Source organism: Actinosynnema sp. NPDC023794 (genome assembly GCF_040639675.1).
GTDB lineage: Bacteria > Actinomycetota > Actinomycetes > Mycobacteriales > Pseudonocardiaceae > Actinosynnema > Actinosynnema luteola.
This window is the reverse complement of sequence record NZ_JBFAFR010000016.1, coordinates 114166-171492: the sequence shown is the minus strand read 5'-3', so window position 1 is coordinate 171492 and position 57327 is coordinate 114166. Positions and strand designations below refer to the sequence as shown.

Genomic DNA, 57327 nt, shown 5'->3' with positions numbered 1-57327 from the left:
GCGTCGGGCAGCGGGTGCGTGAGCAGGTGGAGCGGATCGCGGGCGTCCTCGGCGACGCGCACGACATCCTCGACCAGCTGGAGCCCGAGCAGCTGCGGGTGGGCGAGCTGCGGTCGTGGCACCGGCTGCTGACCGAGCCGCGCACCGACGCCGAGGCCGCGGCGGGCCTGGTGGCGGGCGAGCTGTGGCTGTCCCGGGTGCTGGCGCTGGAGGTCGCGACGACGTGCCTGGCCGACGACACCCGCGGCGGCCTCGACCAGGCCGTCGAGCTGGTGCAGATCAGCCTGCAGACGCGCAACGCGTTCGCCGAGTACAGCATCACCGCCGAGGACAAGGCGGGCGGCGCGTCGCTGCACCGGTTCTCCGGGTTCCTCAAGCGGTCCTGGCGGGTCAACGACTGGATCTGGGGTCGGCTCGACGGCGCGACCATGCTGTGCAAGGTGGTGTTCGACCCGAAGCGGCTGCTGCGCGTCGACCGGCTGACCGGCGCGGGCGGAGACCCCGTCGAACGGGCCGCGGCGCAGGTCGACGACCTGGTGGTGAAGCTGTTCGGCGACGGCGTGCCGGACGAGCTCGGGCCGTACGTCGAGCGGGCGAAGGCCGAGCTGGGGAAGGTCTACGCGAGCCCGGACGGCGACCACCCGCCGACGTGCGCGGCGCTGGCGGAGCTGGCCGCGTGGGGGCTGCACGTCCGGATCATCTGCGAGGAGCTGCCCGCGCTGCGCGCGGCGATCCTGGCCGACCGGCACGAGGGCGCGGACCGGCGGTCGCGCGGCGAGCTGTTCCTGGAGGAGCAGGCCGCGCTGCTGGCCCGGCTGCCCGTGCGCACGGACGCGGAGCGGATCGAGGTGGGCGTGCGGGGGTTGAGCGCGTTCGACCGGGCGGGCATCGGGCGTGAGCCGCTGGTGCAGGAGGCGAGCAGCGACCAGGTGATCCGGACGGCGGCGACGGCCGCGGCGGTGGCGATCACCGTGGCCGACAGCGACAACTCGGGTCTGGGCACGGCGAAACCGCTGACCAGGACGTTGCGCGGGGCGGCGCTGCTGCCGTACTGGACGATCACCGGCCTGACCAGGGGCGGACGGTTGGCGCAGTTCCTGGGGCTGCTCGGGTTCGCGCTGGGCGGGGCGCTGCTGGTGCTGTCGTTGTTCGACCTGCTGCCACCGTGGGCGGTCGGTCCGGCGGCGGCGTTCGGCGGTGGCACGCTGCTGGCCGCGTTCGGATACGCAGCGCTGCGGTCGGGAACGCTGCTGCACGGTCTGGTGCTGCTGTCGCCGGTGATCCCGCTGGTGACGGTGGCGATCGACCGGACGAGGGACGCGTTGGCGTCCGGCGAGACCGGCGACCAGGCCGTGACGGGCATGGTGGCGGTGGGTGGCGTGCTGCTGGTCGTGGTGGGGTTGCTGATCATCGGCAGCCTGCCCGCGCCGGTGGGCACGCCGCTGGCCGTGCTGGGCAAGATCCGGCTCAAGCCCCGGCTGCTGGTGCGGGTGCTCGTGGCGGCGGCGATCGTGGTCGGCGTGTGGGCCGTGGTGCGGTACCGGCTGTACGACCTGAGCCCGGCGCTGGTGGTGGTCGGCACGGTCGTGGCGATCGTGTTCGGCGGGGTCACGTCGTACGTGCTGGGCAGTTCGCTGCGCCGGTGGCGGCAGGTGGACGGCGTGTGGGACACGGAGGCCGCCGAGCCGCCCGCGTCCGCGACCGCCGGGTGGGCCGCGGTGTACGGGAGCGTGCTGCTCGTCATCGCCGCGGTGGTGCAGGCGTTCTCGCTGCGGTTCACCGGGTGGGAGGCGGTGCTCGGCACGGCGTTGGCGTTCGGCTTGGTGCTGCTGTTGGTGACGACGTGGTGGGTGCCGTTGCGGGCCAGGCGGACCATCGCCACGTCCCTGGTGGAACAGATGTCCATTGTGGACTTCGAGCCGGACGGGGTGGCCGAGGCGCTGCTGAAGCGGCTGGAGGGTCACGGGATGCTGTTCAAGTTCCTCACCGAGCTGGACGCGACCGGCAAGCCCCGCCTGACCGCCAACGGCCACCGCGTGGCCAACCGCGCGGCCTACCGCTCCACCACCGGCTCCGACGTCGACTGACCCCCACACACGCGAGAGTCCTACGTTCGCGGGCCGAGAGTCCTACGTTCAGGACCCGTGAGTTCAACGCTCGGACGGCGGGTTCCGGGCACCGACCCGGTCTGAGCGTTGAACTCATGCGTTCTGGACGTAGGACTCTCGAGGGCTGGACGTAGGACTCTCGCGGGGGTTAGGCCGCCAGGGCGGGGGTGCGGTGGACGGTGGGGAGGCCCAGGGCGCGGGCGTAGAGGGACTCGAAGGTCTCCAGGGTGGTGTCGATGGCGTGCGCGGCGATCATCTCGCTGCTCGCCGCACCCATCCGGGCGGTCACGGTGGGGTCGACGGTGACGGCGTGCAGGCGGTCCGCCAGGCCGCGCACGTCACCCGGCGTGAACAGCCAGCCGTTGCGACCCGGCTTGCACAGGTGCGGCAACGCCATCGCGTCCGCCACCACGACCGGCTTGCCCGCGGCCATCGCCTCCATCGTCGCCAGGCTCTGCAGCTCCGCGATGCCCGGCATGCAGAACACGTCGGCCGCGGCGTAGGCGTCCAGCAGCTCGGACTCGCTCACGAAGCCGCGGAAGCGGACGCGGTCGGAAATGCCCAGGTCACGTGCCAGCAGTTCCCACTCGGCACGGCACGAGCCGTCACCGACGATCTCAGCGTGCAACCGCGGCACCAGCGCCAACGCCCGCAGCAGCTCGTCGACCCGCTTCTCCTCGTCCAGCCGGCCGACGAACAGCACGGTCGGCGCGTCGGTGTGCCGCACGGGCTGACGCCCCCGGTACCGGTCGATGTCGATGCCGCACGACACCGGCACCGCGCGCTCGGGGAAGCCGTTGTCGTGCAGCAGCTGCACGGCCCGCGGCGTCGGCGCCGTCACCACGTCGGCGAGACCGAACACCCGCCCCAGGTCGCTCCACGCCCACCGCGACGCCATGCCCTGCAACCACGCCGGCACGTGGGCGTGCCCGAACAGGTTCTCCGGCATGAAGTGGTTCGTCGCCACCGTCGGGATCCCCCGGGCAGCCGCCTGCCGCAGCACGTACCGACCCACCACGAAGTGCGCCTGCACGTGCACCAGGTCCGGCCGCAGCTCCTCCAGCAGCACGCCGACGTCCTCGCGCACCTGCCACGGCAGCCCGATGCGGAACGTGCGGTGGAACGGCGTGCGGTGCGAGCGGACCCGGTGCACGGTGATCCCGTCGGCGCGCTCGGTGCGGGCCGCGCCGTCCGCCGACACGCAGATCACGTGCACGTCGTGGCCGCGGCCGGCCAGGCCGGTGGCGAGGCGGTGGGCGAACCGGGCCGCGCCGTTGACGTCCGGCGGGAACGTCTCCGCGGCGATCACGATCCGCATGGCGCGTCCGTTGGTCACTGTCGTCTCCGATCTGGTGGGAACTGCGGAAGTGGTTCGAGTGCGGGCCAGCGCGACGACACCGCCGACGGCGATCGCGGCGCACACCACCTGGGCGGCGCCGACGAGCGGGCTGGTCCGGGTCGCCTCGCCGAGCAGCCCCGCGCCGATGCCGACGGCCACGAGCGGGTCCACCACGGTGAGGCAGGCGACCGCCACGTGCGGCGGTCCGCTGGCGTAGGCGTGCTGGATGAACCAGCCGCCGACGATGAGGGCGGCGACGATGCCCGCCGCCGAGAACGCGGTCGTCCACGCCAGGCCGCCCTGCTGGACGTCCTGGGACACCGACCGCATGAGCACGGAGACGAAGCCGTAGGCGACACCGCCCGCCGCGCCGAAGCCGAGGGCGCGCACCGCCGGCCGGGTCGACAGCACGCCGACCAGGCCCGGGACCGCGATCAGGCCGAGCGCCAGCAGCGCGGCCTTCACCTCGGCCTCCGGCACGACCGCGGTGGACGTGGCGCTGCCAGCGGCCAGGAGCACGAACGCCCCGACGCCGAACGTGGTCCACGCGACCGCGGGCAGTTCACGCCGACGACCGTCGAGCACCGCGGTGATGCCGATCGCGACCACGCCGACCGGCTGCACCACGCTCAACGGCGCCATCCCCAACGCCGCCGCGTGCACACCGGCCCCCAGGACGAGCAGCACCAGGCCCAGCAGCCACCGCGGCCTGCGCAGCAGGTCCAGGACCCGCAACGCGGCGCCCTCGCTCGCCCGCACGGCGTCGTGCTGCAGACGTGCGGCGTAGGCGAAGAACACGGCGCCGAGCACCGCGAGCAGGACGGCGAGCCACGTCATGACGCCTCCTCGCGGCGCAGGACCGCGGAGGCCAACGCGAACAGCAGCCCGTAAAGCAACGCGAACAAAACGCGCTCGAAAAGCCCGAGCATGACCGCGCCGCCGCCCGGGTAGACCACCGAGACGTGGCTGAGCATGAATGCCACCGAGGTGATACCCGCGGCGACGGAAAAACGGCGAAGTGCGGTACTGGAGATGAACGTGCGGGAAATCAGCCACCCGGCCAGCGGCAGGCTCGCGAACATCACCGCGCCCGCGTACCGGTGCACCGCGCCGGAGAACGACGTGGGCGTGCCGGTCGGGTCGGTGGGGAACACCGTCGCCACCGCCAACCCTGCCGACCACAGCCCCATCAGCAGCGCCACCGGCCCCCGCCTGGGCAAACCGGACCGGATCAGGGCGACGAGCAGGCCGATCGACGCCGCCGCCAGCGTCAGCGAGGTGACGGCGAGCAGCCCGCTGCCGTTGTCCACGAAGATGTAGTCGCTGATCGTGTGGGCGATGGGGCTGAGTTCGCCGACCGACGCCACGTGCAGGTAAACAATCGGGAACAGCGACAGGACGAGCCCCACAACAGCCAGCGGCAACACCGCCGCTCGTCTTTTCCCCCGGATCTCCACCACGGGAAAATCTTCGCCCGGAATGGTGACCGAAGATATCGGGAACACCCCCGAGACGACCCTGAAGCCACCCGGAGAACCCTGGTAGGGCTGACCCCACCACCGGGCCGGGGCGGGCGACGCCCTAGGCTTCCGCGTCGTGAGCCCGCACCCCCCGCACCCTGCCGTGGAAGTGTCGGGGCTGGTCAAGCGCTACGGCTCCACCGTCGCGGTGAACGGACTCGACCTCACCCTGGACACCGGCACGGTCCTCGCGCTCCTCGGCCCCAACGGCGCCGGGAAGACGACGACCGTCGAGGTGTGCGAGGGGTTCCGGGCGGCCGACGGCGGCGAGGTCCGCGTCCTCGGGCTCGACCCGAAGCGCGACGGCGACCGGCTGCGCCCCCGCATCGGCGTGATGCCGCAGGGCGGCGGCGGCTACCCCGGCGTGCGGGCCGACGAGATGCTGCGCCTCGTGGCCGCCTGCGCCGCCAACCCCCTCGACCCCGCGTGGCTGCTCGACGTGCTCGGGCTGTCGTCCTCGGTGCGCACCCCGTACAAGCGGCTGTCCGGCGGGCAGCAGCAACGCCTGTCGCTGGCGTGCGCCCTGGTCGGACGGCCCGAACTGGTGTTCCTGGACGAGCCGACCGCCGGCATGGACCCCCAGGCCCGCCGCCTGGTGTGGGAGCTCGTGTCGGCGCTGCGCGCGGACGGCGTGAGCGTGCTCCTCACCACCCACCTCATGGACGAGGCCGAAGCCCTCGCCGACCACGTCGTCATCGTCGACGCCGGCCGCGTCGTGGCGCAGGGCAGCCCGGCCGAGCTCACCGAGCACCACGCCGACGACCGGCAGCTCCGCTTCCGCGCCCGACCGGGGCTGGAGCTGACGCTGCTGCGCGACGCCCTGCCGGAAGGCCTCGAGGTGCGTGAAGCCAGCCGGGGCACCTACCTGGTGCACGGCACCATCGACCCGCAGGTCCTCTCCACGGTCACCTCGTGGTGCGCGCAGCAGGGCGTGCTGGCCGAGGAGCTCACCGTGGCCAGGCGCAGCCTGGAGGACGTGTTCCTCGAGCTGACCGGCAGGGAGCTGCGCTCGTGACGGAATCCTTCGCGCCCGGCACGTTCACGCCCGCGCCCGGACGCGGGAAGCTCGGCCGGATGCTGCTCGCCCAGGCGCGCACCGAGACCGTGCTCACCCTGCGCAACGGCGAGCAGATCCTGCTCACGGTGCTCATCCCGGCGGCGCTGCTGGTCGCGATGAGCCTCATGGACGTCATCCCGGTGCCCGAACCGCGGGTCGGCTCGGCCACCGCGCGCATCCTCGCGCTCGCCGTGATCTCGTCCGCGTTCACCGGGCAGGCGATCGCGCTGGGCTTCGACCGGCGCTACGGCGTGCTCAAGCGGCTCGCCGCGACCGCGCTCCCCCGCTGGCTGCTGGTCGCCGGGCGGGTCGTCGCGGCCCTGGCCGTGGTCGCCGTGCAGGTCGTGATCATCACCGCGATCGCGCTGCGGCTGGGCTGGCGGCTGCCGTCCGCGACCGGCCTGCTGTGGGCGGTCGGGCTGATCGTGCTCGGCACGCTGTCGTTCGGCGCGCTCGGCGTGCTGCTCGGCGGCGCGCTGCGGGCCGAGATCGTGCTCGCGCTGGCCAACATCGTGTGGTTCGTGCTGCTGCTCATCGGCGGTGTCGCGCTCGGCGTCGACAGCCTGCCGACCTGGCTCGCGACCGTCGTCGACGCGCTGCCGTCCGCCGCGCTCGCGCTCGCGCTGCACGACGCCGTGGTCGAGGGGACGGCGCCGAGCCCGGGCCACGTCGCCGTGCTGGTGGTCTGGGGCGTGGCCGCCGGCGCCCTGGCGATGAAGACCACCAAGCTCGGGTGACACCCCCGGGCGGCGGTTCTCAGCCAGTGGTACCTACCATCGGTTCGTGTCCGCCCCATCCTGGTTCACCACCTTCCTGAGCACGTTCCAGCGCGCGTTCGCCATCGCCGTCGTGATCGCCCAAGGCGGCATCGCGGTCACCGGGTCGATCGTGCGGGTGACCGGATCGGGCCTGGGCTGCCCCACCTGGCCGCAGTGCTTCGAAGGCAGCCTCGTGCCGGTCGAGCACCCCGAGGTGGCGTCGCTGCACCAGTGGGTCGAGTTCGGGAACCGCACGTTGACCGGCGTGGTCGGCGTCATCGCCGCGCTGTGCGTGCTGGCGGCGTGGTTCAACCGGCCGCGGCGCAAGCGGGTCGTGGTGCTGGCGCTGGTGCAGTTCGGCGGCGTCGTGCTGCAGGCCGTGATCGGCGGGTTCACCGTGCTCACCGGCCTGCTGTGGTGGACGGTGAGCGTGCACTTCCTGGTGTCGATGCTGCTGGTCTGGTTCGCCGTGCTGCTGGTCGCGGCGCTGGGCGAGGGCGACGAGCCCGCCAGGCCGCGCGTGCCGCGGGCGTTGCTGAAGCTGCAGGTCGTGCAGGCCGTGACGCTGGGGCTGCTGCTGCTGGCGGGGACGTTCGTCACCGCCGCCGGGCCGCACGCGGGCGACGCGGCCACCCCGCGCCTGGACGTGTCGGTGGACACGTTGTCGCAGGTGCACGCCGACCTGCTGTTCCTGTTCCTCGGCATGCTCATCGCGTTGGGCTTCGCGCTGCGCGGTCACCCCGTGCCGCGGCGGCCGTACTACGCGCTCGTGGCCGTGGTGCTCGCGCAGGGCGCGCTGGGCATGGTCCAGTACTGGACCGGCGTGCCCGAGGTTCTGGTCTCGCTGCACGTGCTGGGCGCCGGCGCGGTCGTCGTCGCCACCGCCGCCCTGTGGGTGTCGACCCGCGAACGGACTCAGCGCGAGGACGAGGGCCTGCGCTCCCAGACCGCGGGCAGCTCCGTCGCCAGCCACGTGTAGAGGTCGTCCACGGTCCGCAGCCGCACGGCTCGTTCCGGGTCGCCGCTCATCAGTCGCATCCCGGCTTCGGTCAGCTCGCGCACGCTCACCAGGGCGTCCAGCTTGCGCTGGATCAGGTCGACCCACCGCTTCTCGTTGATCCGGTACTGCGCCGCCTGCCTGCCGCGCCGCGTCCGCTTCGTCACCAGGCCGGCGTTGACCAGGAACTTCAGGTTGGTGCTGATCGAGCCGCTGCTGGCCTCCAGCTCCTGGGACAGCTCGGCGGCGGTCCGTTCCGTGGGCTGGCACACCAGCAGGTAGCCGAGGATGCGACCGCCGATCAGCGGGATGCCCTCCTCGGCGAAGTGCGCCGCGAACCGCTCGATCCACGCCGACAGCCGCGTTTCCCGTCCGACGCTCATCCGACCCCCTCGGCTCGACGACCGGTACTTCGGTCGACACTGAAGCCACGATAGGTCGTGTGCTGATCATCACGCAAAGGCGGCGCGCCGTCCTGAGCGTTGAATTCGGGGGTCCTGAACGTAGGACACACGCGTCCTGAACGTAGGACACACGCGTCCTGAACGTAGGACTCTCGCGTGCTGAACGTAGGACTCGCGGGTGCTGGAGGTTCGACACGCGCTGGTCAGAGGCGGCGGAGGCCCGCCAGGACCCGTTCCATCAGGCCCAGGTCCGGCGACTCGCCGTCGGTGGACGCGGTGCGGTGGACGTCGATCAGGCCGCGTTCGGCCATGTCGCCCAGCAGCACCTTGGCCACGCCGAGGGGCAGGCGCAGCAGGGCGGCGACCTCCGCCACCGACCGCGGCCTGGCCACCAGGGAGATCACCTCGTGGTACTCGGCCTTCATGGCTCCCGGGTAGTCCCAGTCCACCGCCGACACCAGCGTCTCGATCTCCAGCTGGATCGACGACGTGGTCCGGCCACCGGTCCACGAGTAGGCGCGGACGATCGACGCCGCCTCCTCGCGCGGGTACTCGAAATCGTCCTCGTCGTCGAAGACCGGGCGGTGGGGCTTGGTGTCCCCGGTCCCGGCCTGGCGAGGCTCGGGCTTCGACTGCTCCTGCTTGCGGCGGCGGGAGGAGTCGAGGCTGAACCCGTTGAGCAGGGCGGCGAACGTCTCGTCCGACGACCCGGTGTCCTCGTTCCGGTCCATGACCACCTCACGCAGACGGGCGGGCCATCATCCGCTTCGCACCGTGGAGCTGGGCGCGCAGCTCGGGGGTCAGGAGCTGGCCGACCTGGTCCACGACCACGGTCATCTCGTAGGCGACCTGGCCGACATCGGCGTCCGGTGCGGCCAGCACCGCGAGGCACGAGCCGTCCCTGATGGACATCAGCAGCATGATCCCGTACTGCATCTCGATCACCGAGCGCAACACGCCGCCGCCGTCGAAGCACCTCGCCGCCGACTCGGTCAGGCTCGCCACGCCCGCCGCGATCGCGGCCAACTGGTCGGCCCGGTCGTCGGGCAGCCCGTTGGACGCGGTCAGCAGCAGACCGTCCACCGAGATCACCACGGCGTGGGCCACCCCGGGCACGCGATCGGCGAAGTTGCTCACCAGCCAGCCGAACTGGTCGACCTGTCGCGACTTCTGCGTGCTCATCCGCTCTCCTGCCCAGCTCGATTCTCACCGGAACCCCGCACACCTTGCCGGATCCCGGTCTGGTAGCTGGCGAGGAAGCCGCGTGTCGCCTGCGGATCCCTCCGTACGGGTGCCACCGCGTCGGGCGCACTCGGCCGTTCGGCCACCAGATTGCTCCGCGGCTGCCTCTTGGGCAGTTCCGCCGGATTGTCGTTCACGGGCTTGTCGTTCACGGGCGCCTCCCCGCGCGCGTGGGTGTCCGCGGCGCGGTGCCGCGCCGGTTCCGCCGGTCCGGAGGGCGCCGCGGCGCCGCCGAACCAGGTCGAGGCCGTCCGCCGCGTGGCGGGCGGGGTGTCGGCCGGGGTGTCGACGGTGCGACCCCTGAACGGGGTCCACCCGTCGTCCTTCAGCGGCACGACGGGCGGCAGCACCGGCTGCCGCCCGGAGGAGTACGGCGCAGAGGAGTACGGCACAGCGGGCGGCGGCACGGCGGCCCGCGGCAGGACCGGCTGCGGGCCGGTCGACGGCGGCAGCGCCGGCTGCGGACCGGTGGAGCGCGGCAGGGCCGGCTGCGGACCGGCGGGGCGCGGCAGCGCCGGCTGCGGACCGGCGGACGGCGACGGCGCCGGGATGGACGGCTGCGCGGCCGGCACGCGGGACGGCGTCGAGCCGGTCGGCCGCACGAGCTCGGCGGGCAGCGCCACGACCGCGCGCAGCCCGTCGCCCTGCTCGCGCAGCGACACCTCGATGCCGTGCCGCCCGGCGAGCCTGCCGACCACGTACAGACCGAGCTGGCGCGACACGGGCAGTTCGCCGGACTCCTCCGACGCGGCCAGCGCGATCCGGCGGTTGGCCTGCGCCAGGTCCTCCTCCGACATGCCGACGCCGAGGTCGATCACGTCGACGAGCACGCCGCCGCCGGGCCGCGGCCGGCCGCCGACGATCACCTGGGTGCGCGGCGGCGAGAACGTGGTCGCGTTGTCCAGCAGCTCGGCGACCAGCCGGACCAGGTCGCCCGCGGCGTAGCCGACGACCTCGACCGACGGCGTGGTCTGCACGACGACCCGCTGGTACTGCTCGATCTCGGACGCGGCGGCGCGCAGCACGTCGCCCAGCGGCACCGGGCGGGTGAAGCGGCGGGCCACGTCGCTGCCCGACAGCACCATCAGGTTCTCGTTGTTGCGGCGCATCCGGGTGGCGAGGTTGTCCAGCTTGAACAGGTTCGCCAGCTGCTCGGGGTTCTCCTCCTGCCGCTCCAGCTCCTCCATGAGCTTGAGCTGCCGCTCCACCAGGCCCTGGCTGCGGCGGGACAGGTTGATGAACGCGTTGCGCATGCCGGTGCGCAGGTCGGCCTGCTCGGCCGCGGAGCTGACCGCCTGCCGGTGCACCGCGTCGAACGCGCGCGCCAGCTGGCCGAACTCCTCCCTGGTGTGCACGGGCACCGGCACCACGCTCACGTCGTGCGCGGCGTTCTCCCGCAGCTGCGCCACGAGGGTGGGCAGCCGGTGCTCGGCGACGTCCAGCGCGGCGGTGCGCAGCGCGCGCAGGGAGCGCAGCAGGTAGCTGCCGACGACGTAGCCGACCGCGGCGGCGGCGAACATCGAGGCGAGCAGGATCACCGACGCCGCGCCGGCCCGGTCGCTGGTGGAGTCCTGCAACCGGCCCGCGGCGGCGGTCAGCTGACCCTCCAGCGAGTGCAGCACGACGCCGATCTGCCGGAGCGTGGCCTCCGAGCCGCGGTTCCAGTCCTCGGCCTTGACGAACAGCTCCACCGCGGTGGAGTTGGTGCGGACCTGCTGGAACAGGCTGTTGCGGAGGTCGACCTCCTGACCGGACACGGTGCTGCGGAAGTCGGCCTGCTGCTGCGGCGTGGCGACGGCGGAGAAGTCGGCCAGCTTGTCCTGCTGGCGGGTGTAGGACTGCTCCAGCGCGACGTCCTCGGAGTCGAGCAGCCGGACGCGGCTGATGCCCGCCTGCACCGTCGCGTGCTGCCAGGACACCTGCTCGCCCGCCATGGCGAGGTTGTGCAGCGCGGTCGCGGTGCCGGACAGCGCCGGGTCGCCGAAGTCGCCGACCATGGCCTGGTCGAAGTCGAGCAGGGCGCGCAGCACCACGGTGTAGCCGCCGATGGCGCCTTCCAGGTCGACGCTGCCCGACACCACGCGCTCGCGCAGCTGCGGCAGGCCGTCGAGCTGGACCGTCACGTCGCGGAACCGGGCGTTGGCGACCTCGCCGAGGGTCGTCGTGCGCTCCATGAGGTTCCGCACGCCCGCGGCGGCGTTGTCGGTGACGCGCGTCAGCTCCCGGAAGTCGGCCTCGGGCACGCCGGCGCCCTCGGCCCGCTGCGCCGACCGCGCGCGTTCCGCCTGCACGCCCGCGATCAGCGGGTCCATTCCGGCACGGAGCGTGACGATGCGCTGCATCGAGGCGTAGGTGTCGGCGCTCTTGACGTACCCGCGGATCTGCACCACGCCCGCGCCGACGGCGACGAGCACGGGCACCGCCAGCACGGCGGCGAGCTTGACCGGCAGACGCCAATTCCGCCAGTCCGCGACGGCGCTCCACCACTGCCCGCGCGCGATGTTGTCGCCAGTCACCAGACAAGCCCCGGAAAGTCCGTAGTTGTTTCGCAGTTGAAGGACGTCGACGTATTGATGATCGACGACCGTGATGTTGCTGGGCGGATAGTAGGTGGTGAACAGGCGTGGGACAACGACCTTGCGGTAGGTCCTCATCCGATCGGCGCAGCGTGACGACACCGGGCGACACGGACGCCAGTCGAGACAACGGTCCGGCATCGACTGAGCAGCGGTGACACGACCGTTGGCGGCACGTCGTTGACTGGCGGCCCAACGCGGTTACGCTGAGCGCTCGCCGGCGGCCCGCGCATCCGCGTGCGCGGCGAGGCAAATCCCCGTGGAGGATTGATGACGAAGGCGATCCTGCCTCCGACGGATTCCAGACCCGCTCGCGGCGGGCGCGGCTTCGCCACTTTCGACGACCCGGGGTCATCCCTGTTGGTCGACGAAGCGGGCGACCCGGACTTCGTCGCGCTACAGGCGAGCGCTGATTTCCGCGAGCTCCGCCGGCGGACGGCGATCTTCGTGGTGCCGGCGACGTGCGGGTTCCTGCTGTGGTACCTGGGTTACGTCGCGCTGTCGGCGTACGCGCCGGACTTCATGGGCACGCCGGTGTGGGGCGTGATCAACGTCGGCCTGCTGTTCGGGCTGCTCCAGTTCGTCTCCACCATCGCGCTGACGCTGGGTTACGCCCGCTACGCGCGGCGCAAGCTCGACCCGCAGGTCGACGCGGTCCGCTCGCTCACCGCGGAGGACCAGGCCTGATGGGCGGCAACACCGCGATCAACCTCGGCGTCTTCGGCGTCTTCGTGTTGATCACCCTCTACGTCGTGTACCGGGCGGGCACCCGCAACGCCACCGCGTCGGACTACTACGCCGCGGGCAGCAGCTTCACCGGGCCGCAGAACGGCATCGCGCTCTCGGGAGACTTCCTGTCCGCCGCGTCGTTCCTCGGCATCTCCGGCAGCATCGCGGTCAACGGCTACGACGGGTTCCTCTACTCGATCGGCTGGGTCGTGTCGTGGCTGCTCGGCCTGATGATCATCGCCGAGCGGTTGCGCAACACGGGCCGGTTCACCCTGGGCGACGTGCTGGCGTTCCGGATGCGGCAACGCCCGGTGCGCGCCGCGGCGGCCAACGTGACCCTGGTGATCTCGCTGTTCTACATGATCGCGCAGATGGCCGGCGCGGGGGCGCTGATGGCGCTGCTGCTGGACGTGCACAGCAAGGTCGGCCAGTCGGTGATCATCGCCGTGGTGGGCATCGTCATGGTGCTGTACGTGCTGCTGGGCGGCATGAAGGGCACCACGTGGGTGCAGATCATCAAGGCCGTCTTCCTGATCATGTGCGTGACCCTGCTGACGGTGTTCCTGCTGGGCAAGTTCGGCTTCAGCCTGTCGGCGATCCTGGAGGCGGCGTCGCGGAACACGCCCCTCGGGCCGGAGGTGCTGGAGCCGGGCGTGCGCTACGGCGGCACGCCGACCAGCCGGCTCGACTTCATCTCGCTGGCGCTGGCCCTGGTGCTCGGCACCGCGTCGCTGCCGCACGTGCTGATGCGGTTCTACACCGTGCCGAACGCCCGCGAGGCGCGCCGCTCGGTGGTGTGGGCGACGTGGATGATGGCCACGTTCTACCTGTGCACGCTGGTGATCGGCTTCGGCGCGCTGGCGCTGGTCGGCTCGAAGGAGATCGCGGCGGCGCCCGGCGGCGAGAACTCGGCCGCGCCGCTGCTGGCCTACGAGGTGGGCGGCGCGGTGCTGCTCGGCGTGGTGAGCGCGGTGGCGTTCGCGACGATCCTGGCGGTCGTGGCCGGTCTGACGTTGACGGCGTCGGCGTCGTTCGCGCACGACGTGTACGCGAACGTGATCAAGCACGGCCAGGCCGACCCGCGGTCGGAGGTGCGGGTCGCCCGGTTGACGGCGGTCGTGGTCGGCCTGCTGGCGATCGTCGGCGGCATCGCGGCGAACGGGCAGAACGTGGCGTTCCTGGTGGCGCTGGCGTTCGCGCTGGCGGCGTCGGCGAACCTGTCGACGATCATCTACTCGATGTTCTGGAAGCGGTTCAACACGCCGGGGACGCTGTGGTCGGTGTACGGCGGGCTCGGGTCGTGCATCTTCCTGCTCGCCTTCTCCCCCGCCGTGTCCGGCGCGAAGTCGTCGATCTTCCCGGACGTCGACTTCGCCTGGTTCCCGCTGAGCAACCCGGGCCTGGTGTCGATCCCGTTCTCGTTCCTGTGCGGCTACCTCGGCACGGTCCTGAGCAAGGAGAAGGCCGATCCGGTCAAGCAGGCCGAGATGGAGGTCCGGTCGCTGACCGGCATCGGCTCCGGACTGAAGTGAGACCTTCGCGGTGAGGACGCCGAACGCCGGAACCCCGTGCTCCGGCGTTCGGCGTCCTCACGGGGTCGGCTCGGGGACTACCGCCGGGCGAGGGCCGCCCGGACCGCCGAGGCGAACCGGAGCGGCGCGGTGGCGTCGGTCTGGCGGAGGCCGAGCGAGGGCTCGACCAGTTCCAGCTCCAGCAGCAGCGGCGCGCCGTCGGCGCCCGGGATCAGGTCCACCCGCGAGTACAGGAGGTCGTCGCGGCGCAGGCCGGTCAGCGCGGCGGCGGCGTCCATGACGTCCTCGGCGACCCGGCGTTGCGCGGGTGACGGCGCCGCGCCGGACAGGCGTTCCACGATGTACAGCCCGGACTCGTCGAACTCCGCGTCCGGCGTGAGCATGGCGCCCTTGGTGAACGCGTGCGAGTACTGGCCGCCCAGGAACACCATCGCGGTCTCGCCGACGGAGTCCACGTGCGACTGGTACGGCTGCACGAGCGCGGGCGCGCCCAGGGCGCCCAGGTGCGCGGCGGCGGTCTCGTGGTCGCCGGCCGCGACGCGCAGCGCGCCGCGCGAACCGGCGCCGACGGTCGGCTTCACCACGAACTCGCCGTCCGGCCAGTCGGTGAAGCCCGGCCCGGCCACCGCCGTCGGCACGACCGGCACGCCGTGGCGCGCGAGCTCGACCAGGTAGGTCTTGTCGGTGTTCCACCGCACCACCGACGCCGGGTTCACCAGCGCGGGCTCGGCGTCGCACCAGGCCAGGAACTCCGGCAGCCGCTCGGTGTAGTCCCAGGTGGACCGCAGCACGACCAGGTCGGCCGACGTCGGCGTGCCCCACGCCGTCCACGACGCGTGCACGCCGACGTCGGCGAGGGCGTCCACCAGGGCGTCGTCGTCGCCGTCGCCGGAGGGCAGCGTGTCGCAGGTCGCGAAGAGGACCTTCACCGGCCGGCCATCTTGCGCCGGTGCGCCGGCCCGATCTTCACCGCGGCCGTCGTCTCGCGGTCCCACTCGTGCCGTTCCAGGTCGGCGACGGCCTCGACCAGCGCCTCCGCCGCCGCCACGTCCGGCAGCACCACGTCGCCCATGGCGCCGTCGTCGCCGACCAGCACGACCCGCGCGCCTGCCCGCCCGACGTTCTGCACGACCGCGCGGGCGGGCTTTCCGTGCGCGGCCACGAACGCCGTCGCCGTCCGCACCGCGCGCCCGATCTTCTTGTCCTCTGCCACGTCGGCCAGACTAGAACCTGTCGGTAACTTCCGCGCACGTGACCGCACTCACGACACCGGCGAAGCGGCGTCACCCGGCCGCCTCGCCGGCGCTTCTCGGGTGCCGCTGCCGGTCAGGAACCCATCCGTGGCGCACATGCCCGTGTGGACCTCCATCGTGACGGTTCGACGGTGACGGCAGCCTGCAGCCGGACGAATCAGATGCGCTTCCCCGGCTCGGTGACCCGGCCAGGCCGGAGGTCTGCGGCGGCGACCCACCTCGTCCGCGGTTTGACGGCAGAGCGCACCAGGAACCCGCGGTCGGGTGGGACAACGGTCGATCCGCGTACTCACGGACCTCGCGATCGCGAGGTAGCTTGCGGGTCGTGACCGATACCCCGAACCTCACCCACCTGGTCGAACAGTTCCTCGCGTGGCACTTCGACCGCAACCCGGGCACCGCCGCGATGTTCGGCTCACTCGCCCACGACCACACCCTCGGCGATTTCAGCGCGGGCGCGTTCACCGAGTACGAACGCGGCGCGGACGCGTGGCTCGACCGGTTCGCCGCGGTCCGCACCGACGACCTCCAGGGCTCCGTGGACCGCGACCTCGTCGTGTCCGTGCTGCGCGGCGTGCGGGCGAAGGCGACGTGGCCCTCGTGGCGGCGCGACCCGTCCGTCTACACCAGCGCGGTGCTGTACCCGTTGTTCAGCGCGTTCCTCAACCGGCTGCGGCCGGAGCCGGAGCTGGTGACGAGCGTGGTGAAGCGGCTGGCCGAGGTGCCCGCCGTGCTGGCCGAGTGCCGGGCGAACCTGGACCCGGGGCTGGCCTCGCCGAAGATCGTCAAGCGCGCCGCCGACCAGGCGCGCACCGGCCGGGCGTTCCTCACCGCCACGCTGCCCGCCGAGGTGTCCGACCCGGCGCTGCGCGCGGAGCTGGCCGAGGCCGCCGAACCCGCCGCGCGGGCGTTCGACGAGCTGGCGGCGTTCCTGACCGAGTTCGCCGACCGCGCCGAGGGCGACTGGCGGGTGGGCGAGGGGCTCTACTCGACGCTGCTGCGCGAGCAGGAGGTGCTGGGCTACGGCGCGGCGGAGCTGCACGAGCGGGGCCGCGCCGCCTACGCCGAGCTGGACGCCGAGATGCGCGAGCTGGCCGGGTCGGACGACTGGCACGCGGTGATGGCGTCGTTCCAGGACGACCACCCGCCGACGCCGGAGGCGATGCGCGCCGAGTACGAGGCGGAGACGCGGCGGGCGCGGGCGTTCCTGGTCGAGCACGGCCTGGTGACGTTCGCCGAGGGCGAGGAGTGCCGGGTGGTGCCGTCGCCCACGTTCCAGCGCCCGGTCCTGTCCGTGGCGTCCTACATGTCGCCGCCGCCGCTGACCGACCAGCGGACGGGCCACTTCTTCGTGCCGTTCCCGCCGGACGGGTTCACCGCCGAGCAGACCACCCAGCGGCTGCGCACCAACTCCCGCGCCCAGCTGGCCACGATCGCGGTGCACGAGGCGTACCCCGGCCACCACTGGCACCTGTCGTGGCTGGCCGCGCAGGACCGGCCGGTGCGCAAGGTGTTCCGCACGCCGTACTTCTCCGAGGGCTGGGCGCTGTACGCGGAGAAGCTGCTGCGCGAGCACGGCTACTTCACCGCCGAGGTGGTCGGCGACGCGGCCAAGGCGCGGGCGCAGGAGTTGGCGCACGTCGAGGCGCGGTTGTTCCGCGCCGCGCGGATGATCGTGGACACCGCGCTGCACTGCGGCGACATGACCGTCGAGGAAGCCGAGGAGTTCATGACCACGAAGGCGTCGCTGACGCCCGGCACGGCCGCCGGCGAGGTCAGCCGGTACTGCGCGTGGCCGACGCAGGCGCCGTCGTACCTGACCGGCGCGTTGGAGATCGAGCGCATCCGGTCCGAGTACACCGGGTCGTTGCGCGAGTTCCACGACACCATCGCGGGCGCGGGCGCGTTGCCGCTCGGTCTGGCGCGCAAGGTCGCTCTCGGCAGCTGAGACGCGCGCGGGGACGGCGACCGGTCGCGGAACAGATCGACCGCCGCGGCGGTTGGCGTACTGACGTAGGAACAGAGCGATCAGGAGGACGCACGATGCCCAAGGCAGTGGTGGTGCGCGCGACCGGCGGGCCGGAAGCGCTGGAGATCGCCGACGTGGAGGCGCCCTCGCCCGGCCCGGGCGAGCTGCTCGTGGACGTGGCCGCCGCCGGGGTGAACTTCATCGACTGCTACCACCGCGAGGGTCGCTACCCGCTGTCGCTGCCGTTCGGGCCGGGGATGGAGGGCGCCGGCCGGGTGAGCGCGGTCGGCCCGGACGTCGCCGGGTTCGCGGTGGGAGACCGCGTGGCCTGGGCGCAGTCCCTCGGCAGCTACGCGGAGCAGGCGGTCGTGCCGGTCAAGTACGCGGTGCCGGTGCCCGAGGGCGTGGACGACGACACGGCGGGCGCGCTGCTGCTCCAGGGCTTGACCGCGCACTACCTCGTCGCGTCCACGTACCCCGTGCAGAAGGGCGACACGGTGCTCGTGCACGCCGCCGCAGGTGGTGTGGGGCTGCTGCTGGTGCAGTTGGCCAAGGCGCGGGGCGCGCGCGTGATCGGCACGGTGTCCACCGAGGCCAAGGAGGCGTTGGCGCGCGAGGCCGGCGCCGACGAGGTGATCAGGTACGACCTGGTGGACTTCGCGCCCGAGGTGCGGGAGCTGACCGACGGCGTGGGCGTCGAGGCGGTGTACGACGGCGTCGGCAAGACCACGTTCGACGGGAGCCTGGCCAGCGTGAAGCCGCGCGGCGTGCTGGCGCTGTTCGGCGCGTCCAGCGGCGCGGTGCCGCCGTTCGACCCGCAGCGGCTCAACGAGGCGGGCTCGGTGTTCCTGACCCGGCCGTCGCTCGGCGCGCACGTGGCCACCCGCGAGGAACTGGAGTGGCGGGCCGGTGAGCTGTTCGCCGCCGTCGTGGACGGTTCGCTGACCGTGCGGATCGGCGGGCGCTACCCGCTGGCCGAGGCACGGCGGGCGCACGAGGACCTGGAAGCCCGCCGCACCACCGGCAAGCTGCTGCTCCTGCCCTGACGCCGACGGGCGCCGACAGGCCCGGAATCAGGGCCCGGACTCAGGGTCCAGGCTCAGGGCCCGGGCTCAGCGGCCCGGACGCGTGGAAGGGCGGCCCCGACGCGGGACCGCCCTTCCGCCGCTCCTGGCGGACCGCTCAGCCCGCGACCTTGACCGCGTCGACCACGAAGATCAGCGTCTCGCCGGGCTGGATGTCGTCCTTGCCGTTCGGGTAACCCTTGTCCGACGGCACGACGAGCAGCCGGCGACCGCCCTCCTTGAGCCCGATCAGACCCTCGTTCCAGCCCTGGATCACGTTGGCCTGGCCGATGTTCGCCAGCTCGAACGGCTCGCCGTTGTCCCAGGACGACTCACGGGTCCGCTGGTCGCGGAACGTCGCCAGCACGTAGTGCAGCTCGGCGGTGGAGCCGGGCTTGATCTCCGCGCCGGTGCCCTCGGTCAGGTCCTCGACCAGCAGTCCGTCCTGCGGCGTGCAGCCGGTCGGGACGGTGATCGTCGGCTTCTCCCCCGCCGCGCCCGTCACCTGGTACTGCGCCACCTCGCACGGCGGGCCGCTCGGCTCGGGCAGGTCGGCCTCGGTGGGCTGCGCCTCGGGCTGCGCGGCGGTCGCGGACGGGGTGTTGGTGAGGGTGGACGGCCGGTCGCTAGCGGTGCACGCGGTCAGCGCCAGACCGGCGGACAACAAGGAGACGAGAGCCAGGGCCGTACGGCCGACAGTACGCATGGTTGCCGAGCTTAGGGTTCACGCCCGCGCGGCGCGCCGGGGCCCCACCGGCAGGCCCAACGCCGATCACGGTGCGCTGTCGTCGATCTTCGAAACAATCCGCAAATGTGCCACTAATTACCGCTTCCGCAGTTGCGTACTCGCGCGTACAGTAACTCCGCGCACTTGATCGCATACCGAGAGCATTCGGCCGTTCGAGTGCCCACCAAGGAGGTGACACCGTGTCCGCGGAGCCGAAGGGCATCCGCAGCAACCTGTTACAGGAATTGTTCTGGACCAGAACAGGGCTGCTCCTGCTCAGCCTAGTCGTCACTTCCGGCAGCGCTCTGGCCGTTTCCAGCGCAATGGATCAAGGAGCGCTGCGCACGTTCCTGACGTCGGTCGGCACCGGCACGCTGATATCCGCCGTGGTCGGTTTCGGGCAGACGTTGATCACCAGTTCGGCCGCGCAACGGGCGCTGATCACGCCGGTCGTGGAGGAGAGCCGCCGGGCGCTGCGCGACCTCACCACCGAGTACCGGGCCCTGGACCGCGAGTTCTTCCCCACTCACGTGTTCGAGCCGACCGCACGGCCCGATCCGGCCTTCAACCAGGTCATGATGCAGGACCTCGAACGCACCCGGCTGTACGTGTTCCGCGGCTTCGCGGGTCGTTACGCGGCCGGCCGGCTGCTGCTGTCGCAGACGGAGTGCGAGCTCAGAGCCGTCCTGGCCGATCCACGGGACGACGACGCGATCAGCGGGCGGGCGCGGTACCTGCTGCGCAACGAGGGCGTGGACGGCGACTACGACGCGATCGCGGCGCGGTTGCGCGAGCAGATCTCCATCGGGCTGGTGGGCCTGTTCCTGGCCCGCGGCCGGTGCTCGCGGATCGACCTGACGATCGTGTCCGACCCACCGTTGGACCGGCTGGAGCTCTTCGACGACAGCGTTTGGCTCACCCTCTACAGCAACACCAGCGCGGGCGTGATCCGGCTCTACCCGCGCACGGTGCGGTTCTCGGAGGGCTCGTTCATCTACGGGATGGAACGCGCCGAGTTCCTGCGCATCAGCAATTCCAAGGCAGGGCTCCACATCGTCATCACACCGGGCACCAGTCGGACGGACTTCCTCGCCCTGTTCGAGAAGATCACCGGCGACCCGCTCACCGAGGACGGGTTCCGATCGCTCGAGGAGAAGTTCCACCGATTCCGCAAAGAATTCTCCGCCTCCGCTCAGCTGGGGAGCTGATAAGTCGTGCTCACCGAGTTCACCGGGTTCTCCGCCCTCGCGGAGCTCGCCACGCTCATCGCCGTGGCCGACCCCCCTGTCGTCGACCACTGGGGACACGTCGAGAGGCGTTTCCAGGAGTGGGCGGGCCGACCCGGCCTGCGGGAGAGGCTGCGCGGGCACCTGCGCGCCCTCTCACCGCAGGACGAGATGCGCGTGGTGGCCAGGTCCCGCGAGACGACGACCCACTTCGCGTGGTGCCTGCGGGACGAGCCGGCCGAGCCGTTCACGTTCTGGCTGCACGAGTACAAGCCGCAGCAGGACTGGCGACCGGGCTACGCCGACTCGATCCACAACCACCGCTACCACTTCTGCACCACCATCGTGTCGGGCTCCTACCTGCACGAGCGCTTCACCGCGGACGTGGCCGACGACGGCCGGCAGATCGTGTCCACCACCCTGCTGCGCAGCGCCGAGGCCCACGAGGGCTCCTCGGGCACGATGCTCGCGCACGAGTTCCACCGCATCCCGAAGGCCGCCGACGACACCATGACGTTCCTGGTCAAGTCGCGCGCGGTCAGCCCGTGGAGCCTCAGCTACGACCCCGACACCCGGACCAGCCACCGGCACGTGCCGGTCGAGGCGAGGTTGGAGGACCTGACGAACAACCTCTAACCCGCGCCAAGGATCTTCGCGCGCCCCTACCATCGGCCCACCCGGCACGGGAGGGTCCAATGAGTACGGTCACGAAGGCAGTCACGGCGCGGGCGATCTCCGAGGTGGAGGGCGAGGTGTGGCGGCTGTGCCGCGACCTCGCCGCGAAACTGCAGTTCCACGGCTGGCACCACGTCAGCTTCGTGCGGGACAAGGCCGTCCACTTCGCCCGGCGCAACTCCTCGGACGAGACGCTGGTCGAGGTGGCCGCCCTGGTCCACGACGTGAACTACATGGTCCGGCGCAACTCGCTGCCGGTGGACGGCAGGAAGCTGCGGCTGGACATCCTGGCGCGCGCGGGCGTGCCGGACGAGGTCGCGGCGCGGGTGGACGCGGTGGTCGAGGAGGCCGAGATGCGCACCCGCCACCGCGACATCTCACTCGAGGCGCAGGCGCTGTCCGACGCGGACACGCTGTTCAAGGCGCTGCCGGTGACGCCGGTGGTGCTCGCGCCCAAGTACCTCGAGGAGAACGGCATCACGCTCAAGGAGCTGGCGCACAAGATCGTCGGCGAGCAGCGGGGCAAGCACGACGAGGGGTACTACTTCTACGACCCGGAGGCGGCGGCCACGTACTCGCGGTGGGCCACGGCGAACCTGGAGCTGTGGTCGTGCATCGTGGAGTCGCTGGACGACCCGACGGTGAACGAGCTGCTGTCCGCGGTGTCCTAAGCCTGCTTCTCCCAGACGACGAGGTCGAACTCCAGCCTGTTGTCGCCTGCCTTCACGACGATGAACCGAGACCAGCGCCCCTCCGAGGTCTTCGCGCAGAACGCCGCGTCCTTGACCAGCATCTCCTCGGGCACGTAGTCGAGCAGCTCGGTGGCCCTGACGCAGTCCTGCTGCGACGGCTTGCCGGTGACCACGCCGAGGTCCCGGCCACGCAGCCCGTCGATGTACTCGATCTCGGCCTGGTTGGTCAGGTCCTGGAGGACGCCCCGGTTCTCGGCGTCGGGCGCGTCGAAGTCGATGGCGTAACTCCAGGACAAGGCGATTCGCTCGGACCGGAACTCACCGGGCGCGCCCGCGGCGGACGTGTCGGCCGCGGGCGCGGTGGTGGTCGACGAGCGGTCCGTCCTGGCCTGCGTGGCGGAGGTCGTGGTGGGCGTGGTGGTTGCCGTGGTGGTGGTGACGGCGGGCTGGGCGGACCCACCGGTCGGTCGCAGTTCGAGGCCGCCGAGCACACCACCTGTGGCCGCGCCCACCACCGTCAGCAACACCGGCAACACGAAGTGCTTGGTCAGGTGCTGGCGCGGGCGGCGGCCCCAGCGGTACAGCAACCAGACACCCACAAGGGTGACCGCACCGGCCGCGAACAGGGACAACGGCACGTGGTCCTTGATGCCGCCGAAGACCGACACCAGTAGCCCGGCGACGCCCGCCATGCCGCCGAAGACCTGCCGGCGGTCCACTGTTGCCTTGTCGAACGTCGCCCGATCGGGTGGCGGCCCACCCCCCTGCACAGCCATGCCGATCAGGCTGGCTATCCGCAAATATGCGGAAAGTGCATCAAGCTCAGAACGGCCAGCCGAGCACCGGCAGCCCGATCACCGCGTCCACGGCCAAGCCGCAGAACACGAGCATCAGGTAGAGGTTCGACAGGTGGAAGAACTTCATGGTGTTGGTGGAGCCGCCCCGCCGCACGACGCCGTGCAGGCGGTGGGCGAACACGGCGAACCAGATGCCCGAGGCCGCCGCGATCGCGACGTAGATCCACGACGTCACCGGCGCCAGCAGCAGCGTGCACGCGACCGTGATCCACGAGTAGATGACGATCTGGCGCGTGACCTGCTGCGCCGTCGCCACCACCGGCAGCATCGGCACGCCGGCGCGCGCGTAGTCCTCCTTGAACTTCATCGCGAGCGCCCACGTGTGCGGCGGCGTCCAGAAGAAGATCACGCCGAACATCACCACCGCGGGCCACGCCACCGTGCCGGTCACCGCGGACCAGCCGATGATCACCGGCATGCAGCCGGCCATGCCGCCCCAGATGATGTTCTGCGAGGTCCGCCGCTTGAGCACGAGGGTGTAGACGAAGATGTAGAACAGGATCGTGGCCACCGCGAACACGGCCGACATCAGGTTCGTGGTCAGCCACAGGAACCCGAACGACACGACGCCGAGCACGATGCCGAAGATCAGCGCGTTGCGCGGCGGGATGGCGTCCTTCGCCAGCGGCCGGGCGCTGGTCCGCTTCATGACCGAGTCGATGTCGGCGTCGACGTAGCAGTTCAGCGCGTTCGCCGAGCCCGCGGCCAGGGTGCCGCCCGCCAGGGTGCACGCGATCAACCACAGCGGCGGCAGGCCGCGGGCGGCCAGGAGCATCGCCGGGATGGTGGTGATCAGCAGCAGCTCGATCACCCGTGGCTTGGTCAGCGCGACGTACGCGCCGACGACCTGCCGGGGCGACCGCGCCGGAGCCTCGGTGACGGCACTCATGGCGTCGCGCTCCTCGTCAGGTCAGGGGATGGACCGATGGTAACCGCGCGTTGCCCGAGCAGCCCCTTCGGGTACTCCCTGAACGCAGCAGCCCTGCCTGTGCGTACACCCACAGAGCGTGAGTGCCACGGGCGTCCGCTCGTCGGACTAGGCTGGCCGGCGGACCTTGGTAGCCGCGGATCGGGCCTGACGGGATCGATTAAGTTCACGCCGGCCGTCACAACCGCCGCCTAGTGAGTTTGGAGCTGGAAGTCAGTGTCCGTCACCGATGACATCGCCCGGTTGACCGAAGCCCACCTGCCCGAAGATTGGACCGACCTCGACAAGCGCGCGGTGGACACCGCCCGCATCCTCGCCGCGGACGCCGTGCAGAAGGTCGGCAACGGCCATCCCGGCACCGCCATGAGCCTCGCGCCGCTCGCGTACACGCTGTTCCAGCGGGTCATGCGGCACGACCCGGCCGACGCCGACTGGATCGGCCGCGACCGCTTCGTGCTCAGCGCGGGCCACTCCAGCCTGACGCTGTACGTCCAGCTGTTCCTCAACGGCTACGGCCTGGAGCTGGACGACCTCAAGGCGCTGCGCACGTGGGGCTCCAAGACCCCCGGCCACCCCGAGCACCGGCACACCAACGGCGTGGAGATCACCACCGGCCCGCTGGGCCAGGGCCTGGCCTCCGCCGTCGGCATGGCGATGGGCGCGCGCCGCGAGCGCGGCCTGTTCGACCCGGACGCGCCGGTCGGGCAGAGCCCGTTCGACCACCACATCTTCGTGATCGCCTCCGACGGCGACATCGAGGAGGGCGTCACGTCCGAGGCGTCGTCGCTGGCGGGCACCCAGAAGCTGGGCAACCTGACCGTGATCTACGACGACAACAAGATCTCCATCGAGGACGACACGACGATCGCGCTGTCCGAGGACACCGCGAAGCGCTACGAGGCCTACGGCTGGCACGTGCAGGTGGTCGAGGGCGGCGAGAACGTCGCGGGCATCCTCGAGGCCCTGGAGAACGCGAAGGCGGAGACCGAGCGGCCGTCGTTCATCCTGCTGCGCACGATCATCGGCTTCCCGGCGCCGAACAAGCAGAACACCGGCGCGGCGCACGGCGCGGCGCTGGGCGCGGACGAGGTCGCCGAGGTCAAGCGGATCCTGGGCTTCGACCCGGAGCAGACGTTCGAGGTCTCCGACGAGGTGCTGGAGCACACGCGTTCGGTGATCAAGCGCGGCGAGGCGGCCAAGTCCGAGTGGCAGAAGTCGTTCGACGCGTGGGCCGAGGCGAACCCGGAGCGCAAGGCGCTGCTGGACCGCCTGGTCGTGCGCGGTCTGCCCGAGGGCTGGACCGACGCGCTGCCGTCGTGGGAGCCGGACCCGAAGGGCGTGGCCACCCGCAAGGCGTCCGGCGAGGTGCTCAACGCGCTGCGCGACGTGCTGCCGGAGCTGTGGGGCGGCTCGGCCGACCTCGCGGAGAGCAACAACACCACGATGAAGGGCGCGGACTCGTTCGGCCCGGAGTCGATCTCCACGAAGATGTGGAACGCCAACCCGTACGGCCGCACGCTGCACTTCGGCGTCCGCGAGCACGCGATGGGCTCGATCCTCAACGGCATCGCGCTGCACGGCCCCACCCGCCCGTACGGCGGCACGTTCCTCGTGTTCAGCGACTACATGCGCCCGGCGGTCCGGCTGGCGGCGCTGATGAAGTCCGCGGTCACCTACGTGTGGACGCACGACTCCATCGGCCTCGGCGAGGACGGCCCGACGCACCAGCCGATCGAGCACCTGGCCGCGCTGCGCGCCATCCCGGGCCTGACCGTGCTGCGCCCCGGTGACGCGAACGAGACGGCCGCCGCGTGGCGGGCCGTGGTCGAGAACCCGACCGGCCCCGCCGGCATCGCGCTGACCAGGCAGAACCTGCCGGTGCTCGTCGGCACCAAGGAGAAGGCCGCCGAGGGCGTCGCGCGCGGCGGCTACGTGCTGGAGGGCGAGGGCGAGCCGGAGCTGATCCTCATCGCGACCGGCTCGGAGCTGCAGATCGCGGTCGAGGCCCGCAAGGTCTTCGAGGCCGAGGGCGTCGCCGCCCGGGTGGTGTCCATGCCGAGCGTCGAGTGGTTCGACGCGCAGGACAAGAGCTACCAGGAGCAGGTGCTGCCGTCGTCGGTGAAGGCGCGCGTGGTGGTGGAGGCGGGCATCGCCCAGCCGTGGCACCGCTTCGCGGGCGACGCCGGCGAGATCGTGTCCATCGAGCACTTCGGCGCCTCGGCGGACTACCAGACGCTGTTCCGCGAGTTCGGGTTCACGACGGAGAACGTCGTCGCGGCGGCCCGCCGCTCGCTGGCCCGGACCAAGTAAGAGACTTCAGGGAGTTGACGAGATGAGCACCAATCCGCTGGCCGCGCTCAGCGACGCGGGCGTGTCGATCTGGCTGGACGACCTGTCCCGCGAGCGGCTGAACACCGGCAACCTGGCCGGCCTGATCGCCGACCAGCACGTGGTGGGCGTGACCACCAACCCGACGATCTTCGCCGCCGCCCTGGCCAAGGGTTCGGCCTACGACGAGCAGGTGCGCGAGCTGGCCGCGCGCGGCGCCGACACCGACGCCGCCGTCCGCGAGATCACCACCACGGACGTGCGCAACGCGTGCGACCTGTTCCGCGACATCTACACCGCCACCGACGGCGTGGACGGCCGGGTGTCGATCGAGGTCGACCCGCGGCTGGCCAACGACACCGAGGCCACCGTCGCCGAGGCGCTCGACCTGGCCAAGGCCGTCGACCGGCCGAACCTGCTGGTGAAGATCCCGGCCACGGTCGAGGGCCTGCCCGCGATCACCCGGGTGCTCGCCGAGGGCATCAGCGTGAACGTGACGCTGATCTTCTCCGTGGAGCGCTACCGGCACGTGATGGAGGCGTTCGTCGCGGGCCTGGAGCAGGCCAAGGCCAACGGGCACGACCTGCGCGGCATCCACTCCGTGGCGTCGTTCTTCGTGTCCCGGGTGGACAGCGAGATCGACAAGCGGCTCGACGCGCTGGACACCCCGGCGGCGACCGCGCTGCGCGGCAAGGCTGCCATCGCGAACGCGGTGCTGGCCTACGCGGCGTACCAGGAGACGTTCGCCGGCGAGCGCTGGGAGGCGCTGGCCGCTGCGGGCGCCCGCGCGCAGCGTCCACTGTGGGCGTCCACCGGCGTGAAGGACCCGCAGTACTCCGACACCCGGTACGTGGACCAGCTCGTGGTGGCCGACACGGTCAACACGATGCCGGAGAAGACCCTGCACGCGGTCGCCGATCACGGCAAGATCGAGGGCGACGCGGTCACCGGCCGCGCGGCAGGCGCGCAGGAGGTCTTCGACGGGCTGGTCGAGGTCGGCATCGACCTGGACGACGTGTTCGTCGTGCTGGAGACCGAGGGCGTCGACAAGTTCGAGAAGTCGTGGGCCGAACTGCTCGACACGGTGACCGGACAGCTGAACCAGGCCAAGGCCTGAGAGCCGAGAACGGGACAGGACTGACATGACCGAGGTGATCTCCGTGGAGATCGTCCGCACGCCGAACCAGAACCAGGTCGACACCGTCGTGGGCGACCTTGTCCGGGATTCGGCTCCGAGCAGGCTCACCGCGGGGGACGCCACCCTGTGGGGCGCCGACGCGGAGCCGGAGGCGTCGATCCGCCTGGCGTGGACGACGCTGCACGAGACGTCCCGCCCGCTGGTCGCGGAGATCACCGCGCTGCGCGACGAGCTGCTCGCCGAAGGCGTGGACCGCGTGGTCCTCGCCGGCATGGGCGGCTCGTCGCTCGCGCCCGAGGTGATCACGGGCACGGCAGGCGTGCCGCTGGTGGTGCTCGACACCACCGACCCCGGCCAGGTGGCCGAGGCGCTGGCGGGCGACCTGGAGCGCACGGTCGTGGTGGTGTCGTCCAAGTCGGGCGGCACCGTCGAGACCGACAGCCACCGGCGGATCTTCGAGGCCGCGTTCACCGCGGCGGGCATCGACGCGGCGTCGCGCATCGTCGTGGTGACCGACCCGGGCTCGCCGCTGGAGGCGGCGTCGCGGGAAGCGGGCTACCGCAAGGTGTTCCTGGCCGACCCGCACGTCGGCGGCCGGTACTCGGCGCTGACCGCGTTCGGCCTGGTGCCGTCCGGGCTGGCGGGCGCGGACGTCGGCAAGCTGCTCGACGAGGCCGCGTCGGCCGCGCCGCTGGTGTCGGCCGACTCGCCGGACAACCCGGCGGTGGTGCTGGCGGCGACGTTCGCGGTGGCGCACGCGCACGGCGCGGAGAAGGTCGTGCTCGCCGACACCGGCTCGGGCATCGCCGGGTTCGGCGACTGGGCGGAGCAGCTGATCGCCGAGTCGACCGGCAAGAACGGCACCGGCCTGCTGCCCGTGGTGGTCGAGGGTCCGGGCGCGCCCGGTTTCGTGGACGCCCGCTCCGACGCCACGACCGTCGCGCTCGGACCGGCCACCGGCTCGTCCACGCTCTCGGTCGAGGGCTCGCTCGGCGCGCAGTTCCTGGTGTGGGAGTACGCGACCGCGCTGGTGGGCCGGGTGCTGGAGATCAACCCGTTCGACCAGCCCGACGTGGAGGCGGCGAAGAAGGCGGCCCGGTCCCTGTTGGACTCCCCCGCCGCGTCGTCGGCCGAACCGGCCTTCGTGGACGGTCCGATCGAGGCCTACCCCAGCGAGGGCTGGCTGCCGGCGGACGTGAAGACGGTCGCCGAGGCGCTGCGGGCGCTGGTCGCCGCCGCGCCCGAGCACGGCTACCTGTCCGTGCAGGCGTACCTCGACCGGGTCGACGACGCGTCGTTCGCCCTCGTTCGCCCGGAGTTGGCGCAGCGTTCACACCTGCAGACCACCTTCGGGTGGGGACCGCGGTTCCTCCACTCGACCGGCCAGTACCACAAGGGCGGTCACCAGAACGGCGTGTTCCTGCAGCTGACCGGCGAGTCCGAGACCGAACTGGACGTGCCGGACAGGCCGTACGACCTCAGCACGTTGCAACTGGCCCAGGCGCTGGGCGACGGCCAGGTGCTCGCCGAGCGCGGTCGCCCGGTGCTGCGGCTGCACCTGACCGACCGCGTCGCCGGGCTCGCGCAGCTCGTCGAGGCCATCCAGGAGGACGGTTCGTGACGGCCCCCACCAAGCGCAATCCCCTGCGCGACCCGCGGGACAAGCGGCTCCCGCGCATCGCCGGGCCGTCCGGCCTGGTGATCTTCGGCGTGACGGGCGACCTGTCGCGCAAGAAGCTCATGCCCGCCATCTACGACCTGGCCAACCGCGGCCTGCTGCCGCCGGGCTTCGCGCTCGTCGGCTTCGCCCGCCGCGACTGGGCCGACCAGGACTTCATGCAGGTCGTGCACGACGCCGTCAAGGAGCACGCGCGCACGCCGTTCCGGCAGGAGGTCTGGAACCAGCTCGCCGAGGGCATCCGGTTCGTGCAGGGCACCTTCGACGACGACGCCGCGTTCGACTCGCTCGCCGCGACGCTCGCCGACCTGGACCGCGAGCGCGGCACCGGCGGCAACCACGCGTTCTACCTGTCGGTCCCGCCCAGCGCGTTCACCACGGTGGTCAACCAGCTCAAGCGCGCCGGGCTGGCCACGCCGCCGACCGACAGCCCCGACCAGTGGCGCCGGGTGGTCATCGAGAAGCCGTTCGGCCACGACCTGGCCAGCGCCAGGCAGCTCAACAAGACCGTCAACGACGTCTTCCCCGAGGAGTCGGTGTTCCGCATCGACCACTACCTCGGCAAGGAGACGGTGCAGAACATCCTGGCGCTGCGCTTCGCCAACCAGCTCTACGAGCCCATCTGGAACGCCAACTACGTCGACCACGTGCAGATCACCATGGCCGAGGACATCGGCCTCGGCGGGCGCGCGGGCTACTACGACGGCATCGGCGCGGCCCGTGACGTGATCCAGAACCACCTGCTCCAGCTGCTCGCGCTGACCGCGATGGAGGAGCCGGTCTCGTTCCGTCCGAGCGACCTGCGCGCGGAGAAGGTCAAGGTGCTCTCGGCGACCCGGTCGATCGGGCCGTACGACGAGACCACCGCCCGCGGCCAGTACACCGGCGGCTGGCAGGGCGGGCAGAAGGTGCTCGGGCTGCTGGAGGAGGGCGGGTTCGCGAAGGACTCGGTCACCGAGACCTACGCGGCCATCACCTGCGAGGTGAACACCCGCCGCTGGGCGGGCGTGCCGTTCTACCTGCGCACCGGCAAGCGCCTCGGCCGCCGCGTCACCGAGGTGGCCGTGGTGTTCAAGCGCGCGCCGCACCTGCCGTTCGACGACACCGCCACCGAGGAGCTGGGGCAGAACGCCCTGGTGGTGCGCGTGCAGCCGGACGAGGGCGTGACCATCCGGTTCGGGTCCAAGGTGCCGGGCAACTCGATGGAGGTCCGCGACGTCACGATGGACTTCGGCTACGGCCACGCGTTCACCGAGTCCTCGCCCGAGGCCTACGAGCGGCTGCTGCTGGACGTGCTGCTCGGCGAGCCGTCGCTGTTCCCGAAGAACGACGAGGTCGAGCTGTCCTGGGAGATCCTGGACCCCGTCCTGAGGCACTGGAGCGCCACCGGCGCGCCGGAGAAGTACAAGGCAGGCACCTGGGGGCCGGCGTCGGCGGACGAGATGCTGGCCCGCACCGGCAGGCACTGGAGGCGTCCGTGATCATCGACCTGCCCTCGACCACCACGTCGCAGGTCAACAGCAAGCTCGTGCGGCTGCGCGAGGAAGGCGGCGCGGTCACCCTCGGGCGGGTGCTGACGCTGGTCATCGTGACCGACGACGGCACCAAGACCGAGGACGCCATCGACGCGGCCAACGACGCCAGCCGCGAGCACCCCTGCCGGGTGATCGTGGTGGCGCGCGGCGCGCGCAAGGCCGCGCCCCGGCTCGACGCGCAGATCCGCGTCGGCGGCGACGCGGGCGCGTCCGAGGTCATCGTGCTGCGCCTGTACGGCGAGCTGGCCAACGAGGGCGCTTCGTGCGTCGTGCCGCTGCTGCTGCCGGACACCCCGGTGGTGGCGTGGTGGCCCAACGAGGCGCCCGCCGTGCCCGCCGAGGACCCCATCGGGCAGCTCGCGCAGCGCCGGATCACCGACGCGGCGGCGGAGAAGAACCCGATCCGGGCGTTGGAGCAGCGCAAGTCGGGCTACCGGCCCGGCGACACGGACCTGGCGTGGACGCGGCTGACGCTGTGGCGGGCGATGCTCGCGTCGGCGTTCGACCTGCCGCCGTACGAGAAGGTCACCGAGGCCGAGGTGAGCGGTGAGAGCGACTCGCCGTCGACCGACCTGCTGGCCGCGTGGCTCGCCGGGTGCCTGCGGGTGCCGGTGCGGCGCGCGAAGGCGAGCCGGGGTGAGGGCATCGTCGACGTGCGGCTGGAGCGCCGGTCCGGGCTGGTCGAGCTGTCGCGCCCGGACGGCAAGGTCGGCACGCTGACCCAGCCCGGCCAGCCGGAGCGTCGGGTCGCGTTGCAGCGCCGCCAGGTGCGGGACTGCCTGGCCGAGGAGCTGCGCCGGCTCGACCCGGACGAGGTGTACGAGGCGGCGTTGCGGTCGCTGGGCAAGGTCGTGCGCGGTCGGACCGCGCCGAAGGCCGCCGCCGCGACGCGCAAGCCCGCGCGGGCCGCGTCCGGGGCCGCCAAGGCGAAGTCGGACGGCGGTCCGGGCGCCGTGGCGGACACCAAGCCCGCGGACGCGTCGGCGGAGGTCACGGCATCGGCGGACTCGAAGGTGGACGGCAGGCCCGCGAAGGCGTCGGCCAAGGCCGCCGCCAAGACCGCCGCGCCGAAGCCCTCCGGCGCCAAGGCCGCTCCCAAGGCTGCGGGGAAGGCCGCGCCCAAGGCGGCGAAGGCGAAGGCGGGCTCGTGAGCCGGCCGGAGGTGGTGGTGCACCGTGACGGCGAGCTGCTGGCCGCCGCGGTTGCCGCCCGCCTGGTCACCAGCCTGGTGGACGCGCAGACCGCGCGCGGGTCGGCGTCGTTGGTGCTGACCGGCGGCCGGACCGGCATCGCGGTGCTGGAGCAGCTGCGCGCCACGCCCGCCCGCGACGCGGTGGACTGGACCCGGGTCGACCTGTACTGGGGCGACGAGCGGTTCCTGCCCGCCGGGCACCCCGACCGCAACGAGACGCAGGCGCGGGAGGCGTTGCTGGACCACGTGCCGGTGCCGGCTTCGCGCGTGCACGTGATGGAGCCGTCCGACGGGCGGTTCGGCGACGACCCGGAGGCCGCCGCCGAGGCGTACGCCGCCGTGCTCGCCGCCGCCGGAGGTCCGGACGGTTCCGTGCCGTCGTTCGACGTGTGCCTGCTCGGCGTCGGCGAGGAGGGGCACGTGGCCTCGATCTTCCCGGAGTCGCCCGCGGTGGCGGAGCGGGAGCGCGCCGTCGTCGCGGTGCGCGACTGCCCCAAGCCGCCGCCCACCCGCGTGAGCCTCACCCTGCCCGCGATCCGCGCGGCGCGCGAGGTGTGGCTGATGACGACGGGCGCGGCGAAGGGCGAGGCCGTGGCCCTGGGCCTGACCGACGCGGACGAGGTCCAGCTGCCGGCCGCGGGCGCCCGTGGCCGGGAGCGCACGCTGTGGCTGCTCGACTCGGCCGCCGCCGCGAAGGCGCCGATCACCCCGCCGTCGGCCTGAACCTTCCGTCCCGCTGCCGCCGTCGTCCGTTCCGGGCGCGGCGGCAGCGGCGTTCCCAGGGGTGATTTGGCGCACTCACGGGCCGCTTCCACGCACGTTGTCCGCTCACCGGACGTTCGCGCTCGCAATTTTGTGCGGCGCACGGCGTCCCATTCGGGTAATCACAGCATCTCGAAGGGTGAGCGGGTCGTTCGAGCGGGTCGGGGGCGGAAAGGCGGGTCATGCCAAGCGTGATGACAGCGCAGTACGGTGAGGACCGGCGGACAGCTGACACAGGAGGTCGAACCCTGGCCGGCAACGCTGTCGAAAGACTGCCGAGCGGTCGGGTCAACGGCGTCGCGACCGAGCGGGTGCGGCGTGCTGCCTTCCTCGGAGCGCTCGGGCGGTTCCTCGGCCGCGTGCTCGGCCGGCACCGGCAGGTGGCTTTCGACGCGGCGGCCGTCGGCATCGCGGCGCTGGACGTGTGGCTGCGGGTCGTGCCCGAGGCCGAGCCGTACAACTACGTGCTGTCGGTCGTGTCGGTGGCGGCGGTGGCGCTGCGCCGGCGGTTCCCGTTCCTGGTGGTGCTGATCACCGTGCCCGGGTTCCTGGCCGGGTGGGCGCAGTTGGCGGCGATGATCGCGCTGGGGACGTTGGCGCGGGAGCAGCTGCTGTCGAAGCAGACCTACGTCGGCGCGGCGTTGGTGTGGCTGAGCCGGTTCTTCGTGTGGCCGCCTGCGGAGTTCGCGGCGTTGGACTGGAAGACGCACGTCCACAACGCCATCTACGGGTGCATCGTCGCGGGGATGCCGATCGCGATCGGGTTGCTGGCGCACGCGCGGGAGGAGTTGTCGGCGCGGATCGGCGAGTTGGCCGCGAGCCGGGAGCGGGAGCGGATGCTGCACGCGCACGCGGTGCGGGCGGACGAGCGGGCCAGGTTGGCGCGGGAGATGCACGACGTCGTGTCGCACCAGGTGAGCTTGATCGCGATGCAGGCGGGCGCCCTGCGGGTGGCGGCGGCCGATCCGAACGCGAAGCAGGTCGCCGGGACGATCCGGATGTTGAGCACGAGGACGTTGGACGAGCTGCGGCAGCTGGTGAGCGTGCTGCGGACGACGAGCGGCGACGACTCGCCGCAGCCCCGGGTCGAGGACTTGGCGCAGCTGGTGGCCACGGCGGGGATTCCGGCGACGTTGACCGTGCAGGGGCCGGTGGGCGACCTGCCGGCTCCGGTGTCGGGTGCGGCGTACCGGACGGTGCAGGAGGCGTTGACGAACGTGCGGAAGCACGCGTGCGGTGCGGCGACCGTCGTGGTGGTGGTCGCCGATGCCGATCAGTTGCGCGTGGAGGTGCGCAACGAGGCGCCGGAGGGTGCGGTGGGGTCGGTGGACGGGGCGGCGTTGCCCAGCGGTGGTCATGGGCTGGTGGGACTGCGGGAGCGTGCGGCGTTGTTGGACGGTGAGCTGGAAGCGGGCCCGACAGACAGCGGCGGCTTCACGGTGAAGGTGACGTTTCCCCTGGTCAGAACACTGAAGCCCTGATTTCGCCCGTCACACCGATGGGTGATCATTCTGGAATCGTCAAACGAAACACTGTTATCGTCGATCTCGAACGTCGGTTGAAACAACGAGGACCGCCGACCAACCCCCGGCCTGTCCGGACCGCGCGGCGCAAGAGGGAGGAGCGGGCTGGGAGGAGGCGCTGGGGCGAGGCGCTGGGGGAACACGGGGAGGAGCGCGCAGAACGGAACGCTAGGAGCAGCGCCACCGCCACCGCCCGCACTGCCACCGCCGGCAGTCGACACACGACGGCCCGCCTGGACACCAGGCTTGCCCCGCACCGGCTGCCGGCAACGCTGTCCGCGCATCGGCTCGCGGGCAACACGACAGCCACCGCACAGGGCAGCCGCCCGACCCGCAGGTGTCGGTGCCCGCAGGTGTCGGTGCCCGCAGCGGTCGCACGCTGGCAGCGGTCCAGTGCCAGCGCCGTGCCGGCCGCCGTCAGCGGCGCAGGGGCAGACCATCGGCGCACAGCCGTCAGCGGAGAGCTGCCGCGCAGCCGTCAGCGGAGAGCGAACCGCCGGGTGGCCACGGCCGTGCAGACCGCCGCCGCCACGCCCAGCCCGCCGCACACCAGCGCCGGCCACAAGTCGGGTGTGTGACGCAGCAGCACGGACGGCAGGAGCCACACGGCCACCCCGAGCGCGAAGCCCAACGGAGCCGCCGCGACCACCGCCGCCGTCCCCGCCCGACGCCGCCGCAGGGACCGCAGGATCGACTCCAGGTACGCGAGCGCGAACAGCAGCAGCACCGCGCTCCCCGCGCCCATGATGCTGATCATCGGGTGCGTGACGGGCCGGAGGGAGTAGTCGGTGGACTGGCCGTCGGCCGTCACCGTCGCCACCGCCGCGCCGCCCACGATCCACCGGCTCGCGCCCGGCAGCTCGAACGCCAGCGGTGACGCGGTCGGTGCGGAGGGGTCGGGTCGGACACCGCCGTCGGGGGAAGTCGGTGTGCCGTCGGTCGGCACGGAGGCCGGCGAGGAGGTGAGCGACGAAGCCGGTGGGGAAGCGGGGACGTCGGCCAGGGTGATGCCGGCCGCCGTCACGGCGAGGCGCGCGGTCGCCGGGTTGCCCTGGCCCACGGAGACCGGCTTGCTGAGGTCGACGTCGAGGGCCGGCAGGTCGCGGCCCGGCAGGGTGAACGGGACGGTGATCATCACGACCGCGGCGAGGGCCGCCGCCAGCGCGAACCACCGCGCAGGTTTCGGGGCGGTGGCGGCCAGCAGCTGCGCCGCCGGCACGAGGGTCTCCGCACCCAGCCGCACGGGCGTCGGCGGAGCGTCCACGAGCGTCGCCCGAACGGGTATGTCGAGGGTCTCCCGCGGCACGGAGGGGCCGGACGCGGGGCGAGTGCCGGCGGCGGCGACGTGCGGGCTCAGGTGGACCGGGGCGCCGAGGCGCAGCAGCCAGTCCCGGCCGAAGACCTCCGCCGCCGCGCCCGCCAGGTCCACCGCGAACGTCTCCGCGTTGCGGTACCGGGCCTGGGGGTCGCGTTCAATCCCCCGCATGATCACTCGGGCGAGTGGATCCGGTACCTCGATCAGGGGGCGGGGCTGCTGGTAGACGTGACGCTGGATCATCGCCAACGCCCCACCGCCGCTGTCGAACGGCAGCCGACCGCTCAGCAGCTCGTACAGCACCGTCGCCGCGCCGTAGACGTCGGCCGCCGGGGTGAGCGGATTGCCCAGCGCCTGCTCCGGTGACAGGTACGCGGGCGTGCCGAGCACCTGCCCGCCGTGCGTCACGAGCGTCGCGCCCTCGCTCACCACCTGCGAGATCCCGAAATCGGCGACCTTGAGCACCCCGCCGGCGGTGAACAGCAGGTTCTTCGGCTTCACGTCCAGGTGCAGCACCCCGGCCCCGTGCGCCGCGTGCAGACCGGACAGCATCGCCAGACCGATGGCACACGACGATGCGGGTGTGACACCCGAACCGGTGAACTTCGACCACACCGTGCCACCGTCGAGCTTCTCCATCACCAGCAGGTGCTCGCCGTGGTCCTGGACGTAGTCGTACACGGGCACGATGTGCGGGTGGTCGAGCCGCGCCAGCAGCCGCGCCTCGTGCGCGAACCGCGCACTCATCCGCTCATCCGACGCGAGCACGCCGGGCAGCCGCTTCACCGCGACCGCCCGCCCCAACGGCCGGTGCACGGCCGCGTACACGACCCCCATCCCGCCGCGCCCGACCTCCGCACCGAGCTCGTACTGCGGCAGCGCCGCGACGACGTTCGCCGACACCGTCACGCCACACCGCCCGGCAACGGCCGCGTGATGCGCTGCGTGCTCTCCGGGTCGACCGGACCGGCCGGGCCCACCGGGGGCAGGTCGTCCGCGTCCGGGTGCGGTGTCAGGTAGCCCAAGGCGAACGCGACCGCCGCCGCGCCCAGCACGAACGGGATCTCCGCCGCCGGCGACGGCGCCATGATCCGCAGCACGGACAGCGAGATCACCGCCACGAGCCCGGTGCCGACGCCGGCGGGCAGGAACCGCATCGCCCGCTGCCACCGGTTCGCGGGCAGCCGCCGGCGGGCCAGCGCGAACAACGCGCCCGCCCACGCCAGCGAGGTCAACCCGAACACCGCCAGCCCGAACACCCCGTAGACCGACCACATCGACCCGCGCACGTCACCGGTCATGCCGATCGACGCCAGGACGTCGCGGTTGGTGTCGAGCACTTCCAGCTCGGTCGGCAGCAGGCCGGTCGCCTGGGCGTCGAGCTGCCCGAGGTCGAGCACGAACCCGCGCGTGACGCTTTCCCTGGCGGGCACGTCGAACGGCACGGTCGTGTCGTAGGAGAAGAACGTCAACGCCAGCGCCGTGCCGGACAGCCGGATCGTCTTGACGTGCCGCACCGTGTCCGTTCCGTTGTGGACGGTCACCGAGATGAGGGAGGCGCGGGACGGGTCGAGCAGCAGCTCGTCCTCACCGACCGGGGCGCCATCCACCGTGGCGTCGATGGTGACCGCGCCCCCGGCGGCCCGGGCCGGGGCGACGCCGAGGAAGATCCCGCACAGGAGCAGTAAACCGACGCTGCTCATAATGCGTCTCACAAGGGCACCTCATCGGGGGTAGCGGACTGGTCCGGGAGTCGGCATGCGATCGGCAGGAACACTAGCTTTACTCGGTGCCTTGGCATATGGCGTTACGGCGCTCGTAGCGGCACCGGTATCGGCGCAGCCGCAGGGCGTCGCGACCGCGAGCCCGGATTCCGGTCCGGCGGGCAGCACGTTCACGGTGAGCTGGACCGGCGTGTACCTCGATCCGGACTGCTCGGACCCGACCGTGCAGATCCTGTGGGACGGCGGGAGGGTGATCGGCAGCGGCAGGCACGCGGGTCGCGGCACGGGTTCGGGTACGGCGACCGTGCCGTCGGACGCGGGCGTCGGGGTGCACCGGGTCACGGCACGACCGCAGTGCGCGGCGACGTCGAACCCGACGGACAACTTCACCGTGACCGCGAGGCCGACGACGACCACCACCCCACCGCCGGTCACGACGACGACCGCGCCCCCGGTGACCACGACGACCACCACGCGTCCGCAGACCACTACCACCCAGCCGACGACGACCACGACAACGACGACGACCACGACGGACAGCTCCGCGCCGACCACGACCGCCACCACGACACCGTTCGACGGTGACGGCGCGCTGACGTTGGACAAGGACAACATCCAGCCGGGTGACCCGTTGACCGCCACCGGCACGGGCTGTGACCCGGGTTCGCCGGTGCGGCTCAGTTCGCTGGGCGAGGCCGTCGGCGCGGCGAAGGCGGACGATTCGGGCACGTTCAGCACCAGGGTCGAGTTCACCACGATCCATCCGGGTCGCCACGTGATCCGCGCCGACTGCGGCGTGGTGCTGGTCGGGAGCGTGGACGTGGCGCTGACCAGCTCGACCGGCGGCACGACGTCCACCCTGGTGATCCTGGTGTTCTTCCTGCTGGTGGGCGCGATCATGGTCCGACGCCAGTTCGCCGGCCTGTTCACCAAGCGGACCTGAAGCGACCGGCGCTGAAGACGACGACGGCCCCGGCGGGAAGTCCCGCCGGGGCCGTCGTGCCGTTCTCGCCTGAGCCTGGCTAGGGCTCTTCGCGCTGCTTGCGCAGCTTGGTGAGCGCCTCTTCGAGGATCGCCTCACCGTCCGCGTCGGAGCGCCGCTCCTTCACGTACGCCAGGTGCGTCTTGTACGGCTCGTTGCGCGGCGGAGCAGGAGGTGCCTGCTCGTCACGCCCGGCCGGCAGACCACACCGGGGGCAGTCCCAGTTCTCCGGGATCTCGGCTTCGACCGCGAACGACGGCCGAGACTCGTGCGCGTTCGCGCACCAGTACGACACCCGACGTCGGGGCGCGGACTCGCCGCGCTCCGATTCGCCCATCGGGCCTGCGCCGACGCGGGTACCGCGAATCGCGTTACCACCAGCCATCGACCCTCACACCCCCACCACGTGGTTTCCCTGTGTCCGCGTCGGCCGACGTCGTCGGCGCCCGCCGACCTGTGTCAGTTGACCTTCATCAGCAGCCCGATGCCCACGATGGCGATGACCCAGATCGCGCCGACGAACAACGTCAGCCGGTCGAGGTTCTTCTCCACCACGCTGGAACCGGACAGGCTGGACTGCATGCCGCCGCCGAACAACGAGGACAGACCGCCGCCACGCCCGCGGTGCAGCAGCACGAGCAGGATCAGCAGCAGGCTGGAGACGAGCAGCAGGATCTGCAGGAACAGGATCATTTCTTCCTCGCTGTCAGGCAGGTGACGCCACAGAGTACCCGGTCGACTGCCGACCGTGGACCACCGCGGGTGAAGAGTGTGTCAATCCGTCAGGGTAGAGGGCCGCCCGCGGCGAGTGCACACAGCTTCGCGAACTCGTCCGCATCCAGGCTCGCACCACCGACAAGGGCGCCGTCGACGTCCTTCTGAGCGATCAACTCGGCGATGTTGCCGGACTTGACCGAGCCGCCGTAAAGCACTCGAACGGCCGAAGCGACGTCCTCGCCGTAGAGCTCGGCGAGCTTGACCCGAATGGCGGCGCACACCTCCTGTGCGTCAGCCGACGAGGCGACCTTGCCGGTGCCGATGGCCCACACCGGCTCGTAGGCGACGACGACGTCGCGCACCTGCTCGGCGGTGAGACCCTTCAGGCCCGCGACGAGCTGCTCGGTGCAGTGCTCGACGTGCCCGCCTGCCTCGCGGACGTCCAGCTGCTCGCCGAGGCAGAAGATGGGCGTGACGCCGTGCTTCAGGGCGGCCTTGACCTTCTTGTTGACCACGCCGTCGTCCTCGTTGTGGTACTCACGCCGCTCGGAGTGGCCCACGGTGACGAAGGAGCAGCCGAGCTTGGCCAGCATCGGGCCGGACACGTCGCCGGTGTAGGCGCCCGAGTCGTGCGGCGACAGGTCCTGCGCGCCGTACTTGAGCAGCAGCTTGTCGCCGTCGACGAGGGTCTGGATCGACCGGATGTCGACGAACGGGGGCAGCACCGCGACCTCGACCTTGGCGAAGTACTTCTCCGGGAGCGAGAAGGCGATCTTCTGCACCAGGGCGATGGCCTCGAGGTGGTTGAGGTTCATCTTCCAGTTGCCCGCGATGAGGGGCTGACGCTGAGCCATCACGCCTCCAACACAGACACGCCGGGCAGTTCCTTGCCCTCCAGGTACTCCAGGGACGCCCCACCACCGGTGGAGATGTGCGAGAACCCGTCTTCGGGCAGGCCGAGCGCGCGCACGGCCGCGGCCGAGTCGCCGCCGCCGACCACGGTGAACGCGTCGCTCTTGACCAGCGCCTCGGCCACCGCGCGGGTGCCGCCGGAGAAGGCCTCGAACTCGAACACGCCCATCGGGCCGTTCCAGAACACGGTCTGCGCGTCGGCGAGCTTCGAGGCGAACAGCTCGCGGGTGGCCGGGCCGATGTCCAGGCCCTGCCGGTCGGCGGGGATGGCGTCGGTGGCGACGACCTCGAACTGCGCGTCGGGCGCGAAGTCGACGGCGGCCAGCACGTCGACCGGGAGCACGAGCTCCACGCCGCGCTTCTCGGCCTCGGCGAGGAAGCCGCGGACCTGGTCGAGCTGGTCTTCCTGGAGCAGCGAGCCGCCGACCTCGTGGCCCTGGGCCTTGAGGAAGGTGTAGGCCATGCCGCCGCCCACGAGGAGCCGGTCGACCTTGGTGAGCAGGTTCGCGATGACGCCGAGCTTGTCGGACACCTTCGCGCCGCCGAGCACGACGACGTAGGGGCGCTGGAGGTCGTCGGTGAGCTTGCGCAGCACCTCGACCTCGGCCAGCACGAGGCCGCCCGCGTAGTGCGGGAGCTTCTTGGCCACGTCGTAGACCGACGCCTGCTTGCGGTGCACGACGCCGAAGCCGTCGGAGACGAACGCGTCGGCCTTGGCGGCCAGCTCGTCGGCGAGGGCGGCGCGCTCGGCGTCGTCCTTGCTGGTCTCGCGGGCGTCGAAGCGGATGTTCTCCAGCAGCACGACGGTGCCGTCGCCGGCGGCCTCGGCGCCGATCTCGACCGTCTGGCCGAGCAGCTCACCGAGCCGGACGGCGACGGGCGCGAGGGAGAACTTGGGGTCGGGCTCGCCCTTGGGGCGGCCCAGGTGCGCGGCGACCAGCACGCGGGCGCCCGCGTCCACGAGCGCCTTGATGGTGGGCACCGACGCGCGGACGCGGCCGTCGTCGGTGATCCGGTCGCCGTCGAGGGGGACGTTCAGGTCGGCGCGCACGAGGACGCGCCGACCCGAGACACCCTCGCTGAGCAGATCGTCGAGAGTCTTCACAGCGAGTGATCCGTCTCTTCGCTCAGAGCTTGCTGGCGACGAGGTTGACCAGGTCGGCGAGGCGGTTGGAGTAGCCCCACTCGTTGTCGTACCAGCCGACGACCTTGACCTGGTTGCCGATGACCTTGGTCAGCGGCGCGTCGTAGATGCACGACGCCGGGTCGGTGACGATGTCGGCCGACACGATCGGGTCGGTGTTGTAGCGCAGGTAGCCCTTGAGCGCACCGTCCGCGGCGGCCTTGTAGGCGGCGTTGACCTCGTCCACGGTGACGTCGCGGCCGACGGTGACGGTCAGGTCGGTGGCCGAGCCGGTGGGCACGGGCACGCGCAGGGCGTAGCCGTCGAGCTTGCCCTTCAGCTCCGGCAGGACCAGGCCGATCGCCTTCGCGGCACCGGTGCTGGTGGGCACGATGTTCAGCGCGGCGGCACGGGCGCGGCGCAGGTCCTTGTGCGGCGCGTCCTGCAGGTTCTGGTCCTGGGTGTAGGCGTGGATCGTGGTCATGAGGCCACGCTCGATGGTGAAGCTGTCGTGCAGCACCTTGGCCAGCGGGGCCAGGCAGTTGGTGGTGCACGAGGCGTTGGAGATGACGGTCTGCGAACCGTCGTACTGGTCGTCGTTCGCGCCCAGCACCACGGTGAGGTCCTCACCCTTGGCCGGTGCGGAGATGATGACCTTCTTCGCGCCACCCTCGTCGACGTGCTTGCGCGCGGCCGAGGCGTCGGTGAAGAAGCCGGTCGACTCCACGACGACGTCGACGCCGAGGTCCTTCCAGGGCAGCTTGCCGGGGTCGCGCTCGGCCAGGGCCTTGATGACCTTGCCGTCGACCGCGATGCCCTCGTCGGTCACGGTCACCTCGCCGTCGAGACGGCCGAGGATGGAGTCGTACTTGAGCAGGTGGGCCATGGTGTTGACGTCACCGAGGTCGTTGAAGGCGACGATCTCGATGTCGTGCCCGCTGGCCTGAACGGCGCGCCAGAAGTTGCGACCGATGCGGCCGAAACCATTGACACCTACGCGAACCGTCACGGTGAGTCTCCTCGGTACTCGACTGGCGTTGTCCGCCAGGGGCGTGCAGTCATGGGCTGACCAGGCAGCCGAGAGCCAGCCTAGCCTCCGGCCTGCGTCCCTGGTCACGTGGACCACCAGGATCTCTTTATCGAACAAGAAAATCCAGCTTGACCGGCTTGTTACCTCTGGGTAACTCAGGCACGGGGGCTTCGTGACCCCGGAGTGCGGTCGTGCCGTGGCTCGGTGCCGGGATCGGCGGGTCCCAGCGTATGACGCTCGGTGCTCGCGTGCAGGATGCGCGTTGCGTGACGGAGGGTGGCCGTTCCGAGCGTTGAATTCGGGGGTCCTGAGCGTAGGACACGCGGGTTCCGAACGTAGGACACACGCGACGCGGACGTAGGACTCACGCGGCCTGAGGGTTCGACACGCGCGGGGTCAGGGGTTCTTGCGCTCTCGCACCACGGCGGTGACGCGCGTGCCGCCCGCCACCAGTTCGACAGCCTGATAACGCTTCCCTGAACGGACTACGTCCCGCACCACACGAACGGGTTAAGCTGCGCCGCTTTTGTCATCGACCGTGGTGGTGAGTTGTGGCGCTGGTCACCGAAGAGCCGACCTCGACGCGCGCGCACGGCGATCGCCGCCCCGTCGTGAGGGCCGACATCCAGGGCATGCGCGCGCTGGCCGTCGGCCTGGTGATCTGCTACCACCTGCGGCCCGAGTGGCTGCCCGGCGGCTTCGTCGGCGTCGACGTCTTCTTCGTGCTCTCGGGCTTCCTGATCATCGGCACGCTCACCGGCGAGGTCCGGCGCACCGGGCGGGTCGGGCTGCTCGACTTCTACGCGCGGCGGATCCGCAGGCTCCTGCCCGCCGCCACCGCCGTCCTCCTGGGGGTCGCGGCCGCGGTGTTCGCGGTGCTGCCCGAGTCGCGGTGGCCGACCGTGCTGCGCGAGGTCCTGTTCTCCGCGGTCAACGCGCAGAACTGGCTGCTGGCCGTGCTGTCGAACGACTACGGGCACGCGGGAGTCGGCGCCTCACCGGTGCAGCACTTCTGGTCGCTGGCCGTCGAGGAGCAGTTCTACCTGGTCATCCCGCTGGTGCTGCTGGTCGCGGCCACCCTCGCGGCACGCCGGGGCGGCCGGCCGGTGCGGTACGCCGCGGTCGCGGTCGGCGCGATCACGGTCGCGTCGTTCGCGTTCTCGGCCTGGTACACGCCGGTCGACCCGGGCGCGGCGTACTTCGTCACGCCGACCCGGATGTGGGAGCTCGGGATCGGCGGCCTGGCCGCCATGGCGCTGCACCGGCTGCGGCTCGGCTCGGCGGCACGCGTGCTGCTGGGCTGGGGAGGCGTGGCCGCGGTGCTGGTGAGCGCGTTCTGGTTCAGCACGGGCATGGCGTTCCCCGGCTGGATCGCGGCGCTGCCGACCGTCGGCGCCGCCGCGATGCTCCTCGCCCGGGACGACTCGCTGGCGCGCGTGCTCGGCGTGCGCCCGCTGACCTACGTCGGCGACATCTCCTACAGCCTGTACCTGTGGCACTGGCCGGTGATCGTGTTCGTGCTCGAGTTCACCGGGCGCGAGGCGCTGGACCGGTACCAGGTCGTGTTCGCCGGGGCGCTGAGCCTCGTGCTGGCGGCGTTGTCGAAGCACTTCGTCGAGGACCCGTTCCGGCGGCGCAAGCGCGACCGCAGGCGCGTGACGTACGGGATCGGCGCGGCGATGGTCGCGGTGACCGTGGCGGTCGCGTCGGGCGGGTGGGCGTCGGCCGAGGCGACGCTGGCGGCGTTGCGCGGCAGGTCGGTGATCGACGCCGACCACCCCGGCGCGCTGGCCCTCGACCCGAGCCGCCCGGTGCCCGCGCCGGCCGGCGTCCCGCTCGCACCCGCGCCCGCCGTGGCCGGGGAGGACGGGCCGCTCGGCGACCTGCCGGGCGATTGCAACATCTACGACATGACCGCGGAGCCCTCGGCGTGCACGTACGGGGAGCCCGAGGCGACCAGGACCGCGGTCATCGTCGGCGATTCGCACGCCGCCCAGTTCAGCAGCGCCCTCGCCGAGTTCGTGCGGCACGAGGGCGCCGGCCGGTGGCGGGTGAAGGTCGTCGTGCGCAACGGCTGCCCGTTCACCGCCGTGCCGCCGTCGGACGCGGGCACGCCGCTGACCGTCTGCTCGGACGAGAACATGAAGAAGCTCGACCTGATCCGCGACCTGGCGCCGGACCTGGTCGTCACCGCCGCCATGTCGCCCGAGTCCTACCGCTCGGACCTGGACTGGACCTGGGAGTCGCCGGACCGCGCGGTCGAGGGTTATCGGACCATGCTCACCGCGCTGTCGGACGCGGCCATCCCGGTCGCCGTGATCCGCGAACTGCCCCGGCCGGCACGCCCGGTCGTGCCGTGCCTGGAACGCCGCCCCGACGACCCCGCCGACTGCGACACGCCCCGGGCGCGGGCCATGGGCTCGGCGACCGACCCGCTGGCCGACGCCGCGACCGGTCTGCCGGGCGTGCGGGTGGTCGACCTGACCGACTGGATCTGCCGCGCCGACACCTGCCCGGCCGTGGTCGGCAACGTGGTCGTCTACCGCGACAACCACCTCACCGACACCTACGTGAGGTCCCTGGCCGACCCGCTCGTCACCGCCCTGGGACTCCGCTGACGCGGCAGCTGCTCCGTCAGACCTCGGCCTCGAGCATGTCCGCCGTCACGGCGGACTCGGTGTCCGGCATGCCCAGTTCCTTCGCCCGCTTGTCCGCCATCGCCAGGAGTCTGCGGATGCGGCCCGCGACGGCGTCCTTCGTCATCTGCGGGTCGGAGAGCTGGCCCAGTTCCTCCAGCGAGGCCTGCCGGTGCGCCAGCCGCAGGGCTCCCGCCGCGGCCAGGTGGTCGGGCGCCTCGGCGCCCAGGATCTCCAGCGCGCGCTGCACCCTGGCCGCGGCGGCGACGGCGGCCCGCGCCGAGCGCCGCAGGTTGGCGTCGTCGAAGTTCGCCAGGCGGTTCGCCGTCGCACGCACCTCGCGGCGCATCCGGCGCTCCTCCCAGGCCAGCACGCTGTCGTGCGCGCCGAGCCTGGTCAGCATCGCGCCGATTGCGTCGCCATCCCTTATCACCACGCGCTCCGCGCCGCGCACCTCGCGCGACTTCGAGCCGATGCCCATCCGCCGCGCCGCGCCGACCAGAGCCAGCGCCGCCTCAGGCCCGGGGCAGGTCACCTCCATCGACGACGACCGGCCCGGCTCGGTCAGCGAGCCGTGCGCCAGGAACGCGCCGCGCCATGCCGCCTCCGCGTCGCACACACCGCCCGACACGACCGGCGCGGGCAGTCCTCGCACCGGACGTCCGCGCGGGTCGAGCAGACCCGTCTGCCTGGCCAGACCCTCGCCGTCCTTCACCACGCGCACCACGAACCGGGTGCCCTTGCGCAGCCCGCTGGACGTGATGGTGAACACGTCCGACTGGTGCCCGTACAGCTCGTGGATCTCGCGGCGCAGCCGGCGCGCCGTCGAGCCCAGGTCCAGCTCCGCCTCGACGACCACCCGGCCGCCCACGATGTGCAAGCCGCCCGCGAACCGCAGCAACGAGGCGACCTCCGCGCGGCGGCAGCAGGTCTTCGAGACGGCCAGCCTGCTCAGCTCGTCCTTCACCGCCGACGTCATCGCCACGGCGCCTCGCCTCCCCTGCTCGTCCGGTCTTCCTGGAGGGTTGTACTCGACGCCCCTCCGGTCTCGTCACCAGGGCCGGCCAACGCACTGGTGATGCTCGACGCCAGCGCGGTCGGGTCGTGCCGGTCGGGCGCGCCGGCCACGGCGATGGGCGCGAGGTGCGCCGCAGCGCCGAGAGCTGCGGCGGCCCTGCGCAGCCGGTCCGGAACGGGCACCGCGTCGACGTCCGCGATCACCGCGTCCACCCGCAGGGCGGGCGCGTGCGCGCACAGGACGTCCAGGTGCAACTCCGGCGAGAAGCCGTCGGTTTCCCCCGGTTGGGGGACGAGGTTGAGCACGACCACCTTGCGCGCCGACGTGCGCACCAGGGCGTCGTGCAACTCGGGCACGAGCAGGTGCGGCAGCACGCTGGTGAACCACGAGCCGGGCCCCAGCAGCACGACGTCGGCCGCGAGCACCGCCTCCACCGCCTGCGGGCAGCCGCGCGGCGCCTCGCCGGGGCCGCCCGGCCCGTTGAGCCGGATCCGCTGCACGCGGCCCGGCGTGGTGGCGATCGCGACCTGGCCGCGGATGCGGCGCACCACGTCGTCGTCATCGTCCAGGCCGGTCACGTCGGCCTCGATCGACAACGGCTCCGTGCACATCGGCAGCACGCGACCGCGCACGCCGAGCAGCCGTCCCGCCTCCTCCAGCACGGCCACCGGGTCGCCGAGCTGCTCCAGCAGGCCCGCCAGCACGAGGTTGCCCACCGCGTGCCCGGCGAGCGCGCCGGTGCCGCCGAACCGGTGCTGGAACAACGTCGCCCACAACGCGCTGGAGGCGTCCGCGCCGGCCAGCGCCACCATCGCCTTGCGCAGGTCGCCGGGCGGCAGCAGGCCCAGCTCGCGGCGCAGCCGCCCCGAGGAGCCGCCGTCGTCCGCGACCGTCACCACGGCCGTCACGTCGTCGGTCACCTTGCGCAGGGCGGTGAGCGTGGCGTGCAGCCCGTGCCCACCGCCCAGCGCTACCGCTGCGAAGCTCACTCGCGTCCCAGGTCCCGGTGCACGACCTTGACGGCCATGCCGTCCTCGCTGGCCAACCGGCCCGCGAGCTCCTCGGAGATGGCCACGCTGCGGTGCTTGCCGCCGGTGCAGCCGACCGCCAGCGTCAGGTACCGCTTGCCCTCGCGCCGGTAGCCGGCGCCGATCAGCCGCAGCAGCTCGTGGTAGCGGTCCAGGAACTCCTCCGCGCCCTCCTGCGTGAGCACGTAGTTGCGCACGTCGCCGTCCAGGCCGGTCTGCTCGCGCAGCTCCGGGATCCAGAACGGGTTCGGCAGGAACCGCACGTCCATCACCAGGTCGGCGTCCATCGGCAGGCCGTACTTGTAGCCGAACGACAGCACCGTGACGCGGGTGCGGGTCGCCGACTCCGTGCCGAACGTGTCCTCGATCTTGGCCCGCAGCTGGTGCACCGACAGCGCCGAGGTGTCCAGCACCAGGTCGGCCTCCTCGCGCAACGGCGTGAGCAGGATCCGCTCGGCCTCGATGCCGTCGGCCAGGCGGCCGTCCGCCTGCAACGGGTGGCCGCGGCGCACCGACTCGAACCGGCGGATCAGCACGTCGTCGGTGGCCTCCAGGAAGAGCACCTTCGGCTTGTAGCCGCGCGCGTCCAGGTCCTTGATCACCGCCGCCAGGTCCTCGGTGAACGCGCGGCTGCGCACGTCCATCACCACCGCGACCCTGGTGATCGCACCCCTGGCCTGAGCGCCCAGCTCCACCATGGTCGCGATCAGCTCGGGCGGCAGGTTGTCCACCACGAACCAGCCCAGGTCCTCCAGGCACTTCGCGGCCGTGCTGCGGCCCGCCCCCGACAGGCCCGTCACCACCGCGACTTCGATGCCGGACTTCTCGCCGGCCGGTGCGCTCACGTTCGCTCCCCTTCGGTACCCGCCGTGCCCAACGTCGCGTGCACGGCCTCCGCGGTGCGCCGGCCCACTCCGGGCACCACGCTGATCTCCTCGATGCTCGCCTCGCGCAACTTCTTCAGCGAGCCGAAGTGCTTCAACAGGGCGGCCTTGCGCGTCTGCCCCAGTCCCGGCACGTCGTCCAGCGCCGAGGTCGTCATCCGCTTCGACCGCTTCTGCCGGTGGTAGGCGATGGCGAACCGGTGCGCCTCGTCGCGCACCCGTTGCAGCAGGTACAGGGCCTCGCTGGTGCGGGGCAGGATCACCGGGTCCGGTTCGCCGGGCACCCACACCTCCTCCAGCCGCTTCGCCAGGCCGACCACCGCGACGTCCGTGATGCCGAGCTCCGCCAAGACGTCGGAGGCTACCTGCGCCTGCGGCGCGCCGCCGTCCACCACCAGCAGGTTCGGCGCGTACGCGAACCTGCGCGGCTTGCCGGTCTCCGGGTCGATGCCGGGCGTCGGGCCGCCGTCGTCCTTGTTGTCGCGCAGGTACGCCTGGAAGCGCCGCCGCACCACCTCGGCGATCGAGCCGACGTCGCCCTGCTCGGCGCCCTCGCGCACGGCGAACCGGCGGTACTCGGACTTGCGCGCCAAGCCGTCCTCGAACACCACCAGCGACGCCACCACGTCCGTGCCCTGCACGTGGCTGACGTCGGTGCACTCGATCCGCAACGGCGCCGTGTCCAGGCCCAGCGCCTCCTGCAGCTCCTGCAAGGCCGCCGACCGGGCCGTCAGGTCGCCCGCGCGGCGCAGCTTGTGCTGCTGGAACGCCTCCTTGGCGTTGCGCTCCACCGTCTCCATGAGCGCCCGCTTGTCGCCGCGCTGCGGCACCCGCAGCGCGACCCGGCCGCCGCGCAGGCCCGACAGCCACTTCTCGACCGCCTCGGCGTCGTCGGGCAGCTCCGGCACCAGCACCTCGCGCGGCACCGGCGCCGCCTCCACGCCGCCGGCCCGCGCCGACTCGACCTGCTCGCCGTAGAACTGGGTGACGAACTGGTCCACCAGGCCCGTCACACCGGTCTCGTCGACCTTGTCGACCACCCAGCCGCGCTGGCCGCGCACCCGGCCGCCGCGCACGTGGAACACCTGGACCGACACCTCCAGGTCGTCCTGCGCGAACGCGACCACGTCGGCGTCCGTTCCGTCACCGAGGACGACGGCCTGCTTCTCCAGGGCGCGCTTGAGGGCCGCCTGGTCGTCGCGCAGGCGTGCGGCCTTCTCGAACTCCAGCTCCTCGGCGGCGGCCGTCATCTCGCGTTCGAGACGGCGCACCATCGAGTCCGTCTTGCCGGCCAGGAAGTCGCAGAAGTCCTCGACGATGTCGCGGTGCTGGTCCGCGTCGACCCGGCCCACGCACGGCGCCGAGCACTTGTCGATGTAGCCGAGCAGGCAGGGGCGGCCGATCTGGCCGTGCCGCTTGAACACGCCCGCCGAGCACGTGCGCGCCGGGAAGACGCGCAGCAGCAGGTCGAGCGTCTCGCGGATCGCCCAGGCGTGCGCGTACGGGCCGAAGTAGCGCACGCCCTTGCGGCGCGGGCCGCGGTAGACGTGCAGGCGGGGGAACTCCTCGTGCAACGTCACGGCCAGGACCGGGTACGACTTGTCGTCGCGGTAGCGGACGTTGAAGCGCGGGTCGAACTCCTTGATCCAGTTGTACTCGAGCTGCAGCGCCTCGACCTCGGTGCCGACGACGGTCCACTCGACGCTCGCGGCGGTGGTCACCATCTGCCTGGTGCGCGGGTGCAGGCCGGCGACGTCGGCGAAGTAGGAGTTCAGGCGTTGGCGCAGGCTCTTGGCCTTGCCGACGTACACCACGCGCCCGCCCGCGTCGCGGAACTTGTAGACGCCGGGTGCTTCGGGGATGGTGCCTGTCGCAGGGCGATAGGTCGACGGATCGGCCACCGGACAAGCGTACGTGGGGGGACCGACAAGCCTGCCGAGACCGGGCTCTGTCCGAGTGCGCCGCCTCACGCGTCGCGGGCGAGGTCGCCTGGAAGTCGACCTCGCCCGCCCTCGCGGGGTTTCAGGCCGGCACGATCTGGCCGGCCTCGACCTTCACCGGGACCTCCTTCAGGCCCGTGGTGGCCGGGCCCTTGGTCACCTGGCCGTCCGAGGCGTTGAACGTGCTGCCGTGGTTCGGGCAGGTGATCACGCCGCCCTCGGGCGGCGACACGGCGGTCCCCTGGTGCGGGCAGGTGGCGTAGTAGGCCTTGACCGTCTCACCGGTGCGGACCAGCACGAGCGGCTTGCTGTCGGTCGGGTTGCCCGCGATCAGGCCGCCGCCGTCGGGCACGTCGGCCAGCGCCGCGATGATCGGCGGCCCGGACGGGGTGGTGCCGCCACCGCCGGGCGTCGTGCCGCCACCGGTCGGGGTGGTGCCGCCCGGGGTGGAACCGCTGCTGCACGCGGCCAGGCCGCCCGGCACCGCCAGCGCGACCAGCACGCCGCACAGCACCGAGCGACGGGACAGCCCTGTCTTCTCCGTTGAACTCAAAGCAGGTCCTTTGCTACGTGGTGGGTGGTCGTTCGGCCACACAGGCAATACGACACCACGTGAAGCTGGGTTCAACACCCCAGCCCTTGGGACGGCTTCTTCAGGAAAGCAACACGTCCGGCCCGGACACCGCCACCGCGACCTCCGCCAACCCCCGCGGTGACGGGCCGGACAGCACCGCCCCGGTCGTCGGGTCGAACGCGGAGCGGTGCGTGGGACAGCTGATCGTGCCGCCGGCGGGCGGGTTCACCGTCGTGCCCTGGTGCGGGCAGGCCGGGTTGAACGCCCGCACCTCCGACTCCGACGGCCTGACCAGCAGCAACTGGCCGTCGCCTCCGACGTCGACCAGCGCGCCGGAGCCCACCGGGAGGTCGGCGAGCCCGGCCACGCGGTCACCCGCGCGGGCCGAGCCGACGCCGGGCCGACGCGTCGGCGCGCCCGAGCCGCAGGAGGTCAGGGGCACGCCGGCGGTCAGGGCGAGCAGTCCGCACAGCAGCGTCCGTCGGTCCACCCGCCCATCTTCGCCTACTGGTCCTTCGCCACCGCCGTCCGGGCCAGCGCCAGCACCGCCGTGAACGGCGGGAACCAGTGCCGCGAGTGCGACGGCGGGTTCGCCCACCTCAGCGACCCGTACCGGGTCATCGTCGGCGGCAGCGCGATGCGCTGCGGCGAGCGGACGAACTGGACCTCGGCCGGCGCCTTCAGGTGCGTGGGCAGCAGGGCGACCAGCTCGGCGAGGAAGATCCAGTGCTCCCGCGGGCCGGGGATGACGGTGACCGGACCGGCGAGCATCCGGGCCTTGAGGTCGGCCAGGACGCGCGAGCCGATGCGGGCGGGCATGGCCAGGGCCGTGGTGGCGGGTCCGAGCGGCAGGAAGACGCCCTGCTCGGTGACGGAGACCTTCCAGCCCAGCAGCCGGTAACCCGCGATCGCCTCACCGAGTGCCTGCTGGTGCGCGCGGTCGCGTGGTCCGTATCGCGGGCCGTTGTCGGCGGTGGTGGCGGCGGTGATGCTCATCGGCGGAGGTCCCTCCCCGGTCGGGTGGAGTGGGCGGCGTGCGCGGGCCGCGGGGGTCGTCCCGGCACTGGCACACCACGCAGCGTCGGCCCGATCCGGACGTTTCACCACACCGTTATCGGGTCGGATCCATGCACCGGACGAATCGCCCTTATCCACCACCCGGCGTAACGGGGCCTCCGACCAGGGGCCCACCCCGCCTTATGCAGGAAATGCATGGACTCCTGATCACATCTCTATACACTGGTGAGCACGCTCAGTGACGGGAGCGAGCCATGGAACGGAAAGCTCGAAGAGCAGCCAGTACCAGGCGCGCATGCCCGACGTGCGGGGCGCTGATCGCCGCCGACAACACCGACCGGCTCTGCCAGCGTTGTCGCCGCAACGCGCGGACCGAGCTCTACGGACCACCCGAGGTACCCGGGGACTTCTGGGACCACGAGGTGATGGCCGCCGCGTTCTCCGACCGGAACATGGGCGCCCTCCTCGCCGCCTACCGGCACCACCCCCGGCACGTCAGTCGCGTCACCCAAGACCGCATGGCGTCCTGGCTGGGGATCTCCCAGGCGCAGCTCTCGCGGTACGAGACCGGTGAGAACCCGATCGACCGGATCGACCGGCTGCGCCACTTCGCGCGGGCGCTCGGCGTGCCGGCCGACCGGCTGTGGTTCGACCGCGTCGGAATCCCAAGCCAGGCGGACGCCGATCGCGGCGCCCCGCCCGATGTGCTCGCCGCGGCGTGGGACGCGTCGAGCATTGCCAGATCGGTCGAGGAGACGGCGAGGAACGACTTGGCGATCAGCAGACGAGCGGCGCTCACCGGAGCCGCCGCGGTGGCGATGGGTCCCGCACTGGTCGAACCGTTGCAGAAATGGCTCCACCCCTTGCAGCCCCTGTCCAAGTGGTCGTCCAGCGCGGCGATCAGCGAGGAGGAGCTGGCGGCGTTGCAGCGCGTCGCCGACGGGCTGCGCGGGTGGGGTGGCCGAGGCGGGTACGGGTTGGCGCGCAAGGCGGTGCTCGGGCAGTTGGAGGAACTGGCCGAGCGGTTGTCGCGGGCGCCGGCGGGCCCGACCACGGAACGGGCCTTCTTCATCGGGGCCGAGCTGTCCAAGGTGGCGGCGAGCATGTCGTGGGACGCGGGCATGCACGACGCCGCGCAGCGGTACTACGTGCTCGGGGTCCGCATGGCGAAGGCCGGGCGCAACGACCCGTTCGCCGCCCTGTGCCTGGCGGCGATGGCCAGGCAGATGTTCGACCTCGGCCGGCCCGAGGACGGTTTAGAGCTGGTCCAGCTGGGCCAGTACGGCACGCGGCGCAACGCCACCCCGACGTTGCAGGCGCTCCTGCTGACCCGTGAGGCGTGGGCCTACGCGCAGATGGGTCGGGTGCGGGAGTTCCACCGGGCGGTCGGGCAGGCGCAGGACAGCTTCGCGCAGCGGCGGCCCGGTTCGGACCCGTGGTGGCTGGACTCGTTCGACGAGGCGGAGCTGGAAGGCGTGATCGGCGCCCGCATGAGGGACCTGGCCGGGCACGACCCGAAGCAGGCGCCGATGGCGGAGCAGCACATCCGGCGTGCGCTCGACCTGCGCGACCCGGCGAGGGTGCGCAACCGGGCGTTCGACGTCATCGGGTTGGCCCGCACGAAGATGGTGTCGGGCGAGCCCGAGGAGGCGTGCGGGCTGATCCAGCAGGTGCTGCCGACGGCGGCCGGCCTGGCGTCCGGGCGGGTGGTGCGCAAGCTGCAGGACTTCGCCAAGGAGGCCGAGCGGCACCGCGACCTGGCCGTCGTGCGCGACACCCGTGAGGCGATCCGCGGGGTCCGGACGGCCTAGTGATGCGGGTGGGGATCACCGGGCACAGCAAGCTGGCGCCCGATTGCGTCGACGCCGTGCGAGAGGCCATCCGCGTGGCGTTGGAGGCCGAGGCGTCGGGCGGGTCATCCCTGGTCGGGGTGACCTGCCTGGCGCCGGGCGCGGACCAGCTGTTCGCGCGGGTGGTGCTGGAGCTGGGCGGCCGGGTCGAGGTCGTGCTGCCCGCGATGGACTACCGGGAGAAGCTGAAACCGGAGAAGCGGGCCGACTACGACGAGCTGCTGGCACAGGCCCACGTGGTGAGCGTGCTGCCCAACGAGCTGTCGGGACGGCACGCGTACGTGATGGCGAACGAGCGGATGCTCGCGTCGGTGGAGCTGCTGATCGCGGTGTGGGACGGGCAGCCGCCGGACGGGCGCGGCGGCACGGCGGACGTCGTGGAGACGGCGCGCGCGTCGGGCGTGCCGGTGGTGGTCGTGTGGCCGGAGGGCGCGCGACGCGGTTAGGACGCGGACAGGAGCTGTCCGCGTTGGCCGGCAGACTGCGGCTCATGCTGGAGACCTCGGCCCGTCTGCTCAAGCTGCTGTCGTTGTTGCAGGTGCGCCGCGACTGGACCGGAGCGGACCTCGCGCGACGCCTCGGCGTCGACGTCCGGACCGTGCGGCGCGACGTCGACAAGCTGCGCACCCTCGGCTACCCGGTCAACGCCGCGCCGGGCGTGTCGGGCGGTTACCAGCTGGGCGCGGGCGCCGAGTTGCCGCCGTTGTTGCTGGACGACGACGAGGCCGTGGCGGTCGCCGTGGGGTTGCGCACGGCGGCCAACGGCAGCGTGGCGGGCATCGAGGAAACGTCCGTGCGCGCGTTGGCCAAGCTGGAGCAGGTGCTGCCGTCCCGGCTGCGGCGGCGGGTGAACGCGCTCCAGGCGCACACCGTCGCGTTGCCGACGCGCGGGGCGCAGGTCGACGCGGGCACTTTGACCGCCATCGCCATCGCGTGCCGCGACCACCAGCGGCTGCGGTTCCCCTACGCCGGGCGCGACGGCGACACCCGCCGCCACGTGGAGCCGCTGGGCCTGGCGCACACCGGGCGGCGGTGGTACCTGGTGGCGTGGGACGTCGACAAGGCGGACTGGCGGACGTTCCGGGTGGACCGGATCGAGGGGGAGCCGTCCCCGGGCGCCCGCTTCACGCCGCGCGAGCCGCCGGCGGAGGACCTGGCGTCGTACGTGGCGCGGCAGTTGTCCGTCGCGCCGCACCAGCACGTGGCCCGGCTGATCATGCACGCGCCGTACGACGTGATCGCGGCGCGCACCTCGTACGGCCCGATCGACCTGGAGCGGATCGACGACGAGCGGACCCGGCTGACGGTCGGCGCGTCGGCGTTGGAGGACGTCGGCCCGTGGATCGCGATGATCGGCGTCGACTTCGAGGTGGAGGGCCCGGAGGAGCTGAGGCAGCACCTCCGGGCCACCGCCGAGCGCCTGCTCCGCGCCGCCGGTCCGTGACGCCTACGCCGTGCCCGGGAACCGCAGGACGATCTCCCGACGGTCCTCGACGTGCTTGGCGACGACGGTGTCGACCGTGACGTGGTCGACGTCCGACGCGTACAGCTCGTCCGGTGAGGTGGCGTCCAGGCGGAGGAAGTCGTCCAGGTCGGGCGACAGGCCCCACACCGCGTAGCCGTCGTCCTGCACTTGCACGGACGTGCCGACGGGCAGGGATCGCTTGGCCTCCCCCCAAGCGCGGGTACGGGCCTCGGCCTCCGCCAGCACGCACGGGACGAACCCCGCCGGCGGGCGGTAGTGGTGCCGTACGACGTAGTGGTACACCAGGTTCGGCGCCGCGTAGACGACGCCGTCCGGACCGGGAACGCGGATCTCCGCGCTGCCCAGCGTGAGCAGGTCCTCCTCGAACGGCTCCCGCACCGGGTACGCGGCTCCCGGTCCGCACAGCTCACAGCCGTGCCACCCGCGCGTGACGTGGACGAGGTGGTACCGGACCAGCACCGCCAGCGCCTCGACCAGGCCGGGTTCCGGTTCGCCGACCTCGAACCGCGACTCCCGGCCCAACCACCCGACGTTGACCGTCGGTGCCGTCTCCCCGCTCCAGTACGCGTAGGGCGTCAGGTCTTCGTACGTCGTCATGTCGTCCCGTCGTTCACCCGCGCGTGCAGGCCAAGCGGTAGGCGGCGGCGCCGATCAGCTCCAGCGAGATCTGCAGGCGGTCCGGGCTCACGTTCTGCGCGATCGTGTCCTCGGGCGTGTGGTAGAGCGGCTCCAGCTCGTGCGGGCCGCCCTCGCCGCGCCAGCTGAAGTTCGCCGCCGCGATCTTACGCTCGTGGAACGGCACGTGGTCGCTGCTGCCGCGCGGCACCGGGCCGTGCACCTGCGCGCCGTAACCCAGCCGTGCCGCGGCGGCGGCGACCTGGGCGGTGGTGGCGTTGTCGCCGCCGTCCACCGAGAGCAGCCAGTACGCGGTGGCCGGGCCGTGGCTCGTGGCGACCATGTCGTTCTGGAACACGCCCGCGATGCGCGCCGCGTCCGCGTCGGCCAGCTGGTTCACGTAGTAGCGGGAGCCGAGCAGGCCCTGCTCCTCCGAACCCCACAGCACGAACCGCAGCGCCTTGTGCGTCGGCAGGTAGCGCAGCACGCGGGCCAGTTCGAGGGTCAGCACCGTGCCGCTGCCGTCGTCGTTCGCGCCGGGCGAGCCGGGCACGCTGTCGTAGTGCGCGGTCACCATGACCACGCCGTTGTCCCGGCCGGGGAACGTCGCGGGTCGTTCGGCGATGACGTTGTACGAGGTCAGGCCCGCGAGGTGGGTGGTGGAAACGGTCACCGCGACGGCGCCCGCCACCCGCAGCCGCTCCACGTGCACCTGGGCGATGCCCAGCACCGGCACGGTGACGTTCGCGGTCAACGTCGGGGAGAACGCGCCGGTCTTGCCCGCCGGCGGCGTCGACACCCGGCCGACCAGCACGGCCGCCGCGCCCAGCCGTGCCGCGTCCAGCACCGCCGTGGAGCCGGTCGGCACGTTCACCAGCAGCGCGACCTTCCCGGTCAGGTCCGCGGGCAGGGACGCGCCGGTGTCCAGGTCCACCACCGGGCCGCTCGCGGTCACGCCCAGCGCGCCGAAGCGGGAGGCGCCCGCGTTCCAGGTGTCCGACCCGACGGTCAGCGTGGACAGGTACTTGTCCGGCACGGTGAACGGCTGCAACGTCACCTGGTAGCGCAGGTCGCGCAGCACGGACGCGAGGTAGTCGCGGGCCCGGTGCTCGGACTCCGTGCCGCCGATGCGCTGGCCGATCCGCTCGCTGAGCACCCGCAGGTGCTCCATCGCCTTGCGCGCCCGCACCCGACCCACCACCGGGTAGTCGCCGAGGAACAGGTCGGGCTGCTCGGACGCGCCGGGCCGCTGCGCCCGTGCCGCCGGGTTCAGGCCGAGCGTCACCGCGCCGGCCACGGCCGCGGCACCGGTCAGGAGTGAACGTCTGCGCATGTGCGGACCCCCAAGCTCGTAGATCACCCGAACCTAGGCAGGGGTCCGACCCCCTACAAGAGTCCTGTCGGAGGACACGCCTCGTCCAACGGAACCACGACGATCAGCGCTTACGCCAGCGCACCGGACGAGATACGCGAGCGTTGAACTCGGGGGTCCTGAACGTAGGACTCTCGGGTCCTGAACGTAGGACTCACGCGTTCTGGGCGTTCGACACGCGCGGGCGCTGGTCAGCGGGTGGCGGCTTTGTGCAGGTCGCGGAGGGCGCGGACGGCGGCGACGGCGTGGTCCCGGTCCACCGCCTGGACGGCCATGATCGACACGTACTCGTCGTCCGGCAGCTCCAGGCGGGCCCACGACGCGCCGTCCGGGAACGACACGTGCAGCACCTCCGGCCAGCTGAAGCGGTGCGCCGTCACCACGTTGCGCACCTCGACGCCCTCGGCGTCGGCACGCACGCGCGGCCTGGTCAGCAGCAACATGCCGCACGCCAGCAGCACACCCAGGAAGATCATCGCCACCTGGTCGGACGTCCGGAAGATCACGCCGGTCGGCGTGTCGCCCAGCAGCAACCCGACCACGGTGAACACCGCGACCAGGAACACCGCGCTGGCCCAGGCGACCACGCGGATCTTCTTCGGGCGGAACTCGACCACGTCGACGGCCACGGCGGTCCTCACGAGCCCGCTCGCAGCCCGCGCAGCACGACCGCCGTGTCCAACGCCGCCACGCACGCCTCGAAGCCCTTGTCCTCCACCGAGTTCGGGAACCCGGCGCGGGCCAGCGCCTGGTCCTCGTCGTTGGTGGTCAGCACGCCGTTGCCGATCGGCGTCGACGAGTCCAGCGCGACCCGGGTCAGCCCGGCGGTCACGGCGTCGCACACGTACTCGAAGTGCGGCGTGCCGCCCCGGATCACCACACCCAGCGCCACCACCGCGTCGTGCGTGCGGGCCAGTTCCTGCGCCACCACCGGCAGCTCCACCGCGCCCGCCACCCGCACCACCGTCGGCGACGCGACACCGGCCTTCGCCGCCGCCGCCAACGCCCGCTCGACCAGGTTGTCGGTGATCTTCGTGTGCCACCGCGTGGCCACGACGCCCAGCGTCAGCCCCGCCGCGTCGGGGACGACGTCCTCGGGTCGCCCTTCGCCGCTCATTCCGCTCCCTCCGTGGTGGACACCACCGCGCCGCCCTGGGCCAGCGCCTCGTACTGCTCGAGCTGGTGCAGCTCGTGCCCCATCCGGTCGCGCTTGGTGCGCAGGTACCGCAGGTTCTCCGGGTTGGGCGAGATCGGCAGCGCCACCCGGTCGAGCACGGTCAGCCCGTAGCCCTCCA

General features: G+C 72.1%; 53 protein-coding genes (2 of these 53 cut by a window edge). 23 read left to right on the top strand and 30 right to left on the bottom strand.

The window, feature by feature from the left end:
- Positions 1–2087 carry the 3' portion of a patatin-like protein gene (locus AB0H12_RS28665; protein ID WP_499626931.1) on the top strand. It extends 1558 nt beyond the left edge of the window, so only the last 2087 of its 3645 coding nucleotides appear in the window; the start codon falls outside the window, past its left edge; its stop codon occupies positions 2085–2087.
- 169 nt (positions 2088–2256) lie between these two features.
- On the opposite strand, the gene AB0H12_RS28660 is transcribed toward AB0H12_RS28665, so the two are convergent.
- Both AB0H12_RS28660 and AB0H12_RS28655 read right to left on the bottom strand, forming a co-directional pair.
- On the bottom strand, positions 2257–4284 hold the full coding sequence (locus AB0H12_RS28660; RefSeq protein WP_499626930.1) for a glycosyltransferase: 2028 nt from the start codon (positions 4282–4284) through the stop codon (positions 2257–2259).
- Entirely contained in the window at positions 4281–4907 is a 627-nt protein-coding gene (locus AB0H12_RS28655) for a DUF998 domain-containing protein (protein ID WP_499626928.1), read from the bottom strand. The genes AB0H12_RS28660 and AB0H12_RS28655 overlap by 4 nt, the downstream gene beginning before the upstream one ends.
- A 136-nt stretch (positions 4908–5043) precedes the next feature.
- Between AB0H12_RS28655 and AB0H12_RS28650 the strand changes: the two genes are divergently transcribed.
- From AB0H12_RS28650 to AB0H12_RS28640, 3 genes are read left to right on the top strand one after another with little or no spacing between them, the layout of a single operon-like run.
- Entirely contained in the window at positions 5044–5982 is a 939-nt protein-coding gene (locus tag AB0H12_RS28650; protein ID WP_499626926.1) for an ABC transporter ATP-binding protein, read from the top strand.
- Positions 5983–6041: 59 nt separating this feature from the next.
- Positions 6042–6761, top strand: a complete 720-nt coding sequence (locus AB0H12_RS28645; protein WP_499626962.1) for an ABC transporter permease — start codon at positions 6042–6044, stop codon at positions 6759–6761.
- A gap of 46 nt (positions 6762–6807) precedes the next feature.
- Positions 6808–7761, top strand: a complete 954-nt coding sequence (locus AB0H12_RS28640; protein WP_499626925.1) for a COX15/CtaA family protein — start codon at positions 6808–6810, stop codon at positions 7759–7761.
- Here the strand turns inward: AB0H12_RS28640 and AB0H12_RS28635 are convergent.
- The 4 genes from AB0H12_RS28635 to AB0H12_RS28620 all read right to left on the bottom strand — a co-directional run bounded on the left by AB0H12_RS28635 (position 7698) and on the right by AB0H12_RS28620 (position 11941).
- Positions 7698–8162 (bottom strand): GbsR/MarR family transcriptional regulator, encoded by a 465-nt coding sequence (locus tag AB0H12_RS28635; RefSeq protein WP_230569132.1) that lies wholly within the window; start codon positions 8160–8162, stop codon positions 7698–7700. The two genes, AB0H12_RS28640 and AB0H12_RS28635, sit on opposite strands and share 64 nt — an antisense overlap.
- Before the next feature lie 224 nt (positions 8163–8386).
- A complete protein-coding gene (locus AB0H12_RS28630; RefSeq protein ID WP_499626923.1) occupies positions 8387–8914 on the bottom strand; it encodes a DUF742 domain-containing protein in 528 nt (175 codons plus the stop codon).
- Between the two features lie 7 nt (positions 8915–8921).
- Complete coding sequence (locus AB0H12_RS28625; RefSeq protein ID WP_123746617.1) at positions 8922–9365, bottom strand: roadblock/LC7 domain-containing protein; 444 nt, start codon at positions 9363–9365, stop codon at positions 8922–8924.
- A complete protein-coding gene (locus AB0H12_RS28620) occupies positions 9362–11941 on the bottom strand; it encodes a nitrate- and nitrite sensing domain-containing protein (protein WP_499626921.1) in 2580 nt (859 codons plus the stop codon). Before AB0H12_RS28620 ends, AB0H12_RS28625 begins: the two co-directional genes overlap by 4 nt.
- A gap of 330 nt (positions 11942–12271) precedes the next feature.
- Between AB0H12_RS28620 and AB0H12_RS28615 the strand changes: the two genes are divergently transcribed.
- Together AB0H12_RS28615 and AB0H12_RS28610 are read left to right on the top strand one after the other, a co-directional pair.
- Positions 12272–12688, top strand: coding sequence for a DUF485 domain-containing protein (locus AB0H12_RS28615; protein ID WP_230569136.1), 417 nt, complete (start codon positions 12272–12274; stop codon positions 12686–12688).
- The gene (locus tag AB0H12_RS28610) at positions 12688–14262 is read left to right on the top strand and encodes a monocarboxylic acid transporter (RefSeq protein WP_499626919.1); all 1575 of its coding nucleotides are present in this window, start codon (positions 12688–12690) and stop codon (positions 14260–14262) included. Before AB0H12_RS28615 ends, AB0H12_RS28610 begins: the two co-directional genes overlap by 1 nt.
- Positions 14263–14339: 77 nt before the next feature.
- Here the strand turns inward: AB0H12_RS28610 and AB0H12_RS28605 are convergent, their stop codons facing one another.
- Complete coding sequence (locus AB0H12_RS28605; RefSeq protein ID WP_499626917.1) at positions 14340–15191, bottom strand: ATP-grasp domain-containing protein; 852 nt, start codon at positions 15189–15191, stop codon at positions 14340–14342.
- Positions 15188–15475: a hypothetical protein gene (locus AB0H12_RS28600; protein ID WP_499626916.1), complete on the bottom strand. Its 288-nt coding sequence runs from the start codon at positions 15473–15475 to the stop codon at positions 15188–15190. Before AB0H12_RS28600 ends, AB0H12_RS28605 begins: the two co-directional genes overlap by 4 nt.
- 365 nt (positions 15476–15840) lie before the next feature.
- Here AB0H12_RS28600 and AB0H12_RS28595 point away from each other — a divergent pair, with 365 nt between their 5' ends.
- Both AB0H12_RS28595 and AB0H12_RS28590 read left to right on the top strand, forming a co-directional pair.
- Complete coding sequence (locus AB0H12_RS28595; protein WP_499626914.1) at positions 15841–17463, top strand: DUF885 domain-containing protein; 1623 nt, start codon at positions 15841–15843, stop codon at positions 17461–17463.
- 95 nt (positions 17464–17558) lie between these two features.
- Positions 17559–18530, top strand: a complete 972-nt coding sequence (locus AB0H12_RS28590; protein ID WP_499626913.1) for a quinone oxidoreductase family protein — start codon at positions 17559–17561, stop codon at positions 18528–18530.
- A 136-nt stretch (positions 18531–18666) separates the two neighbouring features.
- On the opposite strand, the gene AB0H12_RS28585 is transcribed toward AB0H12_RS28590, so the two are convergent.
- On the bottom strand, positions 18667–19254 hold the full coding sequence (locus AB0H12_RS28585) for an FKBP-type peptidyl-prolyl cis-trans isomerase (protein ID WP_499626911.1): 588 nt from the start codon (positions 19252–19254) through the stop codon (positions 18667–18669).
- Between the two features lie 221 nt (positions 19255–19475).
- Between AB0H12_RS28585 and AB0H12_RS28580 the strand changes: the two genes are divergently transcribed.
- Genes AB0H12_RS28580 through AB0H12_RS28570 form a run of 3 tightly spaced genes read left to right on the top strand, consistent with a single transcriptional unit; the run spans position 19476 to position 21847 of the window.
- Complete coding sequence (locus AB0H12_RS28580) at positions 19476–20483, top strand: hypothetical protein (protein ID WP_499626909.1); 1008 nt, start codon at positions 19476–19478, stop codon at positions 20481–20483.
- A 6-nt stretch (positions 20484–20489) separates the two neighbouring features.
- Positions 20490–21137 carry a hypothetical protein gene (locus AB0H12_RS28575; RefSeq protein ID WP_499626908.1) on the top strand — a complete coding sequence of 216 codons (648 nt, stop codon included), beginning with the start codon at positions 20490–20492 and terminating at the stop codon, positions 21135–21137.
- A 59-nt stretch (positions 21138–21196) separates the two neighbouring features.
- Entirely contained in the window at positions 21197–21847 is a 651-nt protein-coding gene (locus tag AB0H12_RS28570) for an HD domain-containing protein (RefSeq protein ID WP_499626906.1), read from the top strand.
- On the opposite strand, the gene AB0H12_RS28565 is transcribed toward AB0H12_RS28570, so the two are convergent.
- Together AB0H12_RS28565 and AB0H12_RS28560 are read right to left on the bottom strand one after the other, a co-directional pair.
- Positions 21844–22644 (bottom strand): hypothetical protein, encoded by an 801-nt coding sequence (locus AB0H12_RS28565; RefSeq protein WP_499626904.1) that lies wholly within the window; start codon positions 22642–22644, stop codon positions 21844–21846. The two genes, AB0H12_RS28570 and AB0H12_RS28565, sit on opposite strands and share 4 nt — an antisense overlap.
- Positions 22645–22690: 46 nt before the next feature.
- Positions 22691–23614, bottom strand: coding sequence for a heme o synthase (locus AB0H12_RS28560; protein WP_499626902.1), 924 nt, complete (start codon positions 23612–23614; stop codon positions 22691–22693).
- A gap of 255 nt (positions 23615–23869) precedes the next feature.
- On the opposite strand from AB0H12_RS28560, the gene tkt reads away from it, so the two are divergent.
- The 7 genes from tkt (at position 23870) to AB0H12_RS28525 (ending at position 33767) form a co-directional block, all read left to right on the top strand.
- Complete coding sequence (gene tkt / locus AB0H12_RS28555) at positions 23870–25963, top strand: transketolase (protein WP_499626900.1); 2094 nt, start codon at positions 23870–23872, stop codon at positions 25961–25963.
- Positions 25964–25985: 22 nt separating this feature from the next.
- Positions 25986–27098 (top strand): transaldolase, encoded by a 1113-nt coding sequence (gene tal / locus AB0H12_RS28550; protein ID WP_499626898.1) that lies wholly within the window; start codon positions 25986–25988, stop codon positions 27096–27098.
- 25 nt (positions 27099–27123) lie between these two features.
- Positions 27124–28740, top strand: a complete 1617-nt coding sequence (locus AB0H12_RS28545) for a phosphoglucose isomerase-related protein (RefSeq protein WP_499626896.1) — start codon at positions 27124–27126, stop codon at positions 28738–28740.
- Complete coding sequence (gene zwf / locus AB0H12_RS28540; RefSeq protein ID WP_230569152.1) at positions 28737–30278, top strand: glucose-6-phosphate dehydrogenase; 1542 nt, start codon at positions 28737–28739, stop codon at positions 30276–30278. The genes AB0H12_RS28545 and zwf overlap by 4 nt, the downstream gene beginning before the upstream one ends.
- The gene (gene opcA, locus AB0H12_RS28535; RefSeq protein ID WP_499626894.1) at positions 30275–31483 is read left to right on the top strand and encodes a glucose-6-phosphate dehydrogenase assembly protein OpcA; all 1209 of its coding nucleotides are present in this window, start codon (positions 30275–30277) and stop codon (positions 31481–31483) included. The genes zwf and opcA overlap by 4 nt, the downstream gene beginning before the upstream one ends.
- The gene (pgl, locus tag AB0H12_RS28530; protein WP_499626892.1) at positions 31480–32247 is read left to right on the top strand and encodes a 6-phosphogluconolactonase; all 768 of its coding nucleotides are present in this window, start codon (positions 31480–31482) and stop codon (positions 32245–32247) included. The genes opcA and pgl overlap by 4 nt, the downstream gene beginning before the upstream one ends.
- 350 nt (positions 32248–32597) lie before the next feature.
- Positions 32598–33767: a sensor histidine kinase gene (locus AB0H12_RS28525; RefSeq protein WP_499626890.1), complete on the top strand. Its 1170-nt coding sequence runs from the start codon at positions 32598–32600 to the stop codon at positions 33765–33767.
- A 520-nt stretch (positions 33768–34287) separates the two neighbouring features.
- On the opposite strand, the gene AB0H12_RS28520 is transcribed toward AB0H12_RS28525, so the two are convergent.
- Together AB0H12_RS28520 and AB0H12_RS28515 are read right to left on the bottom strand one after the other, a co-directional pair.
- Positions 34288–36033, bottom strand: coding sequence for a serine/threonine-protein kinase (locus tag AB0H12_RS28520; RefSeq protein ID WP_499626888.1), 1746 nt, complete (start codon positions 36031–36033; stop codon positions 34288–34290).
- Complete coding sequence (locus AB0H12_RS28515) at positions 36030–36839, bottom strand: hypothetical protein (RefSeq protein WP_499626886.1); 810 nt, start codon at positions 36837–36839, stop codon at positions 36030–36032. The genes AB0H12_RS28520 and AB0H12_RS28515 overlap by 4 nt, the downstream gene beginning before the upstream one ends.
- Positions 36840–36918: 79 nt before the next feature.
- Here AB0H12_RS28515 and AB0H12_RS28510 point away from each other — a divergent pair, with 79 nt between their 5' ends.
- Entirely contained in the window at positions 36919–37791 is an 873-nt protein-coding gene (locus AB0H12_RS28510; protein ID WP_499626884.1) for a hypothetical protein, read from the top strand.
- Between the two features lie 79 nt (positions 37792–37870).
- Here the strand turns inward: AB0H12_RS28510 and AB0H12_RS28505 are convergent, their stop codons facing one another.
- The 5 genes from AB0H12_RS28505 to gap all read right to left on the bottom strand — a co-directional run bounded on the left by AB0H12_RS28505 (position 37871) and on the right by gap (position 41591).
- Positions 37871–38215, bottom strand: a complete 345-nt coding sequence (locus AB0H12_RS28505; RefSeq protein WP_015103628.1) for an RNA polymerase-binding protein RbpA — start codon at positions 38213–38215, stop codon at positions 37871–37873.
- A 74-nt stretch (positions 38216–38289) separates the two neighbouring features.
- Positions 38290–38523 carry a preprotein translocase subunit SecG gene (secG, locus tag AB0H12_RS28500; protein WP_230569159.1) on the bottom strand — a complete coding sequence of 78 codons (234 nt, stop codon included), beginning with the start codon at positions 38521–38523 and terminating at the stop codon, positions 38290–38292.
- A gap of 89 nt (positions 38524–38612) precedes the next feature.
- Positions 38613–39401: a triose-phosphate isomerase gene (gene tpiA, locus AB0H12_RS28495; protein ID WP_499626881.1), complete on the bottom strand. Its 789-nt coding sequence runs from the start codon at positions 39399–39401 to the stop codon at positions 38613–38615.
- On the bottom strand, positions 39401–40564 hold the full coding sequence (locus AB0H12_RS28490) for a phosphoglycerate kinase (RefSeq protein ID WP_499626879.1): 1164 nt from the start codon (positions 40562–40564) through the stop codon (positions 39401–39403). The genes tpiA and AB0H12_RS28490 overlap by 1 nt, the downstream gene beginning before the upstream one ends.
- 22 nt (positions 40565–40586) lie before the next feature.
- A complete protein-coding gene (gap, locus tag AB0H12_RS28485) occupies positions 40587–41591 on the bottom strand; it encodes a type I glyceraldehyde-3-phosphate dehydrogenase (RefSeq protein WP_230569162.1) in 1005 nt (334 codons plus the stop codon).
- 572 nt (positions 41592–42163) lie between these two features.
- On the opposite strand from gap, the gene AB0H12_RS28480 reads away from it, so the two are divergent.
- A complete protein-coding gene (locus tag AB0H12_RS28480; protein ID WP_499626877.1) occupies positions 42164–44230 on the top strand; it encodes an acyltransferase family protein in 2067 nt (688 codons plus the stop codon).
- Positions 44231–44246: 16 nt separating this feature from the next.
- On the opposite strand, the gene whiA is transcribed toward AB0H12_RS28480, so the two are convergent.
- The 7 genes from whiA to AB0H12_RS28445 form a co-directional block, all read right to left on the bottom strand.
- Positions 44247–45233 (bottom strand): DNA-binding protein WhiA, encoded by a 987-nt coding sequence (gene whiA, locus AB0H12_RS28475; protein WP_230569164.1) that lies wholly within the window; start codon positions 45231–45233, stop codon positions 44247–44249.
- On the bottom strand, positions 45224–46255 hold the full coding sequence (locus tag AB0H12_RS28470) for a gluconeogenesis factor YvcK family protein (RefSeq protein WP_499626876.1): 1032 nt from the start codon (positions 46253–46255) through the stop codon (positions 45224–45226). Before AB0H12_RS28470 ends, whiA begins: the two co-directional genes overlap by 10 nt.
- Entirely contained in the window at positions 46252–47109 is an 858-nt protein-coding gene (rapZ, locus tag AB0H12_RS28465) for an RNase adapter RapZ (RefSeq protein ID WP_170232487.1), read from the bottom strand. Before rapZ ends, AB0H12_RS28470 begins: the two co-directional genes overlap by 4 nt.
- A 26-nt stretch (positions 47110–47135) precedes the next feature.
- Positions 47136–49079: an excinuclease ABC subunit UvrC gene (uvrC, locus tag AB0H12_RS28460; protein WP_499626874.1), complete on the bottom strand. Its 1944-nt coding sequence runs from the start codon at positions 49077–49079 to the stop codon at positions 47136–47138.
- Between the two features lie 121 nt (positions 49080–49200).
- Positions 49201–49671 (bottom strand): Rieske (2Fe-2S) protein, encoded by a 471-nt coding sequence (locus AB0H12_RS28455; RefSeq protein ID WP_499626872.1) that lies wholly within the window; start codon positions 49669–49671, stop codon positions 49201–49203.
- Between the two features lie 100 nt (positions 49672–49771).
- On the bottom strand, positions 49772–50182 hold the full coding sequence (locus AB0H12_RS28450; RefSeq protein WP_499626870.1) for a Rieske (2Fe-2S) protein: 411 nt from the start codon (positions 50180–50182) through the stop codon (positions 49772–49774).
- Positions 50183–50196: 14 nt separating this feature from the next.
- Positions 50197–50688, bottom strand: a complete 492-nt coding sequence (locus AB0H12_RS28445) for a hypothetical protein (RefSeq protein ID WP_073894610.1) — start codon at positions 50686–50688, stop codon at positions 50197–50199.
- A gap of 275 nt (positions 50689–50963) precedes the next feature.
- Here AB0H12_RS28445 and AB0H12_RS28440 point away from each other — a divergent pair, with 275 nt between their 5' ends.
- The 3 genes from AB0H12_RS28440 to AB0H12_RS28430 are packed head-to-tail and all read left to right on the top strand — an operon-like array spanning position 50964 to position 54003.
- The gene (locus AB0H12_RS28440; protein WP_499626868.1) at positions 50964–52520 is read left to right on the top strand and encodes a helix-turn-helix domain-containing protein; all 1557 of its coding nucleotides are present in this window, start codon (positions 50964–50966) and stop codon (positions 52518–52520) included.
- A 2-nt stretch (positions 52521–52522) separates the two neighbouring features.
- Positions 52523–53005 carry a hypothetical protein gene (locus tag AB0H12_RS28435; protein WP_499626866.1) on the top strand — a complete coding sequence of 161 codons (483 nt, stop codon included), beginning with the start codon at positions 52523–52525 and terminating at the stop codon, positions 53003–53005.
- A gap of 44 nt (positions 53006–53049) precedes the next feature.
- The gene (locus tag AB0H12_RS28430; protein WP_499626864.1) at positions 53050–54003 is read left to right on the top strand and encodes a helix-turn-helix transcriptional regulator; all 954 of its coding nucleotides are present in this window, start codon (positions 53050–53052) and stop codon (positions 54001–54003) included.
- 3 nt (positions 54004–54006) lie between these two features.
- Here the strand turns inward: AB0H12_RS28430 and AB0H12_RS28425 are convergent, their stop codons facing one another.
- The 5 genes from AB0H12_RS28425 to AB0H12_RS28405 all read right to left on the bottom strand — a co-directional run.
- Positions 54007–54642 (bottom strand): DUF7919 family protein, encoded by a 636-nt coding sequence (locus tag AB0H12_RS28425; RefSeq protein WP_499626862.1) that lies wholly within the window; start codon positions 54640–54642, stop codon positions 54007–54009.
- 13 nt (positions 54643–54655) lie between these two features.
- A complete protein-coding gene (locus AB0H12_RS28420; protein ID WP_499626860.1) occupies positions 54656–55993 on the bottom strand; it encodes a M28 family peptidase in 1338 nt (445 codons plus the stop codon).
- A 230-nt stretch (positions 55994–56223) separates the two neighbouring features.
- Positions 56224–56661, bottom strand: a complete 438-nt coding sequence (locus AB0H12_RS28415) for a PH domain-containing protein (RefSeq protein WP_372470622.1) — start codon at positions 56659–56661, stop codon at positions 56224–56226.
- Positions 56662–56669: 8 nt separating this feature from the next.
- Entirely contained in the window at positions 56670–57149 is a 480-nt protein-coding gene (gene ribH / locus AB0H12_RS28410) for a 6,7-dimethyl-8-ribityllumazine synthase (protein ID WP_499626858.1), read from the bottom strand.
- Positions 57146–57327, bottom strand: partial view of a bifunctional 3,4-dihydroxy-2-butanone-4-phosphate synthase/GTP cyclohydrolase II gene (locus tag AB0H12_RS28405; protein ID WP_499626856.1) — the 3' end only. 1093 nt of this gene lie beyond the right edge of the window; the window shows 182 of its 1275 coding nt (coding positions 1094–1275); its start codon lies beyond the right edge, outside the window — the gene reads right to left on this strand; it ends in the stop codon at positions 57146–57148. Before AB0H12_RS28405 ends, ribH begins: the two co-directional genes overlap by 4 nt.

What these genes read in the sequence shown, in the direction of transcription:
- AB0H12_RS28635 (WP_230569132.1), bottom strand. Translation starts at nt 8,162, where the DNA reads ATGAGCGTCGGACGGGAAACGCGGCTGTCGGCGTGGATCGAGCGGTTC.
- AB0H12_RS28570 (WP_499626906.1), top strand. Translation starts at nt 21,197, where the DNA reads ATGAGTACGGTCACGAAGGCAGTCACGGCGCGGGCGATCTCCGAGGTG.
- AB0H12_RS28615 (WP_230569136.1), top strand. Translation starts at nt 12,272, where the DNA reads ATGACGAAGGCGATCCTGCCTCCGACGGATTCCAGACCCGCTCGCGGC.
- secG (WP_230569159.1), bottom strand. Translation starts at nt 38,523, where the DNA reads ATGATCCTGTTCCTGCAGATCCTGCTGCTCGTCTCCAGCCTGCTGCTG.
- AB0H12_RS28630 (WP_499626923.1), bottom strand. Translation starts at nt 8,914, where the DNA reads ATGGACCGGAACGAGGACACCGGGTCGTCGGACGAGACGTTCGCCGCC.
- ribH (WP_499626858.1), bottom strand. Translation starts at nt 57,149, where the DNA reads ATGAGCGGCGAAGGGCGACCCGAGGACGTCGTCCCCGACGCGGCGGGG.
- AB0H12_RS28435 (WP_499626866.1), top strand. Translation starts at nt 52,523, where the DNA reads ATGCGGGTGGGGATCACCGGGCACAGCAAGCTGGCGCCCGATTGCGTC.
- AB0H12_RS28425 (WP_499626862.1), bottom strand. Translation starts at nt 54,642, where the DNA reads ATGACGACGTACGAAGACCTGACGCCCTACGCGTACTGGAGCGGGGAG.
- AB0H12_RS28430 (WP_499626864.1), top strand. Translation starts at nt 53,050, where the DNA reads ATGCTGGAGACCTCGGCCCGTCTGCTCAAGCTGCTGTCGTTGTTGCAG.
- tpiA (WP_499626881.1), bottom strand. Translation starts at nt 39,401, where the DNA reads ATGGCTCAGCGTCAGCCCCTCATCGCGGGCAACTGGAAGATGAACCTC.
- AB0H12_RS28560 (WP_499626902.1), bottom strand. Translation starts at nt 23,614, where the DNA reads ATGAGTGCCGTCACCGAGGCTCCGGCGCGGTCGCCCCGGCAGGTCGTC.
- AB0H12_RS28625 (WP_123746617.1), bottom strand. Translation starts at nt 9,365, where the DNA reads ATGAGCACGCAGAAGTCGCGACAGGTCGACCAGTTCGGCTGGCTGGTG.
- AB0H12_RS28420 (WP_499626860.1), bottom strand. Translation starts at nt 55,993, where the DNA reads ATGCGCAGACGTTCACTCCTGACCGGTGCCGCGGCCGTGGCCGGCGCG.
- AB0H12_RS28445 (WP_073894610.1), bottom strand. Translation starts at nt 50,688, where the DNA reads ATGAGCATCACCGCCGCCACCACCGCCGACAACGGCCCGCGATACGGA.
- AB0H12_RS28610 (WP_499626919.1), top strand. Translation starts at nt 12,688, where the DNA reads ATGGGCGGCAACACCGCGATCAACCTCGGCGTCTTCGGCGTCTTCGTG.
- AB0H12_RS28645 (WP_499626962.1), top strand. Translation starts at nt 6,042, where the DNA reads ATGCTGCTCGCCCAGGCGCGCACCGAGACCGTGCTCACCCTGCGCAAC.
- AB0H12_RS28505 (WP_015103628.1), bottom strand. Translation starts at nt 38,215, where the DNA reads ATGGCTGGTGGTAACGCGATTCGCGGTACCCGCGTCGGCGCAGGCCCG.
- AB0H12_RS28660 (WP_499626930.1), bottom strand. Translation starts at nt 4,284, where the DNA reads ATGACGTGGCTCGCCGTCCTGCTCGCGGTGCTCGGCGCCGTGTTCTTC.
- AB0H12_RS28585 (WP_499626911.1), bottom strand. Translation starts at nt 19,254, where the DNA reads ATGCGTACTGTCGGCCGTACGGCCCTGGCTCTCGTCTCCTTGTTGTCC.
- AB0H12_RS28545 (WP_499626896.1), top strand. Translation starts at nt 27,124, where the DNA reads ATGACCGAGGTGATCTCCGTGGAGATCGTCCGCACGCCGAACCAGAAC.
- AB0H12_RS28440 (WP_499626868.1), top strand. Translation starts at nt 50,964, where the DNA reads ATGGAACGGAAAGCTCGAAGAGCAGCCAGTACCAGGCGCGCATGCCCG.
- tal (WP_499626898.1), top strand. Translation starts at nt 25,986, where the DNA reads ATGAGCACCAATCCGCTGGCCGCGCTCAGCGACGCGGGCGTGTCGATC.
- AB0H12_RS28565 (WP_499626904.1), bottom strand. Translation starts at nt 22,644, where the DNA reads ATGGCTGTGCAGGGGGGTGGGCCGCCACCCGATCGGGCGACGTTCGAC.
- AB0H12_RS28590 (WP_499626913.1), top strand. Translation starts at nt 17,559, where the DNA reads ATGCCCAAGGCAGTGGTGGTGCGCGCGACCGGCGGGCCGGAAGCGCTG.